Source organism: Enterobacter cloacae complex sp. SHL018 (assembly GCF_049237905.1).
In the GTDB taxonomy this organism is placed as follows: Bacteria; Pseudomonadota; Gammaproteobacteria; order Enterobacterales; family Enterobacteriaceae; genus Enterobacter; species Enterobacter hormaechei_C.
Window position 1 is genome coordinate 628,025 of sequence record NZ_JBMKJE010000001.1, and the last position, 56,354, is coordinate 684,378.

The 56,354-nt window shown below is 55.9% G+C and carries 56 protein-coding genes (1 of these 56 cut by a window edge); 32 read left to right on the top strand and 24 right to left on the bottom strand.

Annotation, left to right across the window (positions count from 1 at the left end):
• Positions 1–579: the 3' end of an MFS transporter gene (locus tag ACOTY5_RS03090; protein ID WP_045142266.1), read on the top strand. The gene continues 654 nt to the left of window position 1, outside the view; 579 of the gene's 1,233 nt are visible here — the last part of the coding sequence; its start codon lies off the left edge, out of view; it ends in the stop codon at positions 577–579.
• A 90-nt stretch (positions 580–669) separates the two neighbouring features.
• Here the strand turns inward: ACOTY5_RS03090 and ACOTY5_RS03095 are convergent, their stop codons facing one another.
• Positions 670–1,482 (bottom strand): Cof-type HAD-IIB family hydrolase, encoded by an 813-nt coding sequence (locus ACOTY5_RS03095; RefSeq protein WP_062933901.1) that lies wholly within the window; start codon positions 1,480–1,482, stop codon positions 670–672.
• Positions 1,472–2,686: an MFS transporter gene (locus ACOTY5_RS03100; protein ID WP_017693738.1), complete on the bottom strand. Its 1,215-nt coding sequence runs from the start codon at positions 2,684–2,686 to the stop codon at positions 1,472–1,474. Before ACOTY5_RS03100 ends, ACOTY5_RS03095 begins: the two co-directional genes overlap by 11 nt.
• Positions 2,687–2,768: 82 nt before the next feature.
• Between ACOTY5_RS03100 and ACOTY5_RS03105 the strand changes: the two genes are divergently transcribed.
• Positions 2,769–3,320 (top strand): TetR/AcrR family transcriptional regulator, encoded by a 552-nt coding sequence (locus ACOTY5_RS03105; protein ID WP_015571021.1) that lies wholly within the window; start codon positions 2,769–2,771, stop codon positions 3,318–3,320.
• 21 nt (positions 3,321–3,341) lie between these two features.
• Here the strand turns inward: ACOTY5_RS03105 and arsC are convergent, their stop codons facing one another.
• The 6 genes from arsC to ACOTY5_RS03135 form a co-directional block, all read right to left on the bottom strand.
• On the bottom strand, positions 3,342–3,773 hold the full coding sequence (arsC, locus tag ACOTY5_RS03110) for a glutaredoxin-dependent arsenate reductase (RefSeq protein WP_045142265.1): 432 nt from the start codon (positions 3,771–3,773) through the stop codon (positions 3,342–3,344).
• 12 nt (positions 3,774–3,785) lie between these two features.
• A complete protein-coding gene (locus tag ACOTY5_RS03115) occupies positions 3,786–5,075 on the bottom strand; it encodes an arsenic transporter (RefSeq protein WP_023296189.1) in 1,290 nt (429 codons plus the stop codon).
• A 40-nt stretch (positions 5,076–5,115) separates the two neighbouring features.
• Entirely contained in the window at positions 5,116–5,436 is a 321-nt protein-coding gene (locus tag ACOTY5_RS03120; RefSeq protein WP_015571018.1) for a metalloregulator ArsR/SmtB family transcription factor, read from the bottom strand.
• 109 nt (positions 5,437–5,545) lie between these two features.
• Positions 5,546–6,037 carry an Hcp family type VI secretion system effector gene (locus ACOTY5_RS03125; protein ID WP_017384881.1) on the bottom strand — a complete coding sequence of 164 codons (492 nt, stop codon included), beginning with the start codon at positions 6,035–6,037 and terminating at the stop codon, positions 5,546–5,548.
• Positions 6,038–6,291: 254 nt separating this feature from the next.
• On the bottom strand, positions 6,292–6,813 hold the full coding sequence (locus ACOTY5_RS03130; protein WP_023303364.1) for a DUF2778 domain-containing protein: 522 nt from the start codon (positions 6,811–6,813) through the stop codon (positions 6,292–6,294).
• 667 nt (positions 6,814–7,480) lie between these two features.
• Positions 7,481–9,166, bottom strand: coding sequence for an aspartate:alanine antiporter (locus ACOTY5_RS03135; RefSeq protein WP_045142273.1), 1,686 nt, complete (start codon positions 9,164–9,166; stop codon positions 7,481–7,483).
• A 274-nt stretch (positions 9,167–9,440) separates the two neighbouring features.
• Here ACOTY5_RS03135 and ACOTY5_RS03140 point away from each other — a divergent pair, with 274 nt between their 5' ends.
• Entirely contained in the window at positions 9,441–9,815 is a 375-nt protein-coding gene (locus tag ACOTY5_RS03140; RefSeq protein WP_017384878.1) for an inner membrane protein YbjM, read from the top strand.
• A 30-nt stretch (positions 9,816–9,845) separates the two neighbouring features.
• Here the strand turns inward: ACOTY5_RS03140 and ACOTY5_RS03145 are convergent, their stop codons facing one another.
• Complete coding sequence (locus ACOTY5_RS03145; RefSeq protein ID WP_006809455.1) at positions 9,846–10,115, bottom strand: GrxA family glutaredoxin; 270 nt, start codon at positions 10,113–10,115, stop codon at positions 9,846–9,848.
• A gap of 185 nt (positions 10,116–10,300) precedes the next feature.
• Between ACOTY5_RS03145 and nfsA the strand changes: the two genes are divergently transcribed.
• The 11 genes from nfsA to ACOTY5_RS03200 all read left to right on the top strand — a co-directional run bounded on the left by nfsA (position 10,301) and on the right by ACOTY5_RS03200 (position 21,260).
• Positions 10,301–11,023: a nitroreductase NfsA gene (gene nfsA, locus ACOTY5_RS03150; protein ID WP_015571015.1), complete on the top strand. Its 723-nt coding sequence runs from the start codon at positions 10,301–10,303 to the stop codon at positions 11,021–11,023.
• A gap of 64 nt (positions 11,024–11,087) precedes the next feature.
• Positions 11,088–11,990: a 30S ribosomal protein S6--L-glutamate ligase gene (gene rimK / locus ACOTY5_RS03155; protein ID WP_017693733.1), complete on the top strand. Its 903-nt coding sequence runs from the start codon at positions 11,088–11,090 to the stop codon at positions 11,988–11,990.
• Positions 11,991–12,053: 63 nt separating this feature from the next.
• On the top strand, positions 12,054–12,530 hold the full coding sequence (locus tag ACOTY5_RS03160) for a YbjN domain-containing protein (RefSeq protein ID WP_003858385.1): 477 nt from the start codon (positions 12,054–12,056) through the stop codon (positions 12,528–12,530).
• A gap of 350 nt (positions 12,531–12,880) precedes the next feature.
• Entirely contained in the window at positions 12,881–13,993 is a 1,113-nt protein-coding gene (potF, locus tag ACOTY5_RS03165) for a spermidine/putrescine ABC transporter substrate-binding protein PotF (protein ID WP_015571013.1), read from the top strand.
• A gap of 143 nt (positions 13,994–14,136) precedes the next feature.
• On the top strand, positions 14,137–15,270 hold the full coding sequence (gene potG / locus ACOTY5_RS03170) for a putrescine ABC transporter ATP-binding subunit PotG (RefSeq protein WP_017693732.1): 1,134 nt from the start codon (positions 14,137–14,139) through the stop codon (positions 15,268–15,270).
• 9 nt (positions 15,271–15,279) lie between these two features.
• Positions 15,280–16,233, top strand: a complete 954-nt coding sequence (gene potH / locus ACOTY5_RS03175) for a putrescine ABC transporter permease PotH (RefSeq protein ID WP_045142264.1) — start codon at positions 15,280–15,282, stop codon at positions 16,231–16,233.
• A complete protein-coding gene (gene potI / locus ACOTY5_RS03180) occupies positions 16,230–17,075 on the top strand; it encodes a putrescine ABC transporter permease PotI (protein ID WP_003858378.1) in 846 nt (281 codons plus the stop codon). Before potH ends, potI begins: the two co-directional genes overlap by 4 nt.
• A gap of 42 nt (positions 17,076–17,117) precedes the next feature.
• Positions 17,118–17,615 carry a YbjO family protein gene (locus tag ACOTY5_RS03185; protein WP_085929694.1) on the top strand — a complete coding sequence of 166 codons (498 nt, stop codon included), beginning with the start codon at positions 17,118–17,120 and terminating at the stop codon, positions 17,613–17,615.
• Between the two features lie 40 nt (positions 17,616–17,655).
• Positions 17,656–18,786 carry a 23S rRNA (uracil(747)-C(5))-methyltransferase RlmC gene (gene rlmC / locus ACOTY5_RS03190; RefSeq protein ID WP_045142263.1) on the top strand — a complete coding sequence of 377 codons (1,131 nt, stop codon included), beginning with the start codon at positions 17,656–17,658 and terminating at the stop codon, positions 18,784–18,786.
• A gap of 313 nt (positions 18,787–19,099) precedes the next feature.
• Positions 19,100–19,807, top strand: a complete 708-nt coding sequence (locus ACOTY5_RS03195) for a response regulator transcription factor (protein WP_045142262.1) — start codon at positions 19,100–19,102, stop codon at positions 19,805–19,807.
• Positions 19,791–21,260 carry a sensor histidine kinase gene (locus tag ACOTY5_RS03200; RefSeq protein ID WP_045142261.1) on the top strand — a complete coding sequence of 490 codons (1,470 nt, stop codon included), beginning with the start codon at positions 19,791–19,793 and terminating at the stop codon, positions 21,258–21,260. The genes ACOTY5_RS03195 and ACOTY5_RS03200 overlap by 17 nt, the downstream gene beginning before the upstream one ends.
• Positions 21,261–21,336: 76 nt before the next feature.
• Here ACOTY5_RS03200 and artJ read toward each other — a convergent pair whose 3' ends face one another.
• The 6 genes from artJ to ACOTY5_RS03230 form a co-directional block, all read right to left on the bottom strand.
• Entirely contained in the window at positions 21,337–22,068 is a 732-nt protein-coding gene (artJ, locus tag ACOTY5_RS03205; protein WP_015571008.1) for an arginine ABC transporter substrate-binding protein ArtJ, read from the bottom strand.
• A gap of 175 nt (positions 22,069–22,243) precedes the next feature.
• Complete coding sequence (artM, locus tag ACOTY5_RS03210) at positions 22,244–22,912, bottom strand: arginine ABC transporter permease ArtM (RefSeq protein ID WP_003858369.1); 669 nt, start codon at positions 22,910–22,912, stop codon at positions 22,244–22,246.
• Positions 22,912–23,628 (bottom strand): arginine ABC transporter permease ArtQ, encoded by a 717-nt coding sequence (artQ, locus tag ACOTY5_RS03215; RefSeq protein WP_003858367.1) that lies wholly within the window; start codon positions 23,626–23,628, stop codon positions 22,912–22,914. The genes artM and artQ overlap by 1 nt, the downstream gene beginning before the upstream one ends.
• Positions 23,629–23,634: 6 nt before the next feature.
• Positions 23,635–24,366: an arginine ABC transporter substrate-binding protein ArtI gene (gene artI / locus ACOTY5_RS03220; RefSeq protein WP_006174322.1), complete on the bottom strand. Its 732-nt coding sequence runs from the start codon at positions 24,364–24,366 to the stop codon at positions 23,635–23,637.
• Positions 24,367–24,384: 18 nt separating this feature from the next.
• Positions 24,385–25,113, bottom strand: coding sequence for an arginine ABC transporter ATP-binding protein ArtP (artP, locus tag ACOTY5_RS03225; RefSeq protein WP_006809439.1), 729 nt, complete (start codon positions 25,111–25,113; stop codon positions 24,385–24,387).
• 226 nt (positions 25,114–25,339) lie between these two features.
• On the bottom strand, positions 25,340–25,858 hold the full coding sequence (locus tag ACOTY5_RS03230; RefSeq protein ID WP_023303369.1) for a lipoprotein: 519 nt from the start codon (positions 25,856–25,858) through the stop codon (positions 25,340–25,342).
• Between the two features lie 97 nt (positions 25,859–25,955).
• Here ACOTY5_RS03230 and ACOTY5_RS03235 point away from each other — a divergent pair, with 97 nt between their 5' ends.
• The 3 genes from ACOTY5_RS03235 (at position 25,956) to ACOTY5_RS03245 (ending at position 27,999) form a co-directional block, all read left to right on the top strand.
• Positions 25,956–26,279 (top strand): heavy metal-binding domain-containing protein, encoded by a 324-nt coding sequence (locus tag ACOTY5_RS03235; protein ID WP_006174327.1) that lies wholly within the window; start codon positions 25,956–25,958, stop codon positions 26,277–26,279.
• The gene (locus ACOTY5_RS03240) at positions 26,276–27,106 is read left to right on the top strand and encodes an N-acetylmuramoyl-L-alanine amidase (RefSeq protein WP_040117433.1); all 831 of its coding nucleotides are present in this window, start codon (positions 26,276–26,278) and stop codon (positions 27,104–27,106) included. Before ACOTY5_RS03235 ends, ACOTY5_RS03240 begins: the two co-directional genes overlap by 4 nt.
• A 269-nt stretch (positions 27,107–27,375) precedes the next feature.
• Positions 27,376–27,999 (top strand): helix-turn-helix domain-containing protein, encoded by a 624-nt coding sequence (locus tag ACOTY5_RS03245; protein ID WP_017693726.1) that lies wholly within the window; start codon positions 27,376–27,378, stop codon positions 27,997–27,999.
• Here the strand turns inward: ACOTY5_RS03245 and ACOTY5_RS03250 are convergent.
• Positions 27,996–28,634, bottom strand: a complete 639-nt coding sequence (locus ACOTY5_RS03250; protein ID WP_045142259.1) for a hypothetical protein — start codon at positions 28,632–28,634, stop codon at positions 27,996–27,998. The genes ACOTY5_RS03245 and ACOTY5_RS03250 overlap by 4 nt on opposite strands.
• On the bottom strand, positions 28,634–30,196 hold the full coding sequence (locus ACOTY5_RS03255; RefSeq protein ID WP_045142258.1) for an ExeA family protein: 1,563 nt from the start codon (positions 30,194–30,196) through the stop codon (positions 28,634–28,636). Before ACOTY5_RS03255 ends, ACOTY5_RS03250 begins: the two co-directional genes overlap by 1 nt.
• A 300-nt stretch (positions 30,197–30,496) precedes the next feature.
• Here ACOTY5_RS03255 and gspC point away from each other — a divergent pair, with 300 nt between their 5' ends.
• The 15 genes from gspC (at position 30,497) to ACOTY5_RS03330 (ending at position 46,652) form a co-directional block, all read left to right on the top strand.
• On the top strand, positions 30,497–31,228 hold the full coding sequence (gene gspC / locus ACOTY5_RS03260) for a type II secretion system protein GspC (protein WP_017693723.1): 732 nt from the start codon (positions 30,497–30,499) through the stop codon (positions 31,226–31,228).
• A 13-nt stretch (positions 31,229–31,241) separates the two neighbouring features.
• Positions 31,242–33,158 carry a type II secretion system secretin GspD gene (gene gspD, locus ACOTY5_RS03265; RefSeq protein WP_015571003.1) on the top strand — a complete coding sequence of 639 codons (1,917 nt, stop codon included), beginning with the start codon at positions 31,242–31,244 and terminating at the stop codon, positions 33,156–33,158.
• 14 nt (positions 33,159–33,172) lie between these two features.
• Positions 33,173–34,651, top strand: coding sequence for a type II secretion system ATPase GspE (gspE, locus tag ACOTY5_RS03270; RefSeq protein WP_032653098.1), 1,479 nt, complete (start codon positions 33,173–33,175; stop codon positions 34,649–34,651).
• On the top strand, positions 34,651–35,859 hold the full coding sequence (gene gspF, locus ACOTY5_RS03275; RefSeq protein ID WP_017384864.1) for a type II secretion system inner membrane protein GspF: 1,209 nt from the start codon (positions 34,651–34,653) through the stop codon (positions 35,857–35,859). Before gspE ends, gspF begins: the two co-directional genes overlap by 1 nt.
• 3 nt (positions 35,860–35,862) lie before the next feature.
• Positions 35,863–36,312: a type II secretion system major pseudopilin GspG gene (gene gspG / locus ACOTY5_RS03280; protein ID WP_032670234.1), complete on the top strand. Its 450-nt coding sequence runs from the start codon at positions 35,863–35,865 to the stop codon at positions 36,310–36,312.
• On the top strand, positions 36,312–36,797 hold the full coding sequence (gene gspH / locus ACOTY5_RS03285) for a type II secretion system minor pseudopilin GspH (protein WP_015571002.1): 486 nt from the start codon (positions 36,312–36,314) through the stop codon (positions 36,795–36,797). Before gspG ends, gspH begins: the two co-directional genes overlap by 1 nt.
• Positions 36,790–37,170: a type II secretion system minor pseudopilin GspI gene (gspI, locus tag ACOTY5_RS03290; RefSeq protein ID WP_015571001.1), complete on the top strand. Its 381-nt coding sequence runs from the start codon at positions 36,790–36,792 to the stop codon at positions 37,168–37,170. Before gspH ends, gspI begins: the two co-directional genes overlap by 8 nt.
• Entirely contained in the window at positions 37,167–37,775 is a 609-nt protein-coding gene (gene gspJ, locus ACOTY5_RS03295) for a type II secretion system minor pseudopilin GspJ (RefSeq protein WP_032670232.1), read from the top strand. The genes gspI and gspJ overlap by 4 nt, the downstream gene beginning before the upstream one ends.
• On the top strand, positions 37,772–38,782 hold the full coding sequence (gene gspK / locus ACOTY5_RS03300; protein ID WP_032103417.1) for a type II secretion system minor pseudopilin GspK: 1,011 nt from the start codon (positions 37,772–37,774) through the stop codon (positions 38,780–38,782). Before gspJ ends, gspK begins: the two co-directional genes overlap by 4 nt.
• A 15-nt stretch (positions 38,783–38,797) precedes the next feature.
• The gene (gene gspL / locus ACOTY5_RS03305; RefSeq protein WP_032103415.1) at positions 38,798–39,931 is read left to right on the top strand and encodes a type II secretion system protein GspL; all 1,134 of its coding nucleotides are present in this window, start codon (positions 38,798–38,800) and stop codon (positions 39,929–39,931) included.
• Entirely contained in the window at positions 39,928–40,413 is a 486-nt protein-coding gene (gene gspM, locus ACOTY5_RS03310) for a type II secretion system protein GspM (protein WP_017384857.1), read from the top strand. Before gspL ends, gspM begins: the two co-directional genes overlap by 4 nt.
• Complete coding sequence (locus ACOTY5_RS03315) at positions 40,410–41,207, top strand: prepilin peptidase (RefSeq protein WP_023303380.1); 798 nt, start codon at positions 40,410–40,412, stop codon at positions 41,205–41,207. The genes gspM and ACOTY5_RS03315 overlap by 4 nt, the downstream gene beginning before the upstream one ends.
• Before the next feature lie 254 nt (positions 41,208–41,461).
• Positions 41,462–44,164: a glycosyl hydrolase family 18 protein gene (locus ACOTY5_RS03320; RefSeq protein ID WP_023303381.1), complete on the top strand. Its 2,703-nt coding sequence runs from the start codon at positions 41,462–41,464 to the stop codon at positions 44,162–44,164.
• Positions 44,165–44,266: 102 nt separating this feature from the next.
• Positions 44,267–44,707: a type III secretion system invasion protein IagB gene (gene iagB / locus ACOTY5_RS03325; protein WP_045142257.1), complete on the top strand. Its 441-nt coding sequence runs from the start codon at positions 44,267–44,269 to the stop codon at positions 44,705–44,707.
• A gap of 133 nt (positions 44,708–44,840) precedes the next feature.
• Entirely contained in the window at positions 44,841–46,652 is a 1,812-nt protein-coding gene (locus ACOTY5_RS03330; RefSeq protein ID WP_062933899.1) for a glycoside hydrolase family 19 protein, read from the top strand.
• A gap of 138 nt (positions 46,653–46,790) precedes the next feature.
• On the opposite strand, the gene ACOTY5_RS03335 is transcribed toward ACOTY5_RS03330, so the two are convergent.
• The 7 genes from ACOTY5_RS03335 to ACOTY5_RS03365 form a co-directional block, all read right to left on the bottom strand.
• Positions 46,791–47,804, bottom strand: a complete 1,014-nt coding sequence (locus ACOTY5_RS03335) for an NAD-dependent epimerase/dehydratase family protein (RefSeq protein ID WP_017384852.1) — start codon at positions 47,802–47,804, stop codon at positions 46,791–46,793.
• Between the two features lie 92 nt (positions 47,805–47,896).
• On the bottom strand, positions 47,897–49,333 hold the full coding sequence (locus ACOTY5_RS03340; RefSeq protein WP_045142255.1) for an SDR family oxidoreductase: 1,437 nt from the start codon (positions 49,331–49,333) through the stop codon (positions 47,897–47,899).
• Between the two features lie 10 nt (positions 49,334–49,343).
• Entirely contained in the window at positions 49,344–50,345 is a 1,002-nt protein-coding gene (gene ltaE / locus ACOTY5_RS03345; RefSeq protein ID WP_045142254.1) for a low-specificity L-threonine aldolase, read from the bottom strand.
• A gap of 38 nt (positions 50,346–50,383) precedes the next feature.
• A complete protein-coding gene (gene poxB / locus ACOTY5_RS03350) occupies positions 50,384–52,102 on the bottom strand; it encodes a ubiquinone-dependent pyruvate dehydrogenase (RefSeq protein WP_045142253.1) in 1,719 nt (572 codons plus the stop codon).
• Positions 52,103–52,613: 511 nt separating this feature from the next.
• The gene (hcr, locus tag ACOTY5_RS03355; protein ID WP_045142252.1) at positions 52,614–53,582 is read right to left on the bottom strand and encodes an NADH oxidoreductase; all 969 of its coding nucleotides are present in this window, start codon (positions 53,580–53,582) and stop codon (positions 52,614–52,616) included.
• A 10-nt stretch (positions 53,583–53,592) separates the two neighbouring features.
• Entirely contained in the window at positions 53,593–55,245 is a 1,653-nt protein-coding gene (gene hcp / locus ACOTY5_RS03360) for a hydroxylamine reductase (RefSeq protein WP_017384847.1), read from the bottom strand.
• A gap of 144 nt (positions 55,246–55,389) precedes the next feature.
• Positions 55,390–56,289, bottom strand: a complete 900-nt coding sequence (locus ACOTY5_RS03365; RefSeq protein ID WP_015570988.1) for a lysine exporter LysO family protein — start codon at positions 56,287–56,289, stop codon at positions 55,390–55,392.
• Between the last annotated feature and the right edge of the window lie 65 nt (positions 56,290–56,354).

Genomic DNA, 56,354 nt, shown 5'->3' on the forward strand with positions numbered 1-56,354 from the left:
GGCCGTTTTGTCGCGGGCGCGCTGGCGACGGGCTTTGTCAGCCTGCCGCTGCTGGCGTGGATTGCCCAGTCGCCGGTCATTATCATCAGCGGCGAACAGCTTAGCAGCTATGAGTATGGCCTGTTACAGGTGCCGATTTTTGGCGCGCTGATTATCGGTAACCTGGTGCTGGCACGTCTGACGTCCCGCCGTACCGTGCGTTCGCTGATTATTATGGGCGGCTGGCCCATTGCGGCAGGGCTGATTATCGCGGCGGTGGCGACCGTAGCCTCGTCCCATGCGTACCTGTGGATGACGGCGGGGCTGAGCATTTACGCGTTTGGTATTGGCGTGGCGAATGCTGGCCTGGTGCGCCTGACGCTGTTCGCCAGTGAAATGAGTAAAGGCACGGTGTCTGCCGCGATGGGGATGCTGCAAATGCTGATTTTCACCGTCGGTATTGAGGTGAGCAAGCATGCCTATGCTTTCGGCGGTAACGGACTGTTCAGCCTGTTTAACCTCGCCAACGGCGTGCTGTGGATTGCCCTGATGGTGGTATTCCTGAAAGACAAACGCGTCGGAAACGCCCTGCAACCGTAATTCTTATTCCCTCTCCCCCGTGGGCGAGCTCGGGACAGTCCCCTCTCCCTGTGGGAGAGGGTTAGGGTGAGGGCACCAGAGCGCACGGAATCAATTAAACGGCGCCTCCCCGTCCAGCACCCTATCAATTACGTCCAGCACCCCTTCGTCATTATTATGTGGCGCTTCATAGCGGGCCACCGCTTTAATATGCGGTCTGGCATTGGCCATCGCGAAGCCAAACCCAGCCTGTCGCAGCATCTCCACGTCGTTACCGCTGTCGCCAAAGGCTACCACTTCACTGTCCTCTATGCCCCAGCGCGCTTGCAGGATCCGCAGGCCGTTAGCTTTGTGTACGCCGGGGATAATCAGGTCGATACTGCCGTGTCCCGTGGTCACCGGCACCATGATGTCGCCAAGCTTCTCATGCAGCAGCGCCTGAATGCGCGGAATTTCGTCGTCAGAAACGTTAAGCCCGAATTTGAAGAAAATATCGTTGAGGTTGTCAAAGCTACTGACGCTTTCAAGGCGGTGATAGTATTTCGCAGCAATCTCTTTGAAGAGGTCGTTATACGTTTTCAGCGTGTAGGCGCTGTTTTTTCCGCAGGCAATTATCTCAATGCCGGGCACATCGTTTAACAGGGTGGCGACGGTCAGGAAGTGCTCTTTCGACAGTTCGCCGTTAAACACATCTTCGCCCGCATCCACCACCCAGCCGCCGTTTTCGGCGACGAAGGCGATTTCATGGGCGATCTCCGGGAAAAATGAGATCAGCTGATAGTACTGGTTTCCGCTGGCGACCACAAAACGGATACCTTGCGCTTTCATGCGCGCGTACTGCGCCAGAAAACGCGCGCGATTATAGGTTTTCGCATCGCTCAGGAAGGAGCCATCCATGTCGACTGCAATCAGTTTAACGCTCATATCCCTTCTCCATTGACGTTGTTTCTGCTTCCGGTTTTGCCACCGCTCGCGCCACCAGGGCGGCAATGATGACTAACCCTAATACCACCAGCATCGCGCTGCGTAACCCGTAGTGCTCACCGAGGAATCCAAGCAGCGGCGGCCCCACCAGGAAAGCGAGGTATCCCGTGGTCGCTACGACGCTCACGCGCGTCGGCGCGTCGGGGCCGGTATCGCTGGCAGCGGAAATGGTCAGCGGGAAGCCAAGGGAGGCGCCCAGTCCCCACAGGATCACCGACACACCGGCAATCCAGTCCACATCCACAAAGATAATCATCGCGATGCCCAGCCCACCCAGCAGGGCGCTGGCACGGACGACAGCCACGCGGCTGTAACGGTCGATAAACCAGCCCCCGGTAAAGCGTCCAACGGTCATGCCGAGCGTAAACCCGGCGTAAATCAGCGAGCCGGAGGTGGGGCTAAATCCGTGCCCGTCCACCATCAGCAACGGTAGCCAGTCGTTGGCGGAGCCTTCAGCAAACGCCATCGCCAGCACCACCACGCCAATCAGCATCAGCTGGAAATCGCGATAGAAGGGCAACCCTTTTGCCGCAGACTTCTGTTCGTCCGAGGCATTTTGTCCTGTGCCTGCGGGAATAGCCCTGATGCCGGTGAGGATCGGGATAATACAGACCAGCGCCGCGAGTAAAATGTGCACATTGGCCGCAATGCCCAGCGCCGTCAGCGCCATCCCCACGCCCGCGCCTGCCAGCGTGCCGAGGCTGTAAAAGCCATGCATCATCGGCAGCACCGTTTTGTTCATCGCCTGTTCAACGGCGGCCCCCTCGACGTTAATGGCCACTTCCGCCGCACCAAAGCTGCCGCCAAATACCATCAGCCCAAGGGCAAACATCAGCGGCGAGGCGAACCACAGCGCCACGCTCAGACCGAGCATACCTACCACTGCGCAGCACATGGTGGTGCGGATCACCGCGCGCGTGCCAAAGCGTTTCACCAGCCAGGCCGAGCAGAGGATGCCGCTCATCGAGCCAATCGACAGGCCAAACAGCACGATCCCCATCTCCGCCGTCGAAACGGATAGCGTATCGCGGATTGCCGGGGTGCGCGTTGCCCAGGAAGCCATCAGCAGCCCGGGGATGAAGAAGAACATAAACAGCGCCCACATGCGCAGATGCAGGGCTTTGCGAGGAGAAGTTAGCGTCATTGGGATCAGCACCAGAAGTACAACAATAGCGACAACACTAGCAACTTTGTGTACATTTGTACATAAACCGGATGAGGATTTTATGAGCAGACCACCGAACGACCCTAACCGCCGCGAGAAGATACTCCAGGCGACGCTGGACACCATTGCTGAGCACGGTATTCATGCCGTCACGCACCGCAAAATTGCCACCTGCGCAGGCGTGCCGCTGGGGTCGATGACCTACTATTTCGACGGGATGGAGTCGCTTCTGGAGGAGGCATTCACGTGGTTTACGCAGCAGATGTCTCAGCAGTACCGGGATTTCTTCGCGGGGGTTACGGGGCGCGAGAGGGCGTGCGAGGCCATTACCACGCTGATCCACAGTTCAGCCGTGACCACGCCACACAATATGGCGCTGATGTATCAGTTATACGCGTTTATGCACCGCAGCGCCGCGCTGAAAACGGTGATGCAGGACTGGATGAAGATGAGCCAGGCTACGCTGGAGCAGTGGTTTGATCCGGCCACCGCCCGCGCGCTGGATGCGTTTATCGAGGGGATGACGCTGCATTTTGTGACCGATCGGTCGCCGTTAACCCGGGAGGAGATCCGGGTGATGGTGGGGCGAATTGCAGGCGAGGATACCGTCTGATAGCACTCGCCCCGGCTACGCTTACTGTCGGGAGATTTTTTTCCCGCTGGCGTCAACGACGACTTCGCCATCTTCCTTTGTAAATGCCCCTTTTTGCGCGTCCGGAAGGATGTCGAGAACGACTTCAGAAGGACGGCACAGACGGGTGCCCAGCGGTGTCACTACAATCGGACGGTTAAGCAGGATGGGGTATTGCAGCATGAAATCGATAAGCTGGTCGTCGGTGAAATTTTCCCCCGCAAGGCCCAGTTGCTCATAAGGCTCGACGTTTTTGCGCAGCAGATCGCACACGGAAATCCCCATGTCTGCAATCAGCCTGGTCAGTTGATCGCGTGACGGCGGGTTTTCCAGATAGAGGACAATCTCTGGTTCCGTACCGCTGTTGCGGATCATCTCCAGCGTATTGCGCGACGTGCCGCAGGCGGGGTTGTGATAAATGGTGATGTAGCTCATATCAGTGACTCATTATGGTGTGAAGGAGAGACGTAGCGCGAGTGCGGCGAGCGTCACAAAGAGAACCGGCAGGGTCATTATGATGCCCGTCCTGAAGTAGTAGCCCCAGGTAACAGTCATGTTTTTCTGTGCCAGCACATGGAGCCAGAGCAGGGTAGCCAGACTTCCTATGGGGGTAATTTTCGGCCCCAAATCGCAGCCAATCACGTTAGCGTAAATCATCGCCTCTTTAACCAACCCTGTTGCAGCACTACCCTCAATGGAGAGCGCGCCAATCAGCACCGTTGGCATATTGTTCATTATGGATGACAGGAAGGCGGTGATAAATCCGGTTCCCAGCGTGGTGACCCAGAGTCCGTATCCGGCTAAGTGATCAAGAACGCCTGAAAGAGACTCCGTCAGCCCGGCGTTGCGCAGGCCATACACCACCAGATACATCCCCAGCGAGAAGATAACAATTTGCCACGGCGCGCCGCGCAGCACTTTTCCAGTGTTAATGGCGTGCCCGCGTTTAGCAACGGCAAACAAAATCAGCGCGCCAGTTGTTGCGATAGCGCTGACCGGGATACCCAGAGGTTCAAGCACAAAGAAACCGACAAGCAGTAGCAGCAGCACGATCCAGCCCGTTCTGAACGTTGGCAGGTCGTGAATGGCCCGTGCGGGCTCGCGGAGTTTTGCCTGGTCATATTCGGGGGGAATTTCTTTTCGGAAGAACAGATGCAGCATCACCAGCGTTGCGGCAATCGCAGCGATATCAACCGGGATCATCACCGAGGCGTATTCGCTGAAGCCCAGCTTAAAGAAGTCCGCCGACACAATGTTGACCAGGTTGGAGACAATCAGCGGCAGGCTGGCGGTATCGGCGATAAATCCCGCCGCCATCACGAACGCCAGCGTAGCCTGCTTGCTGAACCCCAGCGCCAGCAGCATAGCGATGACGATAGGGGTGAGGATCAGCGCCGCGCCGTCATTGGCAAACAGCGCCGCCACGGCTGCGCCCAGCAGCACGATCCAGGTAAACAGCAATCGCCCGCGACCGTTTCCCCAGCGGGCAACGTGCAGCGCGGCCCACTCGAAAAAGCCGGACTCATCCAGCAGCAGGCTGATAACGATAACCGCGATAAACGTTGCCGTCGCATTCCAGACGATATTCCACACCACAGGGATATCGTTAATGTGGATAACGCCGCTCATCAGCGCCAGCGCGGCGCCAATGGTCGCGCTCCAGCCGATGCTGAGCCCTCTGGGTTGCCAGATGACCAGCACCAGTGTGAATAAAAAAATCGCTCCTGCCAGAAACATCTTTTACTCCATTATATCTGTTATTGTGAATATGTTTTGGTCAGCACGAGCCCGGAAGTCGGTTTTTCAGCTTCATACGCGTCTCTTCCCGCAGGCAGTTCCAGCTGGTGTCGATAACGGTTGCCGCCCATGCAGGCATGTTGGGAGAGAGACGGTAGTAGATCCACTTACCCTCGCGACGGTCGATGGCCAGCCCGGCCTCGCGCAGTAAGGCCATGTGGCGGGAGACTTTCGGCTGCGGCTCGTTGGTAGCGGAGCAGAGATCGCAGACGCACAGCTCGCCCGCTTCACGCAGAAGCATGACGATGGAGAGGCGCGTTTCGTCGGAGAGGGTTTTGAAGAGCTGAACGGGGTGAAGCATCTGGCGATCCTGCGTGGTTTTTATCATATACATTAAATCATATATGTTTGTGGCGAGTGAGGGAAGGGCAATAAGGGCAAATAAATGCCCTTAAAGAAGTACTTTTATTTTACGCCGTAGTGCGTTCGTTCCAGGCGTCACTGTGCTGGATGTTCCCATCAACAATGCGCCAGGTGATCTTCTCATACTGCAAGCTGACGCTTTCGACGTGGTTAATTTTATCGTTGGCCGCGATTTTCACATTAGGTACGCTACAGTTAACCCCAGTCACCTTCACGTTCTCCATGAAGACTGTGTAATAGCACACTTCCTGACCGGCATCGTTAATATGATAGAACTTAATTTCTGCGCTTTTTAGCGCCTGGCCAGTGGCGGCAGCTTTATAAAGATATGGGGTAGAACTATCCACCTCCTTTTCGATCCTCATAGAAGAGTGCTGTCGTGTACCGGTAATCGCTCCATTTGCGCTGTTAACAGGAAGATTGATACCGTGACTTAAACCGATTATCTCAATGCTTCCTTCGCGGTCCTGAACATCTACTGAGCCTTTGATATCTGCGCCGCCGTCGTCTTTGAGCCACATATAGGGAGGGATTGGCATATTATTTTTTCCTTATTTTATTGAATAACTTCATTGTTAAGAGATAGAAAACCGTTGTGAGAGTAAACAGGATTAAAATATCGGTGTTTATATATGTTTCGTACATTGTTTCCGCATTCACATCACCATAGATGAAGCCGCAAATAGCAGTTGCAACATTATGATTAATATAATCTGTAGAAGGACCCAGCGTGCGTCCTAGCGGAAAGCTAATTAACACAAACCAGACGGCCTTAAGCAGTCTTGATCCCCATTTACGGGCAAGTGTAGCTATATCCACCGTCAACAACCTCAATACAGCCGCGAGCCATAAGTGAACGCATACATGGAACCTGAATAAGCTCTGTGTTCATAAGAGCGTTACGGATTAATGCATAATCGGAGTTATGAGCGATTGTTATACACCCTTCTGACACTGTACCGGGATGGAGTCTGAACAGCCCGCGATAGACGTGATCAACCCATGTTCCATCGTCGATTCCCCAATCATCCTTATATAAAGCAAACCACTCATCACGGCCAAATTCCGCACCGGATCTTATTTTGTTCCATTGGTCCTGAACATGAGCTTTTAATGAGGATAAGAAACCCCCTGAGCCTCGATCAACAATCCAATATTTACCTGGGGGAATTGGGCCTGCACCTTGTATTGCGCCACAAGTTCCTTGATTACGGTAAGTTCCCTGTCCGGAATGCGCCATAAAGATGCCAACCCCATATAAATTAAATGGGGCGTAGTCAGCACCATTTAGCGTCATTGTTCCATTTATAGCCATACATACCAACCCTTCTAGTCACCGTTGGATGTTATCTTCGGCATGGTCGCCATCTTTAATCCAAATACTACTGCTGTAAAGTCCATCTCTGTTAATTCCATTATTTACATTTATTCGCCGCAGCATATGCCCGCAGATGAGATGAAAATTCAAACCTGATCATGTTAAACCCAAGGAATCTGTTTTTAGGAAATTGACCAGGTAAATTTTAACCAAGTAATAGAAATGACTTACGAAAGTTCCCACACTGCCAGGACGATTTTATTAGCCATTAGCAATAACGGTTGAAATGAAACTGATGTTCTTGCGCATCCTTTCAGAAACATTTGATGTGCGACAGTTAACCTTATTTCCTGATCTTGATGGTTTTTGTAAAGCGTCCACTGAGCATGTTAAGAGGTGGGATAACGAAAGATGGTGATACATGTATTTTTTAGTCGCCATTTTGCCGCCACTGGGCTTGATGATGCAATATAACCTGTTGATTTTAATGTTAATAAAATTCAGGCAACAAAAAACCCATCAACCTTGAACCAAAACGGCGGGGTTGATGGGCTCCACAAATTGGGGACATCAAAGAAAAGCAGTGGCACTAGTTATGACTGCACCCTGCGTAAAAAGTTCTGCGCGTAACGAAAATTTTTTCAGCTACACGCAAACTTGAGATTTATCCGAGTCCTGGCCAGATAATGATGATCAGCGTACCCGCCAGCGTCAGCAGCACGTTGGCGATGGCGTACGTGCCTGCATAGCCCAGCGCCGGGATATTGCTGCGCGCGGTGTCGCTGATGATCTCCATCGCCGGTGCGCAGGTGCGCGCGCCCATCATCGCGCCGAAGAGCAGGGCGCGGTTCATGCGCAGCACGTAGGCGCCGAACAGGAAACAGATCACCACCGGTACCAGGCTGACGATAAGTCCGGAAACCAACATTTGCCAGCCGACCGCGCCCAGGCCGTTGCCAATGCCGCTCCCGGCGCTTAATCCGACACCCGCCATAAAGACCATCAGACCGAACTCTTTCACCATGTTCAGCGCCCCCTGAGGGATATAGCCGAAGGTGGGATGGTTCGCTCGCAGGAAGCCCAGCATGATCCCGGCGAACAGCAGACCGGCTGCGTTACCAATGCCGAAGCTAAAGTTGCTGAACTGGAAGGTTATCATCCCGATCATCAGGCCGACAATAAAGAAGGCGCAGAAGGCTAACAGGTCCGTCACCTGGCTGTGGATCGAGATAAAGCCGATACGGTCGGCAACGGTTTTAACCCGTCGGGCATCGCCGCTGACCTGCAACACATCGCCTTTATTGAGCACCACGTTATCGTCGATAGGCATTTCAATTTGGCTGCGGATCACGCGGTTGAGGAAACAACCGTGGTCGGTCAGCTTCAGCTGTGCCAGACGGCGGCCCACGGCGTTGTGGTTTTTCACCACAATCTCTTCGGTGACGATACGCATGTCCAGCAGGTCGCGGTCAAACACCTCTTTCCCGTTGCGGAAGCTCGGATCGAGACGCGCGTGGGCGTCCGGGTAGCCAACAAGGGCGATGTCATCGCCCATCTGGAGCACCGCGTCACCGTCCGGGTTTGCCAGAATGCCGTTACGACGGATACGTTCGATGTAGCAGCCGGTCTGACGGTAGATCCCCAGCTCGCGCAGGTTTTTCCCGTCGGTCCAGGCAACCAGCTCCGGCCCGACGCGGTAGGCGCGGATCACCGGCAGGTAAACTTTACGTTTGGAGTCCGTGTCCAGGCCGCGCTCGCGGGCGATGGTCTGGGCGCTGGTCTGGAGATCCTGATGCTGAAGTTTTGGCAGATAGCGCGCGCCAACAATCAGGCTCACCAGACCAATCAGATAGGTCAGGGCATAGCCCAGGCTCAGGTTGTCCAGCGCGGAGGAAAGCTGCGTGCCTGCCATGCCAGAATGACGAAGCGTATCCCCCGCGCCAACAAGCACCGGCGTGGAGGTCATCGAGCCTGCCAGCATACCGGCCGTTAAGCCGATGTCCCAGCCAAACAGTTTGCCCAGCCCTGACGCAATCAGCAGGGCGCTGCCGACCATCACCAGCGCCAGCATCAGGTAATTTTTGCCGTCTCGGAAGAAAATGGAAAAAAAGTTCGGACCGGCTTCCACGCCTACGCAAAAAATAAACAGCATGAAACCTAAGTTAAGCGCGTCCGTGTTAATACTGAAATGTTGTTGACCTAATAACAGGGAGACGACTAAAACGCCAATGGAATTACCAAGTTGAACTGAACCCAGGCGTAATTTACCCAGACAAAGGCCCAGCGCCAGTACCACAAATAATAACAGGATGTAATTCCCATTTAACAAGTCTGCGACGTTTATATTCACGGAGGCTAACTTCTTGTTTACCAGTAAGTTGTTGAATGAAAGGACTATTTGGGCTACTGTTTTCAGAGTCAGGGAATCACTTTGCATCTCCCCGCTTCCTGATAAATACCCTAAACACTAGCAGTCGGTTAGTTTAATCGTAATAGCTACCGACAGCCACCTATTATCGCACGACTTCTGTGCGTGCTTTGGCAAGGATTGCCGCATTGCTTTATCTGACTGGGCGTCCACCGGACGATTTTTGTATTTGATAGAGATAAGTCAGGAGGATAGTTTGAACTTTAAACGAAACTGGGCTGGCGTAATCAGCTGTTTTTTGCTGTTTACGGTCGTTTGCATGTCGCTCGCTTTTAACGTGAAAGGCGCCTTCAGAGCGTCCGGTCATCCCGAGCTGGGCCTGTTGTTCTTCATCCTGCCGGGGGTAGTCGCTGGTTTTCTCTCGCGTAAAGGCGAGGTGGTGATGCCGCTTATTGGGGCAATGCTTGCGGCCCCGCTCTGCCTGCTTCTGATGCGCGTGCTGTTTCTCTCGTCGAGAAGCGTCTGGCAGGAAGTGGCGTGGCTACTGAGTGGCGTTTTCTGGTGTGCGCTGGGCGCGCTCTGTTTCTTATTTACGCGCAGCCTGCTGCAACAGAGGAAGCACCGTAAATAAAGACGCCCTCAGGGTGAGGGCGTCTTCGCATTACTGAGCCGCAAACAGGCCCAGGTGTTCTTTGGCGTAGGCCTCAAAATCGGTGCAGCCGCCGATGTGTTTCTGATCGAGGAAGATCTGCGGCACGGTTTCAACCGGTTTACCCACGGTTTTTTCCAGATCGGCTTTAGTGATGCCTTCCGCGTGGATATCCACGTAACGGAAGTTGAAATCATCACGTTCTTCAGTCAGTTTCTCTGCCAGCTCTTTCGCGCGTACACAGTAAGGGCATCCTGGACGACCAAAAATTACTGCAAACATTTCTCTCTCCTCAAAAAACAAGCCTGACGGCGAATGGCGCCTATAGTGCACGATAACCTGCCGTCATGGAAAGAAGGTTTCACCTGTCACTTTGATACAGTCAGGCTATGTTTCGCCAATTACATCAGGTGGATCATTGCCTATACTGGCTGCCATACGTTTTACGCAACACAAAGAGAGACAAAATGACGCCAACCATTGACCTGCTTCGTTCCCACCGTTCCATTCGCCATTTCACCGATGAGCCGATTACCCAGGCGCAGCGGGAAGCGATCATCGACAGCGCAAGAGGCACCTCCAGCTCCAGCTTTTTGCAGTGCAGCTCCATTATCCGCATCACCGATCCGGCGATGCGTGAGCAGCTGGTAACGCTGACGGGCGGACAAAAGCACGTTGCCCAGGCGGCTGAGTTCTGGGTGTTCTGCGCCGATTTTAACCGTCATCTGCAAATCTGCCCCGAGGCCGAGCTGGGGCTGGCGGAACAGCTGCTGCTGGGCGTGGTGGATACGGCGCTGATGGCGCAAAACGCGTTCACGGCGGCGGAATCGCTGGGGCTTGGCGGCGTCTATATTGGCGGGCTGCGTAACAACATCGAAAGCGTGACGGAACTGCTGAAGCTGCCGAAACACGTGCTGCCGCTGTTTGGTCTGTGCCTCGGCTGGCCGGCGGATAACCCGGATCTGAAGCCGCGCATTCCTGCTGCGATGCTGGTGCATGAAAACCACTACCAGCCGGTCGACCAGGACGTTCTGCATCAATACGATGAAGAGCTGGCGAACTACTATCTGACGCGCGACAGCAACAACCGCCGCGACACCTGGAGCGACCATATTCGTCGCACCATCATTAAGGAGAACCGCCCGTTCATTCTCGATTACCTGCACAAACAGGGCTGGGCAACGCGGTAGTCCATTCCTCCTGCGCCTCGTGTATGATAGGCAGGCTTTTACCATGTCTTTAGAGAGGTGCAGGGTGAAAATTGCCATATTGTCCCGGGATGGAACGCTCTATTCATGTAAACGCCTGCGAGAAGCGGCGGCGAAACGCGGACATCAGATTGAGATCCTCGATCCGATGTCCTGCTATATGAACATCGACCCTGCGGCGTCGTCGATTCATTACAAAGGCCGCAAACTCCCGCATTTTGATGCGGTAATTCCCCGCATTGGCTCCCAGATCACCTATTACGGTACGGCTGCGCTGCGCCAGTTTGAAATGCTGGGAAGCTATCCGCTCAACGAGTCCGTGGCGATCTCCCGCGCCCGCGATAAGCTGCGCTCGCTGCAACTGCTGGCGCGCCAGGGGATCGATCTGCCCGTCACCGGGATTGCCCACTCCCCGGACGACACCAGCGATTTAATCGACATGGTGGGCGGTGCGCCGCTGGTTATTAAGCTGGTGGAAGGTACGCAGGGTATTGGGGTGGTACTGGCGGAGACGCGTCAGGCGGCGGAAAGCGTGATCGACGCGTTTCGCGGTCTGAATGCCCATATTCTGGTGCAGGAGTATATTAAAGAGGCCAACGGGTGCGACATCCGCTGCTTTGTGGTGGGCGATGAGGTGGTGGCCGCCATAGAGCGGCAGGCAAAAGAGGGCGACTTCCGCTCTAACCTGCACCGCGGCGGTATCGCGCGGGTGGCCCTTATTAGCGAGCGCGAGCGCGAGATTGCGGTGAAAGCAGCGCAGACGCTGGGCCTGGACGTGGCGGGGGTCGATCTGCTGCGTGCCGGGCGCGGGCCGCTGGTGATGGAAGTCAACGCCTCGCCGGGGCTGGAAGGGGTGGAAAAAACCACAGGCGTCGATATTGCAGGTAAAATGATCGCATGGATTGAACGCCATGCGACGCCGGGATTTTGCCTGAAAACGGGCGGTTAAATGGATCGGCGCGCACTTTTTGCGTAATCTGGACAACGTTTTTATTTAAGAGGCTGCACAGCGATGGATTTACAGGTCGTACCTACACTGGATACGTTACGTCAATGGCTCGATGATGCCGGTATTACTTTCTTCGAATGCGACTCCTGCCAGGCGCTGCATCTGCCTCACATGCAAAATTTCGATGGCATTTTCGATGCCAAAATCGATCTGATTAACGACGTGATCCTGTTCTCGGCGCTGGCTGAAGTAAAGCCTTCTGCGCTGCTGGCGCTGGCGTCTGATCTGTCAGCGATCAACGCCAGTTCTTTGACGGTGAAAGCGTTTCTCGACATACAGGATGATAATCTGCCAAAGCTGGTGGTTTGCCAGTCTTTATTCTCCGGCGCGGGGCTCTCCTTCAAGCAATTCGCCTGGTTTATGCGCCTGAGCGAAGAGCAAATTTCAATGGTAATGATGGAAGCCAACGCACATCACCTGCTGTATAGCGCGGAAGATGATGCCGAGAATAATGATGCATCTCCCAATTTTCTCCACTAAGCCTGTCTGACTTTTGCGCAGTCGCTGCCAGAGCGGCTGCATAACACCGTTTTTTCTGCTGCTTTTAACCTTTCTTTAAAGAGTTTTTCACCTCCTCTCCGGCCGTTTCGGCTTATCACGTAGACATAATCTGCATAAAAAATTGATAAAAGGCGTTTTTTCGTCTGGGCTATAGCCGGAGACACGGGCTACAGTTATTCTTGCGGTGCTTAAAAAAGCGAGCGGAACCTGCCGGGAAGAGGGGGGTATTTTATTTCGGGCAGAGCGACAAACTATGCATGATTATTGCATATCTTCAAGCTGCACAGTTTTGGTTCGTTTGTTAACGAACTTTCAGAAGGAATAACAATATGATCGCCTTGAATAAAAAATGGTTATCGGGTCTGGTTGCGGGTGCTCTGATGGCCGTCTCTGCCGGCACGCTCGCTGCGGAACAAAAAACGCTGCACGTCTATAACTGGTCTGACTATATTGCGCCGGACACCGTCGCGAATTTTGAAAAAGAGACCGGCATTAAGGTTGTCTACGACGTATTCGATTCCAACGAAGTGCTGGAAGGCAAACTGATGGCGGGCAGCACCGGTTTCGATCTGGTGGTGCCGTCGGCAAGCTTCCTGGAGCGTCAGCTGACCGCCGGTGTCTTCCAGCCGCTGGACAAGAGCAAATTACCGAACTGGAAAAACCTCGATCCGGACGTGCTGAAGCTGGTGGCGAAGCACGATCCGGAGAATAAATACGCGATGCCTTACCTGTGGGCGACCACCGGTATTGGCTATAACGTGGATAAAGTCAAAGCGGCGCTGGGCCCGGACGTCAAGCTGGACAGCTGGGACGTGGTGCTGAAGCCGGAAAACCTCGAGAAGCTGAAAAGCTGCGGCGTCTCTTTCCTCGATGCGCCGGAAGAGATTTTCGCCACCGTGCTTAACTATCTCGGCAAAGATCCTAACAGCAGCAAGGCTGACGACTACACCGGTCCGGCAACCGACCTGCTCCTGAAGCTGCGTCCGAATATTCGCTACTTCCACTCCTCTCAGTACATCAACGACCTGGCTAACGGGGATATCTGCGTGGCCATCGGCTGGGCGGGCGATGTCTGGCAGGCGGCGAACCGCGCGAAAGAGGCCAAAAACGGTGTGAATGTTTCCTACTTCATTCCGAAGGAGGGGGCGCTGGCGTTCTTCGACGTCTTCGCGATGCCGGCTGATGCGAAAAATAAAGAGGAAGCGTATCAGTTCCTCAACTACCTGATGCGTCCGGAGGTGATTGCCCACATCAGCGACCATGTCTACTACGCCAACGGTAACAAGGCCTCCGTGCCGCTGGTGAGCGAAGAAATCCGCAATAATCCGGCGATCTATCCGCCAGCCGATGTGTTTGCCAAGCTCTTCACCCTGAAAGTGCAGGAACCGAAAATTGACCGTGTGCGTACCCGCGCGTGGACCAAGGTGAAAAGCGGTAAGTAACGGCGTTTGATATCGTTGCCCGGTGGCGCTGTCGCTTACCGGGCCGACAGATCCCGTAGGCCGGGCAAGCGTTAGCGCCGCCCGGCGATGCGCACCCTGACGGTGCGTTTGCACCAGTGTTGATCTATGCCGGAGAACACCCCGTGAATGACGCGATCCCCCGCCCGCAGGCGAAAGTCCGTAAAGCGCTGACCCCGCTTCTTGAAATTCGTAACCTCACCAAATCCTTCGACGGCCAGCATGCCGTGGACGATGTCAGCCTGACGATCTACAAAGGTGAAATTTTTGCTTTGCTCGGCGCATCGGGCTGCGGCAAATCCACACTGCTGCGTATGCTGGCAGGCTTTGAACAGCCTACCGCCGGGCAGATCGTGCTGGATGGGGTAGACCTCTCCAGCGTGCCGCCGTACCAGCGGCCCATAAACATGATGTTCCAGTCCTATGCCCTGTTCCCGCACATGACCGTTGAGCAGAACATCGCCTTCGGCCTGAAGCAGGACAAACTGCCGAAAGCCGAAATCACCGCGCGCGTGGCAGAGATGCTGAGCCTGGTGCATATGCAGGAGTTTGCGAAGCGTAAGCCGCATCAGCTTTCCGGCGGCCAGCGTCAGCGCGTGGCGCTGGCAAGAAGTCTGGCGAAGCGTCCAAAATTATTACTGCTCGACGAGCCGATGGGCGCGCTGGATAAAAAGCTGCGCGACCGGATGCAGCTGGAAGTGGTGGATATCCTCGAGCGCGTGGGGGTGACCTGCGTGATGGTGACTCATGACCAGGAAGAGGCGATGACCATGGCCGGGCGCATTGCGATCATGAATCGCGGTAAGTTCGTGCAGATCGGCGAGCCGGAAGAGATCTATGAACACCCGACAACCCGCTACAGCGCGGAGTTCATCGGCTCGGTGAACGTCTTCGAAGGGCTACTGAAGGAACGCCAGGACGACGGTCTGGTGATTGAATCGCCGGGGCTGGTGCACCCGCTGAAGGTTGATTCTGATAACTCCGTGGTGGACAACGTGCCGGTTTACGTTGCCCTGCGCCCGGAAAAAATCATGCTTTGCGATGAGCCGCCCGCCGATGGCTATAACTTTGCCGTGGGCGAAGTGGTGCACATTGCCTATCTCGGCGATCTGTCGATTTACCATGTGCGCCTGAAAAGCGGCCAGATGCTCAGCGCCCAGTTACAGAACGAACACCGGTATCGCAAGGGACAGCCAACCTGGGGCGACGAAGTGAGCCTCTGCTGGGATGCGGACAGTTGCGTAGTCCTGACGGTATAAGGAGCGGCCATGAGCACATTTGAACCACCAGCCCGCGTCAAAAAACCGGGCGGTTTCGCGCTCTGGCTGGCGCGCATGCAGATGGCGCATGGCCGCAAGCTGGTCATCGCCATGCCCTATATCTGGCTGATCCTGCTGTTTCTGCTGCCGTTCCTGATCGTCTTTAAGATCAGCCTGGCGGAGATGGCGCGGGCGATCCCACCGTATACCGATCTGTGGGAGTGGGCCGACGGGCAGCTGACGCTGACCTTAAACCTCGGTAATTTCCTGCAACTGACCGACGATCCGCTCTATTTCGAAGCCTATTTGCAGTCGTTACAGGTTGCGGCTATTTCTACGATTTGCTGCTTGTTGATGGGCTACCCGCTGGCGTGGGCAGTGGCGCACAGCAAGCCGTCGACGCGAAATATTTTACTGCTGTTGGTCATTTTACCGTCGTGGACGTCGTTCCTGATCCGCGTGTACGCGTGGATGGGGATCCTGAAGAATAACGGCATATTGAATAATTTCCTGCTGTGGCTTGGGGTCATCGACCAGCCGCTGACGATCCTGCACACCAACCTTGCGGTGTATATCGGGATTGTCTATGCCTATCTGCCGTTTATGGTGCTGCCGATCTATACGGCGCTGACGCGAATCGATTACTCGCTGGTGGAAGCCTCGCTGGATCTCGGCGCACGCCCGTTGAAGACTTTCTTCAGCGTCATTGTGCCGCTCACCAAAGGCGGGATCATCGCCGGATCGATGCTGGTGTTTATCCCGGCGGTCGGGGAGTTTGTGATCCCGGAACTGCTCGGCGGCCCGGACAGCATCATGATTGGCCGCGTGCTGTGGCAGGAGTTCTTCAATAACCGCGACTGGCCGGTGGCCTCGGCGGTGGCGATCGTCATGTTACTGCTGCTGATCGTGCCGATCATGTGGTTCCACAAACATCAGCAGAAACAGATGGGAGACCACGGATGAACAACTTACCGGTAGTACGCTCCCCGTGGCGAATTGCGATCCTGATTATCGGCTTTACCTTCCTGTATGCGCCAATGCTGATGCTGGTGATCTACTCGTTCAACAGCTCTAAGCTGGTCACCGTCTGGGCGGGCTGGTCGACGCGCTGGTACAGCGAGCTGTTCCACGATGATGCGATGATGAGCGCGGTGGGGCTGAGCCTGACCATTGCGGCGCTGGCGGCGACGATGGCCTGCGTGCTGGGCACTATCGCCGCGCTGGTGATGGTGCGCTTTGGCCGTTTCCGCGGGGCGAATGGTTTCGCGTTTATGATCACCGCCCCGCTGGTCATGCCGGACGTGATCACCGGCCTGTCGCTGCTGCTGCTGTTTGTCGCGCTGGCGCACGCCATCGGCTGGCCAGCGGATCGCGGGATGCTCACCATCTGGCTGGCACATGTCACCTTCTGTACGGCGTATGTGGCGGTGGTGATCTCCTCGCGGCTGCGCGAGCTGGATCGCTCCATTGAAGAGGCGGCGATGGATCTCGGCGCAACGCCGCTGAAGGTCTTTTTCATCATCACGCTGCCGATGATTATGCCGGCGGTGATCTCCGGCTGGCTGCTGGCGTTCACGCTCTCGCTCGACGATCTGGTTATCGCCAGCTTTGTGTCGGGGCCGGGCGCGACGACGCTGCCGATGCTGGTCTTCTCCAGCGTGCGGATGGGGGTGAATCCGGAGATCAACGCCCTGGCGTCCATCATCCTTGGCGTGGTCGGAATTGTCGGATTTATCGCCTGGTATTTGATGGCGCGCGCGGAAAAACAGCGTGTGCGCGATATCCAGCGTGCAAGACGCGGCTGAAGGAATTACTATTTCCAGTGATGTGCCGCGTATGACGCGGCACTGTTTTTCAGGGAAGTAAAAACATTGGGATTCTTACAAAAAACACGTCATTCGCACGCTCGTCCGAACGTCCCTGCACTGGTGCAGGTGGCGGCGCTCGCCATTATTATGATCCGCTGCCTGGATGTGCTGATGATAATGAACACGCTGGGTCCGCGCGGAATGGGGGAATTTATTCACCGCAGCGCGCAGACGTGGAATCTGACGCTGGTGTTTCTCAGCAGCCTGATGCTGGTGTTTATTGAGATCTACTGTGCGTTCTCGCTGGTGAAAGGACGTAACTGGGCGCGCTGGGTGTATCTGCTTACGCAGATCACCGCCGCAGGCTACCTGTGGGCCGCCTCGCTGGGCTATGGCTATCCGGAGCTGTTCAGCATACCCGGTGAGTCGCGACGCGAGATTTTCCATTCACTGGTGATGCAAAAACTGCCGGATATGCTGGTGCTCTGCCTGCTTTATCTCCCGGCTTCCAGTCGGCGGTTCTTCCGCCTGCAATAATGTGTATAATCGCAGCCCTCGTGTTTCTTAAGGTTTTCATATGCAGTGCGCACTCTATGACGCCGGACGCTGCCGCTCCTGTCAGTGGATAGAACAGCCGGTCTCTCAACAACTCACCGCCAAAATGGCCGACCTGCAACAGCTGCTGACAGCACATGCGGTGGGCGAGTGGTGCGCACCCGTCAGTGGCCCGGAACAGGGCTTTCGCAATAAAGCCAAAATGGTGGTCAGCGGCAGCGTTGAAAAGCCGCTGCTGGGGATGCTGCACCGCGACGGCACGCCGGAAGATTTAACCGACTGCCCGCTATATCCCGCCTCGTTTGAGCCGGTGTTTAGCGCGCTGAAACCGTTTATCGCCCGGGCGGGGTTAACGCCCTATAACGTTGCCCGCAGGCGCGGCGAGCTGAAATACCTTCTGCTGACCGAAAGCCAGATCGACGGCGGGATGATGCTGCGCTTTGTGCTGCGTTCGGAAAACAAGCTGGAGCAGCTGCGCGCGGCGCTTCCGGGGTTGCAGGAACAGCTTCCGCAGCTCAAGGTTATCACCGCGAATATTCAGCCGGTGCATATGGCGATCATGGAAGGGGAAAAAGAGATTTTCTTCACCGAACAGTATGCGCTGGCGGAGAGCTTTAACGGCGTGCCGCTGTGGATCCGTCCGCAAAGCTTCTTTCAGACTAACCCCACCGTCGCCAGCGCGCTGTATGCCACCGCGCGCGACTGGGTGCGTGCGTTACAGGTTCATCACATGTGGGATCTGTTCTGCGGCGTCGGCGGCTTTGGCCTGCACTGTGCCACGCCAGACATGCTGCTCACCGGAATTGAGATCTCCGCCGAAGCGATTGCCTGCGCGAAGCAGTCCGCCGCAGAGCTGGAGCTGACGAATCTGCACTTTCAGGCGCTGGACTCGACCCGGTTCGCCACCGGACAGGGCAACGTGCCGGAGCTGGTGCTGGTGAACCCGCCGCGCCGGGGTATCGGCCAGGCGCTCTGCGACTACCTGAGCCAGATGGCGCCGGAGTACATTGTCTACTCCAGCTGTAACGCGCAGACCATGGCGAAGGATATCGCTCATCTACCGGGCTACCGCATTGAACGCGTGCAGCTTTTCGATATGTTCCCGCATACCGCCCATTATGAAGTGCTGACGTTGTTGGTGAAAACGCGCTAATCCTCAACATCGCCCGGTGGCGCTGCGCTTACCGGGCCTACGATCCGGAGTAGGCCGGGTAAGGCGTAGCCGCCACCCGGCTTTGTTTGCTCAACCCAGTAATGCGACTCCCGTCTCTGTTTTAAGCCAGCGTGGCGCTTTCAACTGGTCGGCAAAATAGCCTGTCAGCTCACGTTGTTAACCAAAGCGCAGGCCGGGTAAGGCGAAGCCGTCACCCGGCATAAACCCCGCACAATGTTCAACAAAATGTGAACTCTTCCCCCGCTCGAAATCAGGTAAGCTTACGTCATAACAAATGATTGAAGGCTTACCCATGAAGCAGATCCTGCTGGTAGAAGATGACCACGATATCGCGGCACTCCTGCGTCTTAACCTGGAAGATGAAGGCTACGCCATTACCCACGAGCCCGACGGGGGCAACGCCTTACAGCGTCTTGAAACTCAGCCGTGGGACGCGGTGATCCTCGATCTGATGCTGCCGAATGTTGATGGTCTGGAGATTTGCCGCCGTATCCGCCAGATGACCCGCTACCTGCCCATTATCATCATTAGCGCCCGCAGCAGTGAAACTGACCGTATTACCGGCCTGGAAACCGGGGCGGATGATTATCTGGCAAAACCTTTCTCGGTGCAGGAGCTGATTGCCCGCATTAAGGCGCTGTTTCGCCGTCAGCAGGCGATGGGCCAGGCGCAGACGGACGGCATTATTCAGGCGCACGGACTGACTATCGATCCGCTGGCGCGCACCGTGCGTCTTAACGGCCAGCACGTCGATCTCACCCCGCGCGAATTTGAACTGCTCTATTTCTTTGCCCGCCATCCCGGGGAGGTCTTTTCGCGGCTGGCACTGCTGGAGCAGGTGTGGGGGTATCAGCACGAAGGCTACGAACACACCGTCAACACCCACATTAACCGCCTGCGCATCAAAATAGAGAAAGATGCGGCCGAGCCGGAGATCGTTCGCACCGTCTGGGGCAAAGGCTACAAATTTGCGGAGCAGGATCATGATGCGTCGCTTTAGCCTGAGCCAGCGCCTGACGCTGCTGTTTACGGTGTTACTGCTGCTCTGCGCCACCGTCGCCTGTGCGGTGCAGCTCTACAGTAGCATGCAGTACGGCAACGCGATGGTGCAGCGGCTCTCCGGCGGGCTGGCGCAGCAGATTGTGCAGCGGGAAGCGATTCTGGATGCGCAGGGCAGGGTGGATCGCAGCGCCCTAAAACCGCTGTTCGACCGGCTGATGACCTTTAATCCGAGCGTCGAACTGTATGTTGTCTCGCCAGATGGCGATATCCTGGCCGATGCCGCCCCGCCGGGGCACATTAAGCGACAAAAAATTGACCTCGCGCCGATACAGAATTTCCTGGGCGGGACGGTGATGCCGGTGTTTGGCGACGATCCCCGAAGCCAGAATAAGAAAGTCTTCAGCGCCACCCCGCTGCGACAGGACGGTGAGCTGAAGGGGTATCTGTACATTATTTTGCAGGGGGAGGAGTCCAACGCGCTGGCGGAGATGGCCTGGCACAAAGCGCTCTGGAGTACGGCGCTGTGGTCGATGCTGCTGGTGGCGCTGTTTGGTCTGCTGGCGGGGGTGTTGCTCTGGTACTGGGTGACGCGCCCGGTTAAACAGCTCACGCTGGACGTGGCCGGGCTGGAGCAGGACAGCATCAGCGCGATTAAGCAGCTGGCGGCCCAGCCGCTTGAGCCTGCCGGCCAGGATGAAGTGGCGATCCTGCGTAATACCTTTATCGAGCTGGCGCGCAAAATCACCTCTCAGTGGGATCGGCTGGCCGACAGCGACCGCCAGCGCCGGGAGTTTATCGCCAACATTTCCCACGACTTACGCACCCCGCTGACGTCGCTGCTGGGTTATCTGGAAACGCTGTCGCTGAAATCCGCCACGCTGTCGCCGCAGGAGCATCAGCAGTACCTCGCTACCGCGCTGCGTCAGGGGCAAAAGGTACGCCATCTGTCGCAGCAGCTGTTCGAGCTGGCGCGTCTTGAGCACGGCGGCATCAAGCCCCAGCGCGAGCGTTTTGCCATGGCTGAACTGATTTCCGACGTGGCGCAGAAGTTTGAACTCGCTGCCCGCACGCGCGAGTTAAATCTGCACATTGACGTGCCGGGTCCGCTGCCGCAGGTGTTCGCCGATGTCTCCATGATTGAACGGGTGGTGACGAATCTGCTGGATAATGCGATACGCCATACCCCAGCAGGCGGAGACATTCGTCTGGCGGTATGGCAGGAGAACGATCGGTTGCAGGTTGAAGTTGCCGACAGCGGAACGGGTGTTGATGTCGCATTACGGGACGATCTGTTCCAGCGACCGTCAGCGTTAAATCCGCAGGCCTCGCGGGAGCACCGGGGCGGGTTAGGGCTGTTAATCGTGAAAAGAATGCTGGAGCTTCACGGCGGGGGGATCAGGCTGATGGAGTCCGTGAGCGGGGCGCGGTTCAGGTTCTTTGTGCCGCTTTAGGAAATTGCCGGGTGGCGGCTTCGCCTTACCCGGCCTACAGACCACCCCCGTAGGCCAGGTCACCCGGCAAAAAAGGTTATTGCGGGAACCACTGCTCGCTGATTTTCTGGTATGTGCCGTCAGCTTTGATCGCTTTCAGCGCGCCGTTCAGTTTCTCAAGCAGGGCTTTGTTATCCGGACGTACCGCAATGCCGAGGCCAGTGCCGAAATACTGTGGATCGGTCACTTTCTCCGTCGCTGTCCCCAGCTGCGGGTTGGTTTTCAGCCACTCATTCACGACCGCGGTGTCGCCAAATACGCCATCAATACGGCCATTTTTCAGGTCGATAATGGCGTTCTGGTAGCTGTCGTAGGCCACGGTTTTCACTTCAGGATGCTTGTCCTGGAGGTATTTCTGGTGCGTAGTGCCGTTCTCCATGCCGATGCGCTTGCCTTTCAGCTCGTCGAAAGATTTATAAGCTCCTTTTTTCGCAATCACCACCGCAGAGTTCGCGTAGTACGGGTCGGTGAACGCGACCTGCTTGCTGCGCTCTGGCGTGATGTCCATGCCGGAGATCACCGCGTCGTACTTTTTAAATTTCAGGGACGGGATCAGGCTGTCAAACGCGTGGTTAGTAAAAGTGCAGTCGGCCTGCATCTGCTTGCACAGCGCTTTCGCCAGGTCGATGTCGAAGCCGACGATCTGGTTGCTGGCATCCAGCGATTCAAACGGCGGATAGGTGGCAGAAACGCCGAAATTGATTTTATCGGCGGCGGATGCGCCAGCGGCGAAGGTCGCGAGTAATGCGGCCAGAACTAACTTTTTCATTGTAATGCTCCCGTCTGTCTTTTCATTATGCGCCGTGTCTGCGGCATGGATGTACAATGCCACTCAATGAATTTATATGCAATAAATATGATTAAATATTATTTAATGCATAAAAAAATGCGGATAACCCATCAGGTTACCCGCACCGTAACAACAGCTTTATGCATTAAGTCGATTAATTTCTGCGCTCAAACGCCAGCGCCTTACGCTCGATAAGTCGCATCATCAGGGTCAGCAGACCGTTGACCACCAGATAGACCAGACCCGCCGCACCGAACACCATCACGTCGTAGGTGCGTCCGTACAGCAGCTGTCCGTGGCCCATCACTTCCATCAGGGTGATGGTGTAGGCCAGGGAGGTACTTTTGAACACCAGCACGACTTCGTTGGAATAGGAAGAGAGGGCGCGCTTAAAGGCATAAGGCAGCAGGATCGCCAGCGTATCCTTCTTGCTCATGCCCAGCGCCCCGCAGGACTGCCACTGGCCTTCCGGGATCGCGCGAATGGCACCGTAGAACAGCTGCGTGGTATAGGCCGCGCTGTTCAGGGAGAGGGCAATCAGGGCGCAGAGCCATGGCTCAGAGAGCAGATGCCAGATAACCGGATATTCCTGTAACGACGGGAACTGGCCCGGGCCGTAGTAAATCAGGAAGATCTGCACCAGCAGCGGCGTTCCGGTAAAGAGCGTAATGTAGCCACGTACAATCCACACCAGCACCGGCGTTTTCAGCGTCAGGACGATGGTGAAGATCAGCGCCAGGATCAGCGCCACGATGATAGACGCGACGGTCAGCGTCAGGCTGGTGTGCAGCCCTTTCATCAGTTCGGGTAAATAATCCAGCATCAGCCTGGTCTCCGTTCAAAACGCGTTGCGCGCAGATCAATACGCTTCAGAACGTACTGGCTCAGCAACGTGATCACCAGGTAGATAGCCGCCGCGACGATGTACCAGGTAAACGGCTCCTGCGTACGGGTGGCGATACTTTTGGTTTGCAACATCAAATCGTTCACGCTGATCAGGCTCACCAGCGCGGTATCTTTCAGCAGCACCAGCCACTGATTACCCAGCCCTGGCAGGGCATGACGCCACATCTGCGGCATCACCAGGCGGAAGAAGATCGCCGCTTTCGACAGACCCAGCGCCTGGCCGGATTCCCATTGACCCTGCGGTACCGCTTTCAGCGCGCCGCGCAGCGTTTGTGACGCATAGGCCGAATAGAGCAGGGAGAGCGCAATCACGCCGCACAGGAACGGGCTGACGTCGAAGTTCTCAATCTGCATCTGCACCGGGATCTGCGCAAAGCCGAGATTAATCGTGAAGCCGTCCGACAGCGTTAACAGCAGCTGTGAGGAGCCGAAATAGATAAACAGGACCACCAGAATTTCCGGCAGTCCACGCAGCACAGTCACCAGCGCTGAACCGAGCCATGCGACAGGGCGCCACTTAACGGACTCCCACACCGCAAAGAACATCGCCAGTACGAGGCCGATAATCAGTGCACAAACGGCAAGGCCGACGGTCATCCCGGCGGCGCTTGCTAAAGGAAAAATTTCATTCATCAGGAATTACTTCTGGAACCATTTTTTGTAGATGGTTTCGTAGGTGCCGTCTTTCTTCACTTTTTCCAGCGCAGCGTTGAATTTCTGCTGCAACTCGGTATTGCCCTGACGTACGGCAATACCCAGACCTGTACCGAAGTAGTCTTTATCGGTCACCTTGTCACCCACGGCGGCCAGCTTGTCGTTCGCTTTCAGCCATTCGGTCACGACAGCCGTGTCCCCGAACACCGCATCGATACGACCGTTTTGCAGGTCCAGCTTCGCATTCTGGTAGCTGTCATACGGCACGGTGGTGATTTCCGGATGCTTATCCATGATGAATTTCTGGTGCGTGGTGCCGTTCTGCACGCCGACTTTCTTGCCTTTCAGCAGGTCAACGGAGGCGTATTTACCTTTCTGACCGATGAACAGGGCCGAGTTGTCATAGTAAGGGGTGGTGAACAGAACCTGCTTTTCTCGCTCCGGAGTGATGTCCATTCCGGCCATTACGGCGTCGATACGGCGGAACTTCAGGCTTGGGATCAGGCTGTCGAACGCCTGGTTGCTGAAGGTACAGGTCGCGTCGATCTCTTTACACAGGGCGTTTGCCAGGTCCACGTCGAAGCCAACAATCTTGTTGTTCGCATCAATGGATTCAAACGGAGGGTAGGACGCTTCAGTGGCGAAACGGATGGTCTGGGCTGCGGTAGCGGAAAGGCTGACGCTAGCAAGCAGCGCGGCAATCAATACTTTTTTCATTATAATTTCCCTAACACATCAGTGAGATAAATAGTTTTTGAAGGCATCGGTTTGCGGGTTAGTGAAGCAGCTTGCGTCACCCTGCTCAACGATATACCCGTTTTCCATATAGACCACGCGGCTGGCGGTTTTGCGCGCCACTTCCACCTCGTGGGTCACGATGACCTGGGTAATGTTGGTTTCCGCCAGCTCACGAATAATGCTCACGATCTGGGCGGTAATTTCCGGGTCCAGCGCCGCGGTTGGCTCGTCAAACAGCAGCACCGCCGGCTCCATCATCAGCGCACGGGCGATCGCCACACGCTGTTGCTGACCACCAGAGAGGTGTAAAGGATACCGGTCGCTGTACGGTTTCAGACGCAGACGTTCCAGCAGCTTTTCCGCACGCGCCATCGCCTGGTCTTTGCTTAAGCCAAGCACGCGGCACGGGGCTTCAATCAGGTTTTGCACCACCGTCAGATGCGGCCAGAGATTGTATTGCTGGAAAACCATGCCCACGTTTTGACGCAGTTCACGAATCGCTTTATCAGACGGGGTTTTCGCGAAGTCAAAATGGTTACCGGCGATGGCCAGCGTCCCCGAACGGGGCATTTCAAGCAGATTAAGAACACGCAGAAGGGAGCTTTTTCCCGCGCCGCTTGGGCCGAGCAAAACCAGCGTTTCGCCCTCCGGGCAACTCAGCGTAATGTCGAACAGCGCCTGGTGTGCGCCGTAGAAGCAGTTAATGCCGTTTAGTTTAATACTCATCGGGGCAGTCTTTACTCATCCAGGCAATCTATAGCAATTGAGGCCGCAGATAGTACCGTTGACAGAATAGTTATGCAATATTTCTGCGTTAAAAGTTAAATATAACCCGTGTTTCCTCTTAAACATAGCACAAAATAGCGACGGGAATGGGGGGCGAGTATAAATGTCGGCATTCCGCAGGAAATGCCGGACATTTTACGGGGTTAACGTTTATTGAACGGAGGCGTTAGCGGTTCTCGATCGACTGGCGAAGGGTGCCCGCCGGGGCATGAACGCTGCCGCCAATGTAGCGCACATCGTCTATTGCCCAGCACTGGCCTTCACGGATCATCAGCACCTCATCCTGCCAGGTTTGCGTCCCCTGGGTGAGCTTCACGCGCAGGGGAATATTGCGTGCGTCGGTATTCGGTATGGTGGACGCGCTGGCGACGTCGGCGCTGTCCGGCAGCGTGGCGCGGCTGGAGAACGGATCGGATGACAGCAGGGCGTTGTGCTGCGGATCGCGCGAAGCGTCGGTGAGTAGTTTCGCCAGATTATCGCTCAGGTACGGGCGCAGGGCGGTCAGGTCATTACCGTGATGCTGAATACGGTAATCATAAAATTGTTGCGCCACGGCATCCGGGCCACCCTCAATACAAGGGCCGCTGCGGGTTCCGATATCCTTAAAGGCTGGCGTGACCGGCGTTGTGCAGGCGCTGAGCACCAGCGCGCATGGCACTAAAAGCGTTAAAGCAGAGTAGCGCATGTTGATTTCCTTATTTATTAACTATCCTTTCAATCATAGCGTAACGAACCGATAATGCTGTCGCTAACGCATTGAACGCTAAAGAAGGAGAGAAAGTATGCAATTTTCAACAACGCCAACCCTGGAAGGTCAACCGATTACCGAGTACTGCGGCGTGGTCACCGGTGAGGCGATTCTGGGCGCAAACATTTTCCGCGATTTCTTTGCCGGCATTCGGGATATCGTCGGGGGTCGTTCCGGCGCGTACGAGAAAGAGCTGCGTAAAGCGCGCGAGATTGCGTTTAAGGAGCTGGGCGAGCAGGCCAAAGCGCTGGGCGCGGATGCGGTGGTGGGCATTGATATCGACTACGAAACGGTCGGAAAAGATGCCAGCATGCTGATGGTGAGCGTAAGCGGCACGGCGGTGAAGACCCGTCGATGAAGCGTTCGCTCTCAACCCTCCTGCTGGCGATGTTGCTGGCAGGATGCGCCTCGGAAGAGGGCATTGTTGATAAAGGCGCGTACGAGCTGGATACGCGCCATCAGGCGCAGGCGGCCTACCCGCGTATAAAGGTGCTGGTTATTCACTACACCGCCGATGATTTCGACACCTCGCTTGCGACCCTGACCGATAAAAACGTCAGCTCTCACTATCTCATCCCCGCAAAGCCGCCAGCTCCGCAGGGCAAACCGCGTATCTGGCAGCTGGTCCCGGAGAGCGAACTGGCCTGGCATGCGGGCATCAGCTTCTGGCGTGGCACCAACCGCATAAATGATACCTCCGTCGGCATTGAGCTGGAAAACCGCGGCTGGCGGAAAACCGGTGACGTGAAAACCTTTACCCCCTTCGAACCGGGGCAAATTGCGGCGCTGATCCCGCTTGCCAGAGACATCATCGCCCGCTACGACATTAAACCGCAGAACGTGGTGGCACACTCGGATATCGCCCCGCAGCGTAAAGACGATCCTGGGCCACTGTTTCCGTGGCGCGAACTGGCGCAGCAGGGTATCGGAGCCTGGCCTGATCCGGCGCGCGTAGATTTTTATATCAACGGGCGACCGCATTATCAGCAGGTTGATACCGCAGCACTGCTCGATTTGCTGGCGCGCTACGGTTACGAAGTGCCAGAAAACAGTACGCCCGAACAGCAAAAACGCATCATCATGGTTTTCCAGATGCATTTCCGTCCGCAGTTATGGAATGGCGTAGCGGATGTGGAAACCATGGCGATTGCCGAAGCACTTTTAGAGAAATACGGGCAGGGGTAAACCTTCGAACTACCCCCGAATGAGTATATTTTCGTAAGTTCCTATCAGATTAATCCTAAGTACAAACTCATTTCATTTTTAGTTAATTGACTTAAAATTATCCGGATTTAAGATGGACACATAGCGCGCTAAGTAATTTGGCGAATTAATAAAAAGCTTCACTCTTTTTTTGTTTATTCTTGACGTTTTCATCAGGAAAAATATTTATGGCTCGGTAACAACACCGTGGCCATTCTTTTTAAAAATCACATCTTAAATCGGGTATAACAATGTTAAGCATCTATGGAAAAAAATTACGTCCGCAACATGAAATGGAAAAGATCATTTCTGCAACCTCAGGCGTTGAAGAAAGAACGTTAAAAAAATGGCAGAAAATTTCCACCTCTGATTCCGGCTATATTCATATTATCGTCAGCGGTGAAGTCGAATTTCGACGTGAATCTGACGAACTGTGCATGTTCACCGTCACCGGGCAATGCATTTTCGGCCTGTCGTCAATGTATTACAACGCCACCCATATGTACGGCCTTGTTCGGACGAATACGGTTGTTCGCTCGATCAAGAAAGAGGTCTTCGCCCAGCTGATGACCGAAAAAAATCTGTGGCCAGAACTGACCAAAGTCCTTTCCTGGTACATCTGCATGCTGAGCAAACGTGATGATGTTCTGGTTGCCCGCAGTGCGTATTCCGTTGTCCGCGAATTTTTATATGAGATTAACGACCTGATTGTTCAACAACAGCGTGATATTAACGTTTATGATTACATTCAGGAATACACTAACCTGGCACGTAGCACTATTATTAAAATCCTCTCCGATCTGAAAAAGGGTCAATATATTGTGGTGGAAAAAGGTCGACTGCTTAACCTTACCGCACTGCCTGAAAAATATTAATACCTGCTCCCGCCGTCTCCTTTTTCACTGAAAGGAGAACGGCTATTTCCACTGTTTTTTACACTGGCTTTTGAATTATCCTGCGTTTCGTCAACCGGCGGCGCGGGAATTTTTCCTTGAGAATAATCCTGCTCCTGCTCTTTTAGCGCCTGCTTAAATAATTCCGTTAATGATGACTCTTCACTGCCCGTGCTGGCGGGAGCGGTATCGTGCTCATGCGCCTCGGTTCCGGGTAAAGTCTCCCGCGAGGTGTCGTGCGGCACCACGCCGTCAGGCGCCTGCTGCCAGTCGGCATCATCACTGTTGATCGGCAGATCCTGCATCGGTGGAACATCAACAGGCACTGGCGCAGCTTTAGGCTGCGGATGCGGGAACGGTTTACTCACGTATACGTAATGCATATCCGAAAGCTGCGTTTCCGGTTTTGCAACGCTGGCGTTGACCGGTTCAGGCGCCGGGTGGCGCAGGTTCCAGTAGATGTGCATATACAGGCCGACAACCAGCATGGCGCAAAGCCCGACCAGCCATAACGCCGTTTTGCCGAATATGTTTTTCAGGCTGGGGAGACGGTACGAAAACCAGACCGCTTCCCCGGTTGTATAGCTGCGCTGGGCCGCAAGACAGATGGTCGACATTAGGCTTTCTTCTCCTGCATTTTCGCGTCCGGGGTGGTGCGGGTGGCCTGAATCAGTACGCTCGGCGTGCTGTTGGTCACGCGCATCAGCTGCATCAGCGTATCTTCCCCGGGGATGCCATCCACGTGCAGATGCATTTTTTGCTGGAACTCGCGGGTGCGTTTCATCATCTCTGCGGTCCAGATCCGGGCATGCGTTTCAGGCTGGCTCAGCGCCAGGCTTAATTGCTGATCCAGCCAGGCCATATCTTTGCTGTCGCTGGTCGCGCCGATCGCGTCTTTACCTTCCGGCGTCAGGCGGTGCAGTTGGGTGAAGTTGCCGGTCGCGTGCCGGTTAAACCAGCTGCGGCTCACCTGCCAGGTCCGGTTATTCATTAACAGGTCAATGGACGTGTCCCCGACCCTGGCTACCACCGCATAGTTAAGATGGCCGCTGGTTTTCAGTTCACTGACCCACGGATACCCTTCCTGCGCCAGCGTCTCCGGCGACGCGTTCCCCTGTTTACACATCAGGTTCACTTTGGCGGCGTTCTGGCACAGCGCATCTTCGGCCGAGGCGTCATACCCCCACATTAGATACAACTGATGCATCGCATCCGGCTGATTAACTATTTCGTTGTCGATAACCGGCACTACGGGCGCTTCGACTTTTAGCGATTGCTGTTTCCAGCTGACGGGCACCGGCAGCTGGATCGGCAGGCGTGCGCCGATCGATGAGGTCAAATACCAGCCGCAGGCGGCAAACAGCACGGACGCAAACAGCCCCACGGTCGCCAGGCGCTTACCGTGTTTTTGGGCGGGCAGGATCTCTCCCGCCGCCAGACGTAAATGACGTGGGCTGACCTGCGCCGCGCGTTCCGTCCAGGCGGCGAGCATTGACAGGTGCGCCAGCGCATTCAGTTTGCTGATGTTGCCTTTGGTCAGCGTGTGCATTTTGCGCACGCGGGCAGGCGGCAACGGCGAGTTTTCGCAGCCGTGTTCTTCGCACTGGGCCTGAACATAGCTCAGGTATTCGCGGCAGGTCAGGGGGCGCAGGGCATGATGCGTGTGCGTATATTCGCGCAGTTCAGGTTGCTTTAGCAGGATCTCCTGATCCGCAGTGCCCGTCAGTACCACGGCGAGCCGGAAGTTCAGCTCCTGGGCGCGCGTGAGCAGCGTTCCCAGGACTTCACGGCAGCTCTCCTTCATGGCTTCGGCATGGGCGATCGTCACTACTCTGGATTTCGCTTTCCCCTCCTGCCACTGGCGCAGGACGGCATCCACCGCCTGCATGCGATCTTTAATCACTTTCGTTCCCGGGTTGAGTTTGTACAGCAGGCTACTGGCACTCAGTTTGGGAAATGCGTTGATGGCAAGAACGGTATGGTTGCTGGCTTTAAGCGCGTCGATGAACTGACCCAGAAGCGGAGCGTCGTCGCAAAAAAGCCCGATAATTCCCGCCAGCTGGGTTTTCTTTTTCAGCAGGTTGAACACGTCCTGATGATAAGGCACCAGAAAATCACCGGATAAACGAGTGATTGTCCTGAATGGCGGATTGTTAAAATTAAAGTGGCTCTGATACATAACGACTTACCGTCTCTGATTAGGAATAGCAACAGCAGCAGAAAGTAAGGTAATGCCCCTGAGCGGTCAATTTGCAGACAGAGTAAAAATATCCAGCCGGCTGCGCCTAACATCTGGAATTTATACGGTCAATATTTTTCTTTATGAAAGTTGGTGGCGAAGTCAGTGGTCGCGTTTGCAACAGCTTATTACTATTTTCCTCCATATTGGCGCAGTATGACGCTGCTTATTTTTGCTTTGCTATAGGCCGGATAAAAAATGAGGTTCTCATTTCTGTCACGGTGGATAACGCCTTGTATTATGTTTTTGCTGCTCATTTTTTGTGGCCAGCAAGGCTATCTCACCTTTAAAGATTATAAAAAAGTTATGAATAAGTTTGCTAATTCTGACCTACAGCCGCTGAAAAAAACGCGCGAAGACAAACCCTTCACGCTTTTTACGGCTGCCGTCCGTCAGGAGAACTTATCGGCTGCGGCAAAACCCCCGCTGGCGGCGGAGATTGAAGGCATTGTGCGCAGTGATGACGCCTGGCTCTCCTTCGCTGTCATCAAAACCCCGGGCGGCCAGCGAAGCTACCGCGAGGGTGAACCGCTCGCCGGGTTTAACGACGCATTTATTCAGGAAATAAACAAAGATAATGTGGTGGTTAATTATGAAGGTGCTACGCAGGTACTGGCGTTAAATAAACCGGACTATTTTAAGGGGGGCGTGGAGAGCGGCCCGGTTACAAAATCGACGAAAGATGCTGGCGCAGAGAGTGTGCATCTTGATGATTATCTGGTGTTAAAACCCATCATTGAAAAAGGCCGACTGGAAGGCTACAGGATAAACCCAAGGAATGCCTCCGCCTTTTACAGTCAGTCAGGTCTGGAAAAAGGCGATGTGGCGATTCAGGTTAACTCTGTCGATATGACCGATGAAGCAAAAGCGAAAAGCATTATTGCCAACTGGTCGAAAATGAAAGAAGCGGAGGTCATCGTACGACGTCACGCTCACCTTGAAAATATTCGGGTTAATGTTCTAAATAATTAATAAGTGTGCAGACATGAAAAAATTTCCCTGGGCGTGCGTGGCGCTGACCGCATTGTCGTTATATTCCAGTTCGCTGCTTGCAGCTAACTTTAGCGCAAGTTTTAAAAATACTGATATTCGCGAGTTTATCGATACGGTAGGTCGCAATCTCAACAAAACTATTCTGGTCGATCCGTCCGTCCAGGGAACCGTCTCGGTCAGAACCTACAACGTGCTGACGGAGGATGAGTATTACCAGTTCTTCCTGAGCGTGCTGGATCTCTACGGCCTGTCGGTGATCCCGATGGACAACGGCATGGTCAAAGTGGTGCGCTCAAGCGTAGCGCGTACCGCCGGTGCGCCGCTGGCAGACAGCAAGAACCCGGGCAAAGGTGACGAGATTATCACCCGCGTGGTGCGTATGGAAAACGTACCCGTTCGCGAGCTGGCCCCGCTGCTGCGTCAGCTCAACGATGCCACCGGCATCGGGAATGTGGTCCACTTTGAGCCGTCCAACGTCCTGCTGTTAACCGGTAAAGCCTCGGTGGTGAACCGCCTGGTGGATCTGGTTCAGCGCGTCGATAAAGACGGTATTCAGCGCCGCGAAATCATCCCGCTGCGCTTTGCCTCTGCCAAAGAGCTTTCGGATATGTTGAATAACCTCAACAACGAAGAGCAGAAGGGGCAGAATGCGCCGCAGCTGGCGACCAAGGTGGTGGCGGATGACGAAACCAATAGCCTGGTGATCAGCGGCTCGGAAGATGCGCGCGCGCGTACCCGTTCCCTTATCCATCAGCTGGATCGCGAGCAGAATAACGAGGGGAACACCCGCGTCTTCTACCTCAAATATGCCAGCGCCACCAAAGTGGTACCGGTGCTGACGGGGATTGGCGAGCAGCTGAAAGACAAGCCGGGCGCGGCCAAAGCGAAAACCGCGAGCGCCTCAACCGACCTGAACATTACCGCCGACGAGTCGACCAACTCCCTGGTGATCACCGCGCAGCCTAACGTGATGAACTCCCTGGAGAAGGTGATCGACAAGCTGGATATTCGCCGTCCGCAGGTGCTGGTGGAAGCGATCATTGCCGAAGTGCAGGACGGCAACGGCCTGGATCTTGGCGTGCAGTGGACGAGCAAGCACGGCGGCGTGCAGTTTGGCGCTACCGGCCTGCCAATCAGCCAGATTAAAAATGGCACCATGAAAGGGGCGAGCTTCACGGGCCTTGCGACCGGCTTCTTTAACGGTGATTTCGGTGCGCTGGTGACCGCGCTCTCCACCGACGGTAAAAACGACATCCTCTCCACGCCAAGCGTGGTCACGCTGGATAATAAAGAAGCGTCGTTCAACGTCGGTCAGGATGTGCCGGTGCTTTCCGGTTCGCAAACCACCAGCGGCGACAACGTCTTTAACTCGGTTGAGCGTAAAACCGTGGGGACCAAGCTGAAGATTGTGCCGCAAATCAACGATGGCGACATGATCCACCTGAAGATTGAGCAGGAAGTATCCAGCGTCGACAACAGCGCAACGGAAGATTCCAGCCTCGGCCCAACCTTCAACACGCGCACGATTAATAACGAAGTGATGGTCCACAGTGGCCAGACGGTGGTGCTCGGCGGCCTGATGGAAAATGTGACCAAACAGTCGGTCTCCAAAGTGCCGCTGCTCGGCGATATCCCGCTGGTCGGGCAGCTGTTCCGCTACACCTCGCAGGATACCTCTAAACGCAACCTGATGGTGTTTATTCATACCACCGTCCTGCGTGACGACGACAACTACAGCGCAGCCTCGAAAGAGAAATACGACCAGATCCGGGTGCGCCAGATGCAGCGCGTGGAAGAGAAAAAGCTCGGTATCGTTGAGCCGAGCGACAACGCCGTACTGCCAGCGTTTCCTGCCGCCAGCACTGCACCCGTGAAAACCCACGCGGCACGCAATCCGTTTAAAGAGTAAGGCGGAGGGGAAACGTGGACGAACTGACTAAAACCCTGTGTAGCAGCAACTACGCAAAAGAAAACGGCGTTCTGCTTTACAACAATGACGTCTATATCCGTGAGGACACCCCGGCGTTAGCGCTGCTGGAGGTGCGTCGGGTGCTGGGATGCGCGTTTGTCCCGGTTACCCTGGCGCCGGAAGCGTTTGACGAGATGCTGGCCAAAATCTGGCAGCAGAGCAGCGGCGTGTCGCAGCAGCTGGTGGACGATATGGACGCGGATATCGATCTGATGGCGTTAACCGAGGAGATCCCGGATAACGAAGATTTGCTCGATAACGATGAAAACTCGCCGGTGATCCGCCTGATCAACGCCATTCTCGGCGAGGCGGTGAAGGACGGCGCGTCGGATATTCATATCGAAACCTTTGAGCGCACCCTGAGCATTCGCTTTCGTGTTGACGGCGTGCTGCGCCCGGTGCTGCAACCGGCGCGTAAGCTCGCCCCGCTGCTGGTGTCGCGTATCAAGGTGATGTCGAAACTGGACATCGCCGAGAAACGCCTCCCGCAGGATGGCCGTATCTCCCTGCGCATCGGTCGCAAGGCCATCGACGTGCGTGTGTCGACCATTCCGTCCCAGTACGGCGAGCGCGTGGTGATGCGCCTGCTCGATAAAAGCAATCTCAAGCCCGACATCAACAAGCTGGGGCTGATTGATGAAGAGCTGGAGAAGCTGAAAGGGCTGATCGACCGCCCGCACGGGATCATCCTCGTTACCGGCCCGACGGGTTCCGGTAAAAGTACCACGCTGTACGCCATTCTTTCGGCGCTGAACGGCCACGAACGCAACATTCTGACCGTGGAAGACCCGATTGAGTACGAGCTGGAAGGGGTGGGGCAGACGCAGGTTAACCCGCGCGTGGACATGACCTTTGCCCGCGGGCTGCGCGCCATTCTGCGTCAGGACCCGGACGTGGTGATGATCGGGGAAATTCGCGACGGTGAGACCGCCCAGATTGCGGTGCAGGCGTCGCTGACCGGTCACCTGGTGATGTCGACGCTGCACACCAACAGTGCCGCAGGGGCGATAACCCGTCTGCGGGATATGGGGCTGGAGTCCTTCTTAATCGGTTCATCGCTGCTCGGTGTCATTGCCCAGCGTCTGGTGCGTCGGCTGTGTACGCACTGCCGGACCACCAGTCCGCTGGACGCCAATGAAAAAGCGCTGTTCAGCTTTATGGCCGCGCCGCCAGACGCGATTTACCGCGCGGTGGGGTGCGAACACTGCCGTCAGAGCGGCTATCAGGGCCGCGCCGGTATCCATGAATTCCTGGTGGTGGACAGCGCCATGCGCCGCGCCATCCATGAAGATAAGGACGAAATGTCCCTCGAAACGCAGCTTTTTAAGCATGCCTACAGCCTGCGTGAAAACGGGCTGCTGAAGGTGATCGGCGGCGTGACGTCTCTGGAAGAGGTCATGCGCGTCACCGCCGAACGTGGGGGGGATGCGTAATGGCTTTCTACGCCTGGACGGCAACGGATGCCGCGGGGAAAACACAGCGCGGGACGTTACAGGCCGAGGGGCAGAAGCAGGTTCGCCAGTGGCTTCGCGAGCAAAAGCTGATGCCCGTCAGCATCACCGAAACCCGCGAAACGGCGGCTGGCGGGAAAGCGAAAACCGGGGTGAAGCTCTCCACTCCGGTGCTGTCGATGTTTACCCGTCAGCTTTCGACGCTGGTCAACGCCGCGCTGCCGCTGGAGAGCGCGCTGAAAGCGATCTCAAAGCAGACGGAAGACAAAAAGCTGGCGGCGATGGTGGTGGAGATCCGCGAGAAGGTGGTGGAAGGCCACACCCTGTTCGATGCCTTCAGCCAGTTTCCGCGCACCTTCGACAAGCTTTACTGCACGCTGGTGATGGCCGGGGAGAAAACCGGTCACCTGGGCGACGTGCTGGAAAAGCTGGCGGAGTACAACGAGCAGCGCCAGAAGATGAAAAGCAAGCTGACGCAGGCAATGGTCTACCCGATAACCCTCACCGTGGTCGCCATCGCGGTCATCAGCATCCTGCTGGTGGCGGTGGTGCCGCAGGTGATCGAGCAGTTTACCCACATGAAGCAACAGCTGCCGATCACCACCCGGACGCTGATTGCGGTCAGTGATTTCCTGCAAGCCTGGGGCATTTATATTGTGGGCATTCTGGGCGGCGGCTTTATCGGCTTCAAAACCTGGCTGAGGAATGCCAAAAACCGTTTTCGCTGGCACAGCTGGCTGGTGAACGGCTCGCCGATTAAAAAGCTGGTCTGCGCCATCAACAGCGCCCGCTATATCCGTACCCTGAGCATTTTGCAGGCCAGTAGCGTGCCGCTGCTGGAGGGAATGTATATCGCGATGGACGGTATTGAAAACCGCTATGCCCGGCAGGTGCTGGAGCAGGCCGCCGACACCGTGCGCCAGGGGGCGTCGCTGTATGCGGCGCTGGAACAGGCGAAATTATTCCCGCCCACCATGCTGTATATGATTGCCTCCGGTGAAGAGAGCGGGGAATTAGGTAATTTAATGGATCGCGCGGCGGAAAATCAGGAATCGGCCTTACAACATCGAATTACATTAACGCTGTCGGTCTTTGAACCGGCGCTGGTGGTATCCATGGCGACGATTGTTTTATTCATCGTTCTGTCAATATTACAACCGCTTCTGCAACTTAATAATATGGTAGGTTAAATCATGGCTTTAAAACGTAAAAACCTGGCTCGCCAGGCGGGCTTTACATTGCTCGAATTAATGGTGGTCATTGTTATTCTCGGCGTACTGGCGAGTATGGTGGTGCCAAATTTAATGGGCAATAAGGAAAAAGCCGATACGCAAAAAGCAACCAGCGATATTGTCGCGCTCGAAGGCTCGCTGGATATGTACAAGCTGGATAACCACCGCTACCCGACCACAGAGCAGGGTTTGCAGGCGCTGGTGACCAAACCTGAAATCGCGCCAATCCCGAACGGCTACCGCACGGACGGCTATATCCGTCGCCTGCCGCAGGACCCCTGGGGCAACGATTATCTTCTGGTGAGCCCGGGTGAACACGGCGCGGTGGACGTCTTCTCAACCGGTCCGGACGGCGAAGCCAATACCGCCGATGACATTACCAACTGGTCTCTGGATAAGAAAGAGAAATAATGAAAAATCAACGCGGCTTTACGTTGCTGGAAATTATTCTGGCGCTGGTGATATTTGCCAGTTGCGCCATGATGGTGGTGTCCACCATTCCTTCGCGCAGCGGCGCGGATATATTTGGCCAGCAATTAAAAGCCCTCGTTGATTATGGTTCAGACCGTGCGGTGATGGACGGAAATATTGTCGGGCTGGTGATCGCCACCGATAAATATCAGCTGGTGACGATCGCCGATAAAAATGGCGAGCGTCACTGGGTGCCATTATCTGCCGGACGCATTAACACCAAAGGTGATTTTCCGGAAGAGATGCACGTGTCGCTCTCGCCGCAGCGTCTGGCCGCGACGGTGACGTCCGAGCCGCAGGTGATCTTTTTACCGGACGGTGAAATCAGCCGCTTTACGCTGACGCTGCAAAGTTACGACAAACAGCACCATTTCCGCGTGGTGTCGCACGGTGCGGCGCCGGTATCGGTAGAAAACGATGGCTAACGGCAACAAAAAGCAAAAGGGGATGACGCTGCTGGAGGTGATGGTCGCTCTGGTGATTTTCTCCACCGCCGCGCTGGCGCTGATGAACTCGGTCTCCCTGAACGTACGTTTTACCCATGGACTGGCCGATACCTTGCAGGCCAGTTGGGTGGCGGAAAACCAGCTGGCGGAGGCACAGCTCACCAGAACTGACTTCCCGGATGCTGAACAGCAGGGGACGGAAATCATGGGCGGGCGCAGCTGGAACTGGCGTAAGCAGCGGGTGAAAACCGCCGACAACGTCTGGGCGAATACCCTACGCGTGTATGCGGAAAGCGATGAGAGCCAGCCGGTTATCTCCCTGCGCATCATTCCGCCGGGAGAGAGCAAGTGAAGAAAACGCGACGCCAGCGCGGATTTACCCTGCTGGAGATCATGATTGCGCTGACTATCTTCGCGGTGATCAGCACCCTGGCCTGGCAAATTCTGGACGGCGCGATGCGTACCAGCTCGGCCACCGATGCCAGCGCCGCAAAGCTCAACCAGCTTCAGCGCGCCTGGAGTCTGATGGAGCGTGATTTTTTCCAGCTTCAGGCGCGCGCCCCGCGTAATGAGCCGGAGCTGTTTCGTCAGGAGGGCGATGCTCTTGAACTGACCACCCTGAATGGCGTGAGCGGAACGGTCCAGCTGGAGCGCGTGCGCTGGCGGCTGGAAGAGGGGCGTTTGTATCGCGACGTCTGGCCGGTCATTGACGGCCCGGCGGACGTTAAGCCTGACGAAGTGCCGATTGTCAGCGGCGTAAAATCATTGCAGTGGCGGTTTTATCGTCAGGGCTGGCTGACAGCCTGGCACGACGCTGCCCATCTGCCGGACGGCGTGGAGGTTACGTTGACGATGGAAAACGGGGATACCTGGCGCTGGGTGTTCACTACACCGGGTGATATGCCGGAGGTGGCCGCTGCCGCAGCGCCAGCGCCTTCGCCGGAGACCAGACCATGAAACGGATCCGTCAACAACAGGGCGTCGCCCTGCTGGTGGTGCTGATTTTGCTGGTGATGATGTCGGCGCTGGCCGCCAAAATCAGCCAGCAGTTCTGCCGTAATTTGCAGAAAACGCATTATCAGGTAAGCCAGCAGCAGCTGCGCTGGGCGATGCAAACCCAGGAAAAAGTGGTGAAGGACCGGTTACAGACCGACGCCAGCGGCGAGAGCAAGCCGCTGGCCCTGGACGGCGACTGGCATCAGCCGCTGGAGACGCAGGGTGAGGACTATACGGTCGTGAGCCAGGTGGAAGATGCGCAGGACTGCTTTAACGTCAATAACCTGTTGACCGCCGACATCGCACCCCAGGGGCAAAGCGCTCCCGGGGTGGCGGAAAAATCGCGTAAAGAGCGGATTGTTGAACAACTCCTGACGGAAAGCGGCCTCAGCCCGGGCACGGCGGAGGCGGTCTATTTCCAGCTGGTGGATTATCTCGATGGTGACAGCACCACGGCGAAGGAGGGGGCCGAAAGCGATGCGTGGGCTGGCGTCGTGCCCGCGCGGCAACCGGCAAATCAGATGATGCGCAGCATCGCAGAAATCAAACTGCTGCCGGCGTTCCCTGTTACGGCGTATCCGAAGGTGAGCAAGCTGCTATGCGCGCTGCCGGACACTGTCAGCAAGGTCGATGTCAACACTCTGCAACCGGAACAGGCCGCCGTGCTGGCGGCCATGTTCCCGGGAAAACTGACGCGGGATGACGCCGTTCGCCTGTTGGATGCGCGTCCGGAATCGGGCTGGGAAAATATGGAAGCGTTCAGCAAAGCGCTGGAGCAGGCCTTCCCGCAGTTAAAAGACGATCTCCCGCAGGTGGCGGATCAATTTTCTATAAACAGCCGGTACTTCCGCGTGAATTACACCGGCAATACCGATGAATTAACGCTTCGCGTGGTCAGCCAGCTTCAGGTGAATAACGAAGCCGGTGAGATCGTGACGTGGCAGCGTCGTTACCGAATGATTGAATAAGAAAAGTAGAACGTTATGAAACAGGTACTTTTTGTTCGTCCCGACAGCCGCGAGGGCGGGAAAATAATGTGGTGTGAGTCCGGCAGCGAGCGCGTTGAGGTGGTCGACAGCCTGGAGATGCTGGCCGAACACCCCCTGGCTACGCGCGTTTGTCTCCTGTTGCCCGCCAGCGACATGATTTTCCGCCATTTTACGCTGCCGAAAAAGGTGGCTTCTCAGGCGATGGCCTTCTCGTGGATGGCGGAAGAGACGCTGATTGGCGACGTGGACAACCTCCACTGGACGGTACTCCACAAAAAAGGCGCCGACGTCGACGCCGTGGCCATTGACGCCGACCGCCTGCGCGCGGCATTAACCCGCTGTCAGGAGGCCGGATTAAACGTGATTCAGGCCCTGCCTGATGCCTGGCTGCTGCCCGTGACGACAGGGGGCAGCACGCTGGTCGCACAGGATGATAGCTACTGGCTGCGTTTATCGCCCCATGTGGCGGGTGAAATGGAGGCAACCCTGCTGCCGCTGTTAATGCAGAAAGCCGGGGTCGGGGAAGTGTGGTGTTACGGCGATGCGCCTGCGAAGGTGCACGTTGACGTGCAGCATGCCTGGCAGCATCCGCTGGCACTGATTCAGCCGCAGTGGCAAACCTGCCGCGTTAACCTGCTTCACGGTGAATTCAGCCTTAAGGCCGGTAATGGGCGGGCGGCGAAAAGTATGAAAGCCGCGATGGTGGCGGCGGGTGTGCTGTCTGTTGCTCTGCTGCTGGGGCCACGCATTGCAATGGCCTGGATGCTGGTGCAGCAGGAAAATCGGGTGCAGGAGGAGATCGTCCAGGTTTATCAGCACCATTTCCCCAGCATGCGCCAGCAGACCAATATCAAATATCACTTTGGTCAAAGCCTGAAAAAACAGAGCAAGGGATTCTTTCTTCAGCTTGATGAGCTGGAGAACGCCCGGCAGTCAGTCCCTGCGATGGAGATCGAGCTGCTGGAATACGATGCGCAGCAAAACACCCTGACGCTGAGCGTCAGCGCGCAAAACCAGCCCGCGTTGCAGGCGTTTGTTAACCAGACCAGTGAGAATTTTGATTTTACCTTACAGCCTGTTTCAACAACCGAACCGTATACCGCCATGATCGCAGGGAAACATAAATGAAAGAGCGAATCGCGCAGCTGAAGTCACGCTATCAGAATTATAGCACCCGGGAAAAAATTATTTTAAAAATATGTGCCGTTGCCATTGTGGGGGCAGTGGTGTATTACACGGGAGTGATCCCCCTGGATAATATGATTCAAAATAGTAAGTCGACGCTTAAAAGACAAAAAGAAACCCTTAACTGGATGCGCAGTGAAATTGATAAAAATCATCTTCAGGTCCAGATAGTCAAAACGAATAATCCGCGTACGGTGGTCGAGAACAGCGCCCATGAAATTAACCTTTCACTGACGGATATGCGCCAGGAGGGGCAAACTTTATCGTTCGTGTTGAATCGGGTGAATGTGTATGAATTAAGAAGCTGGCTGCGTGAAATTAATCAGACCTCCGGCGTGAGACTGCAAAAAATAAACCTCACGCCGGTGGACCACCTCAGCGACGTGAAAGCGCAGGTGCAGCTCACCTGGTCAAAAAACGCATGAATACCTTTTCGCTGATGCGGGACGCCTTTCCGGTAGGGTTCCCGATAATGAGTGCGATCCTGGGCGGCATTGTGGGCAGTTTTCTTGGCGTTGTCGCCGAACGCGTACCGGGGATGGTGATGGATGAGGAGGGGAGTGGCAATCTGCTCTTTCCGGCCTCGAACTGTCCGGTGTGCCAGCACGCACTTGCCGCGTGGGAAAACATCCCGCTGCTCAGCTGGCTGTTATTACGGGGACGCTGCCACCAGTGCGGCAGCGCGATCCCGCTGCGACTCTTTCTGGTCGAACTGATCTCCGCCTTGTTTTTTGGCATCACGGCCTGGTGCATGCCGGACGTTCAGGCGCTGTTCTCTTTGTGGTTACTGGCGGCTTTTTTACTGCCGCTGGCCATGATCGACTGGCAGCATCAGCTGCTTCCGGACTGCCTGACCCAGCCGCTGCTGTGGGCGGGGTTAGTGCTCCATGCGTTTGACCACACGTTGCCGCTACGCGATGCGCTGTTCGGCGCGGTGGCGGGCTATCTGTCGCTCTGGCTGCTCTACTGGGCTTTTCGTCTGATCACGGGACGAGAAGGTCTGGGTTACGGGGATTTTAAGCTACTGGCGGCGCTGGGCGCCTGGTGCGGCTGGCAGGTGTTGCCCTCCATTGAACTGGCGGCAGCGTTAAGCGGTATTGTCGGTTATTTCGCCGTAAATAATTTAAATAAAAATAACCTCACTATTTCTTTTGGTCCTTATCTCGCCTTTGCTGGAATAGTGGTGTTTATGAGCCAGCAATTTGCTTTCACATTTTAAATATACAGGTCAAGATTTTTTATAAATCTTTTTGATGGAGGAAGGGAAGGACGACCCTTTACGCTCAGTGTATCGTAAGAGATATAAGCTACACGGAATTTCAGCTTGTATCTTTTAATGGAGGAATACAACGCAGCAACAATTTTTTGTTCACGGCACTCACGTTGGTTAAATACGCATTACGCGAAACGCATCCATGATCTCACGGAAGACATGGGTTATTACGTTACGAATAAATTTATCAGGAAATAAAAATGAAATTTATGAAGCCAAAATATCTGGCGCTCTTTATTGCGGCGGCAACCAGCTCCGCATTTGCAGCAGCGCCAGGGGCACCGACGATCGGCTATGGCAATGACAAATTTGCCCTGGTGGAAGTGGATCAGGCAGCCCAGGATTATAACAATCTTGTCAAAGTGCATAACGATGGCGTGGATGTAAAAGTTGAGTGGAACGTCTGGAGTGGTGATGCGCCAACTTCAGCGAAAGTTCTGCTGGACGGACAAACCGTATGGACCGGCGCAGCCGGCGCGACGGGCTCTGCAACGTTTAAAGTGAAAAAAGGCGGGCGTTATCAGGAGCAGGTTGAAGTCTGTAACGCCAGCGGCTGTGCGAAAAGCGCCAGCAAGCTGATTATTGTGGCAGACACCGACGGTAGCCACCTGCTGCCGCTGAATACGTCTCTCAAAGAGAATAACAAAGCGTTTGCGAAGCATACCGATAAAGTGGTTGCGGCCTACTTCCCGGAGTGGGGCGTTTATGACCGTAACTTCCCGGTTGATAAGATCCCTGCGGCAAACCTCAACCACATTCTTTACGGCTTCATTCCAATCTGTGGCGGTGACGGCATCAACGACGGCCTGAAAACCATTGAAGGCGGCAACAGCTTCCGCGTGCTCCAGAACGACTGTAAGGGCCGACCTGACTATACCGTGGCGATCCACGACCCATGGGCTGCGCTGCAAAAACCACAGGCTGGCGTCTCCGGCTGGGACGACCCGTATAAAGGTAACTTTGGCCAGCTGATGGCGCTGAAAAAAGCGCATCCGGACCTGAAAGTGCTGCCATCTATCGGCGGCTGGACGCTCTCCGATCCCTTCTTCCACATGGGTGACCCGGCTATCCGCGCACGCTTTGTCTCTTCTGTGAAAGAGTTCCTCCAGACCTGGAAATTCTTTGACGGCGTGGATATCGACTGGGAATTCCCTGGCGGCGGCGGTGTGAGCGAAAACCTGGGCAATCCGCAGCAGGATAAAGCGACCTATACCGCGCTGATGCATGACCTGCGCACCATGCTGAACGAGCTGTCTGCACAGACGGGCCGTACCTATGAACTGACCAGCGCCATCGGTGCAGGCCGCGATAAGATCGAAGACGTGGATTACACTGCCGCTCAGCAGTACCTCGACCACATCTTCCTGATGAGCTATGACTTCTACGGCGGCTGGAGCAACACCGTTCTCGGCCACCAGGCGGCGCTGCGCGCGCCAGCATGGCGTCCGGACACTGACTACACCACTGAAAATGGCGTTAACGCGCTGCTTTCCCAGGGCGTACAACCAGGCAAGATCGTGGTGGGTGCGGGAATGTATGGCCGCGGCTGGACCGGCGTGCATGGCTACACCGGTAACAATCCTTTCACCGGCACCGCTACAGGTATGGTGAAAGGGACCTGGGAACCCGGTGTGGTTGACTATCGTCAGATCGTTAACGAATACAAAGGCAAACCAGGCTGGGAATACGGCTACGACGCTGATGCGGAAGCCCCTTACGTCTTCAACAAAACTACCGGCGACCTGATCACGTATGAAGATGCGCGTTCAACCACGGCGAAAGGTAAGTATGTTCTGGCGAATAAACTGGGTGGCCTGTTCGCATGGTCTATCGACTCTGACACCGGTGACATCCTGAACGCGATGAACGAAAGCCTGCTGGGCGGCGACGCTACGCCGGTTGATCCGGAGGTCACCAACCACGCGCCAATCGCGTCCTCTGCCGATCAGAACGTGTCTGGCCCGGTAACCGTCACGCTCGATGGCTCTGCTTCAAGCGATCCTGATGGCGATGCGATTACCTACAAATGGACCCAGGTCTCTGGTCCGTCGGTCACCATCACCAACAGCACCAAAGCGAAAGCGACCTTTAACGTTGCCGCCGCGACGTCCGACCAGACCATGGTGTTCCGCCTGACGGTGACCGATGCAAAAGGCCTGAGCAACGCGATTGATATCCAGGTGGTGAACAAGGCGCCGAAAGCTAACCAGGCACCGGTTTTAAACCCAATGGAAGCGATCACGCTTGAATCAGGTGAAACCTATGCGCTGCATGCCCAGGCCGCGGATCCAGACGGAGATGCGTTGACCTACGCCTGGAGTGTACCAGCAGATATGCACGCTACCGGGTCTGACTCCGCGAACGTGAACATCACTGCGCCGGAAGTGAGCTCGACGTCTACCTACACCCTGAGCGTGGTGGTGAGCGACGGTAAGACCAGCGTGCAGTCTAACGTCCAGGTCACCGTGAATCCGAAAGCGGCGCCTGCACCTGTGCCAGATGACGAAGACACTAACCCGGCGGATGACGTTACCCCTCCGGCTGATGATGTGACTCCACCGTCTGACAAAGGGAGCTGCGATGCACCTGTGGATGCTAACGCCAGCAAATATGCGGCGTGGGAATCCAGCAAAATCTACAACGGTGGCGATACCGTAAGCTTCGACCATCTGGTGTGGAAAGCGAAGTACTGGACCCAGGGCAATCAGCCTGGCTTCGGTGTGGATGCATGGGAGCTGGTGAGCAACGTGAAGATGAACTGGCGTTCTGACCTGGTCTACAACGGCGGCGACACTACCACCTATGAAGGAAACGTTTACCGTGCGAAATGGTGGACCCGTGGTGATAACCCAGCCAACAGCGACGTATGGGTAAAAGAAGGCGCATCAACAGACTGCAAATAATCTAACCCATTAATGACTCCCCCTTTTAGAGGGGGAGTGATTCAAAATTCATTTTACAGGATGTTGGTAAGGAGAAATAACCGAAACTGTCAGCAGGTAAAAATGAAAAAGTTGATTTTGTTGTTATTGATAATAAGCCAAAGCGCTCTGGCAAACTGTTGGAATAAAGCGGCACATTATTATCATGTCGACCCTTATTTACTGTACGCGATAGCGAATGTGGAATCCGGAATGAACCCGTATGCGGTTGGGCAAAACCGCGATGGCACGCGGGATGTCGGGCTGATGCAAATCAACAGTTCGCATTTTACCGCGCTGGAAAGCAGAGGAATCAACGAATACCGGTTAATCACGGAGCCATGTACTTCGATCATGGTCGGGGCTTCTATCCTTGCCGGGATGATCAGGGTGTATGGCTATAACTGGGAAGCCGTTGGCGCGTATAACGCCGGACTGAAAAAAGAAAATTATCCGCAGAGGATGAAATATGCCCATAAGGTCTGGGCCAAATATCAGCAACTGAAATTAGCAGCACGTTATTAACGTTTTTTATTTTTGAAGAATTCCTGAAGGTGTTCTTCGAAAAGTGAAAACAGCTGAATGTGGTTTATGTATTAACGGAGTAATACCTAAGCCGGGATTTTAACATTTAATTTAAACGAACAGGAAAACTGAAATGAACAAAAGGACGTTACTGAGTGTACTCATTGCGGGAGCCTGCGTGGCGCCACTCATGGCTCAGGCTGCTAACCTGAAGGAGACCAGCAGTGAGCCGTACACCATCAAAGCCAGCGATCTGGCGAAGAAAGAGAAGGAACTGACGGACTTCCCGCTGATGGCTTCGGTTAAAGAGACCATCCAGACGCTGGATAACGCGCAGGTTGAACTGATTGAGCCAGGCCGGGCGGCGAACCCGGACAACGTTAAGCGCGTTGAAGGGATTGTGAAAGCCAGCGACTGGGAATATCTCTTCCCGCTGCGCGCGCAGGCCTATACCTACAGCAACTTCCTGAAAGCCGTGGGTAAATTCCCGGCGCTGTGTAAGACCTACAATGACGGTCGTGACAGCGACGCCATCTGCCGCAAAGAGCTGGCCACCATGTTTGCCCACTTTGCCCAGGAGACCGGCGGCCACGAAAGCTGGCGTCCGGAAGCCGAATGGCGTCAGGCGCTGGTCCACGTACGTGAAATGGGCTGGAGCGAAGGGCAGAAGGGCGGTTATAACGGCGAATGTAACCCGGACGTCTGGCAGGGGCAGACCTGGCCTTGCGGTAAAGATAAAGACGGCGATTTCCTGAGCTACTTCGGTCGTGGTGCGAAACAGTTGTCCTACAATTACAACTACGGTCCATTCTCTGAAGCGATGTACGGCGACGTGCGTACGCTGCTCGACAAACCTGAGCTGGTGGCGGACACCTGGCTGAACCTGGCGAGTGCGATCTTCTTCTTCGCCTATCCGCAGCCGCCAAAACCAAGCATGTTGCAGGTGATCGACGGTACATGGCAGCCGAACGATCACGATAAAGCCAACGGTCTGGTTCCGGGCTTTGGTGTGACCACCCAGATCATCAACGGCGGCGTTGAGTGCGGCGGCCCGACTGAAATTGCGCAGTCTCAAAACCGTATCAAGTACTACAAAGAGTTCGCGAACTACCTGAAAGTGCCTGTTCCGGCGAACGAAGTGTTGGGTTGCGCCAACATGAAGCAGTTCGACGAAGGTGGCGCAGGCGCTCTGAAGCTTTACTGGGAACAGGACTGGGGATGGAGCGCGGATACCCCGGACGGCAAAACCTACTCTTGCCAGCTGGTGGGTTACCAGACCCCGTTCAGCGCATTTAAAGACGGTGACTACAGCAAGTGCGTGCAGCACTTCTTTAACGTGAAAATTGTTAACGACGAGGGTTCTTCCGAGACCCCGGACGAAACGCCGGTCACGCCAACACCGACGCCATCCGACGATGAAACGCCGGCACCAACCCCAACGCCGGATGAAACGCCGGTTGTGGTGAACCACGCGCCGGTTGCGCAGATTGCCGGTCCGATCGGTGCAGTGGAAGCGGGTGCGCAGGTTTCTCTGAGCGCCGAAGGCTCTACCGATCCAGATGGTAACACGCTGACGTATACCTGGCGTTCCCAGGATGGTCAGACTGTTACCGGTCAGGACAAAGCGGTTGTGACCTTTACAGCGCCAGAGTCTGCGACGGCGCAGCAGTATGAAGTGAGCCTGACCGTCAGCGATGGCGAACTGAGCAGCACCACGTCTTACCTGCTGAACGTGAAAGCGAAAGCGGCAACGCCATCCGGAGAAGATACGTCTTACCCGGCATGGAGCGCGAATAGCAAGTACAACGCCGGTGATATCGTGAACAACCACGGTAAACTGTTCCAGTGCAAACCGTTCCCGTACAGCGGCTGGTGTAACAATGCGCCGACGTACTATGAACCTGGCGCAGGTCTGGCATGGGCTGAAGCCTGGACGGCCTTATAAACAGCAAACGGCAACCTCCAGGGTTGCCGTTTTAGTGTCTGCTCTTTCCCCTCACCCTAACCCTCTCCCCAGGGGGGCGAGGGGACAGTACGGTGCAGTTGTAGGCCCGGTAAGGCGCAGCCGCCACCGGGCAAAAGGCTAACGATGAAGTTTCCCGTGATCCCGTAACCACGCCGCCGTACGCACTATCCCTTCATCCAGCGATACAATCGGTTTATATCCCAGCTCGTTCTCCGCCCGCGAAATATCCAGCGTAAAATCAAAGTTGAGCTTCGACACACCGTAATGCGTCAGCGCAGGCTCTTTCGCCGATTTACTGCCAAAGCGCTCCATGCTGCGGGCAATCATGTCCAGCATCGGGTAAGGAACGGAACGGATCCGGCAGTCGATTTTTAACTCGTCAATCAGCCTTTGCACAATGCTGCGCAGGGTACAGGGTTCGCCGTTGGTGATGTTGTACGCGCGGCCCGACACCAGCTTATCGCATTCCGGCTGGCTCGCCAGCCACATGGCGTGAACGGCATTTTCGTAATAGGTCATGTCCACCAGCGCATCGCCGCCGCGCGGTAACAGCACGCTGCCGTAGTGGTGCATCATCTGGGCCAGTCGCGGGATAAAGACTTTGTCGTGCGGCCCAAACAGGCTCTGCGGACGCAGCACGGTAAAGCGGGTGTGCGGGTTTGACTGGGCCAGCAGGTCGATCACCTCTTCGCCCGCCGCTTTGCTGCGGGCAAACTCACAGGCGAAGCGCGCCGGGCGGAAATCTTCCTGAATATCACGATGGTGGTGATAGTCGAAATAGAGCGACGGGGAGGAGATATGAATAAAGTTACGCACGCCCCAGGCGACGGCCCATTCGCCCAGACGACGCGTGGCGCGCACGTTGGCGAGATCAAAGGCTTCCTGGGTACCCCACGGAGAGGTAAAACTGGAGCAGTGCCACAGCGTATCGATACCGGCGAGCATCACCTTGGCCTGAGAGGAGACCAGCTCCGTCAGATCGGCATGGACAAATTCAGCGCCCATTTTTTGCAGGAGCTTACCCATCGCCTCATTGCGACCGGTGGCCCTCACGCTGATGCCTTTGTTGCGCAGAAACTCGACCGCATTTCGGCCTAAGCCGCTGGTCGCCCCGGTAACCAGTACCTTCATAACAATCCACTGTGTTGAAAAGAATTTCGTGCGCATTCTTTCGTGAATTACGATGTGTTGCAATGGGAAAGGTGAAAGATTAAGAGTTTTATTTAGTTATTTTCCCGCTTTTGTTCTGCCAGTTGCGCTATCCGTTTCGCCATTCCGCGGAAGATAAACAGGTGTGCCGGGATCATCAGCAACCAGTAAAACAGACCCGGCATTCCGTGCGGATGCCACCATGCCCGAACGTCCAGTTCACGATGGTCGCCGTTGTCCTTGAGGGTGAAGCAGAGCCGCCCCAGCCCCGGCGCCTTCATGCCAAACAGCAGCGCCAGCTGTTTTTCAGGCTCAACAATAATCACTTTCCAGCTGTCGACGGTATCGCCCACCTTCAGCCAGGGATGGGCAGGGCGGCCTTTTGCCAGCCGGTGACCGACCAGCAGATCCAGCGCGCCGCGCGTTTGCCAGAGAATATTGCCGAAGAAATAGCGCTCTTTGCCACCGATCTGATTCACCACTTCCCACAGCGCTGCCAGGCTGGCCGTGGTTTTTACCGTACAGCCCGCCTGTTTCGGATAATAGCCGTACTCGGGCCGCCAGCGGGCAAACGCCTGCGCGTCATAGCCCCAGTCGCTGGAGTTCACCAGCTTCTCTTCTTCTTTCAGCGTATTGCGCACCGCGTCGTCAAAGCGGATGAGTTCCTGGGGAATTAAGGCGCGCAGCGCGCGATCGTCCGCCAGCAGATCGTGCTTCAGCCCCTGGATAAGCGCTTTGGCGGTCGTCGGCGGCACGGAGGTGATCACATTCAAAAACCACACCGATATCCAGCGGGTCGGGAAGGGGATGGGGATCAGCCAGCGGTGGCGGCCACTCACCCGCATAAAATGTTCGAACTGCGCCTGATAGCTCAACACTTCCGGACCTGCCGCCTCCAGCACGCGATGCTGCTCCGCCGGGTGATCCAGCAATGCCACCAGATAATGGAGTAAATTCTCCAGCGCAATGGGCGTGGTGTGCGAGCGTACCCAGCGCGGCGGCGTCAGCACAGGCAGGTTGTAGACCATATCGCGCATCACTTCGAACGCGGCGGAACCCGCGCCGACGATGATCCCTGCCCTCAGTTCGGTAACGGGGATACGGGCGCTCCGCAGCGTTTCTGCCGTCAGCTGTCGGGCGCGCAGATGGTCTGACTGCTCGTGCTCAGGCGCCTGGAGCGAGCTTAAAAAAATCACCTGCTTCACCGGCGTTTGCAGCAGCGCATCACGAACGTTCATCGCCACCTGACGCTCGTGGGCGATAAAATCGCCGCCTTCGCCCATGCTGTGGACAAGGTAGTAAAGTGTATCGACCCCTTCCAGCAGCGCAGGAAGCGCTTTCGGCCAGCTAAGGTCAACGTTGTGACACGTCACGCCAGGCAAATGTAGCTTTAGCAGGCGTTCCGTGTTACGTGCCGCTGCCAGCACCTGGTGCCCCTGCTGGCTTAACGCAGTGGTCAGATGCTGACCGATATACCCGCTGGCGCCGAGCACCAGAATACGTTGCGGCACGGTATGCTCCTTAACGCTGTAAAAACGCCTGCCAGTGTTTCACCACCTCGGTCAGCTGCTCGCGGTTAACGTCAAGGTGCATCACCAGCCGCACGACCGGGGAGGCGTTAATCAGCACGCCTCGGGCTTTCATAAAGTCGCCCAGCGCGGCAGCATGCTCATCGCCGACGCGGACAAACAGCATGTTGGTGTCGTGACGCATGACATCTGCGCCGATTTCACGCAGCTGCGCTGCCATCCACGCCGCATTGTCGTGATCGTCTTTCAGGCGTGACACGTTATTTTTCAGGGCGTACAGTCCGGCAGCCGCCAGAATACCCGCCTGACGCATCCCGCCGCCGGTCATTTTGCGCCAGCGGTTGGCGCGCCTGATGTAGTCCGCGCTGCCAACCAGCAGAGAACCTACCGGCGTACCCAGCCCTTTAGAGAGGCAAATGGTGAACGAGTCGCAATATTGGGTGATCGCTTTCAGCTCGCAGCCGTACTCCACCACGGCGTTGAAGATACGTGCGCCGTCAACGTGCAGGCCGAGCTTACGCTCGCGGGTAAAGTCCCATGCCGCTTTCAGGTATTCGCGCGGCAGGACTTTACCGTTATGGGTGTTTTCGAGGCTCAGCAGTTTAGTGCGGGCGAAGTGAATATCGTCGGCTTTGATTTTCGCCGCGACTTTGTCCAGCGGCAGGGAGCCGTCCGGCGCGGCGTCAATCGGCTGCGGCTGGATGCTGCCAAGCACCGCCGCACCGCCGGCTTCGTACAGGTAGTTATGCGCCCCCTGGCCGACGATATACTCCTCGCCGCGCTCGCAGTGGCTGAGCAGCGCCACCAGGTTAGCCTGCGTGCCGGTGGGCAGGAACAGGACAGCCTCTTTACCGCTCAGCTCTGCCGCATAGCGCTGGAGTTCGTTGACCGTCGGGTCATCGCCGTAGACGTCGTCCCCGACCGGGGCGGCCATCATCTCTTCGAGCATGGCGCGGCCCGGACGGGTAACGGTATCACTACGTAAATCAATCATTTCACATCCCTTTAATTTAAGAGGTCTTGTGAAATGTTTTACCTGAGCCAGTTGGTTTTTGCCAGTTCGATCACTTCGTCACCGCGCCCGCTGATGATGGCGCGCAGCATGTAGAGGCTAAAACCTTTGGCCTGTTCCAGCTTGATTTGAGGCGGGATCGCCAGCTCTTCTTTGGCGACCACCACATCCACCAGCACCGGGCCGTCGATGGCGAAGGCGCGTTGCAGGGCGTCGTCCACCTCTGAGGCTTTCTCCACCCGAATACCGGTGATACCGCAGGCTTCGGCGATGCGGGCGAAGTTGGTGTCGTGCAGTTCGGTGCCGTCCGTGAGGTAGCCTCCGGCCTTCATCTCCATCGCCACGAAGCCCAGAACGCTGTTGTTAAAGACCACGATTTTGAGCGGAAGCTTCATCTGCGCCACCGACAGGAAATCCCCCATCAGCATACTGAACCCGCCGTCGCCGCACATCGCCACCACCTGACGTTCCGGTGCCGTCGCCTTTGCACCCAGCGCCTGCGGCATGGCGTTGGCCATTGAGCCATGGTTGAACGACCCAAGCAGGCGACGTTTGCCGTTCATTTTCAGATAGCGCGCGGCCCAGACGGTGGGCGTTCCTACGTCGCAGGTGAAGATGGCATCGTCGTCGGCGAAGTGGCTGATCTGCTGCGCCAGATACTGCGGGTGGATCGCTTTTTCGCTCGGTTTGGCGAGATCGTCCAGCCCCTTGCGCGCATCGCGATAATCGCTCAGGGCTTTATCGAGGAATTTGCGGTCCGTTTTTTCTTCCAGTAGCGGCAGCAGGGCGGCGAGGGTGGGTTTGATATCGCCGATAAGCGCCATATCCACCTTGCTGTGCGCGCCGATGCTGCCGGGATTGATGTCGATCTGGATAATTTTGGCATCCGTCGGGTAGAACGCGCGGTACGGGAACTGGGTGCCGAGCAGGATCAGCGTGTCGGCGTTCATCATGGTGTGGAAGCCGCTGGAAAAACCGATCAGCCCGGTCATGCCGACATCGTACGGGTTATCGTATTCAACGTGCTCTTTCCCGCGCAGGGCGTGCACAACTGGCGCCTTCAGCTTACCGGCAAATTCCACCAGCTCTTTATGCGCGCCGGCGCAGCCGCTGCCGCACATCAGGGCGATATTGCTGGAGTATCGCAGCAGCTGTGCCAGCTTTTTCAGCTCTTCTTCGGCAGGGGTAATGGTTGGCTGGGGCGCAGAGTACCAGTGGGTGGTGGCGGTTTCAGGTGCGGCCTTCAGCGCCACGTCCCCCGGCAGCACAACCACCGAAACCCCGCGATTCAGGATCGCCTTACGCATGGCTATCGCCAGCACCTGTGGGATCTGCTCCGGCGATGAGACCAGCTCGCAATAGTGGCTGCATTCACGGAACAGCTCCTGCGGATGCGTCTCCTGAAAATAGCCGCTACCGATTTCAGATGACGGAATGTGAGCCGCAATCGCCAGCACCGGAACATGGTTGCGGTGACAGTCGAACAGACCGTTGATGAGGTGCAGGTTTCCCGGTCCGCAGGAACCTGCACAGACGGCGAGTTCACCCGTAAGCTGCGCTTCGGCACCGGCGGCAAAGGCGGCGACTTCTTCATGGCGGGTGGGCATCCACTCAATAGTTTTCATCTTGTTAAGGCTATCGCTGAGTCCGTTCAGAGAATCGCCAGTGACGCCCCAGATACGCTTTACGCCAGCCTGCTCAAGGGTTTTCGCTATGTATGCAGCCACAGTTTGTTTCATGGTTGTCCGTCTCCTTTTTGTGATATCGCTTACAAGCTTAGAAGAAAGTCGCTGTATTGCCTGCTCAGTATTCCTTAAGTACAGGTGGTTTTTCTGCGCGACGCGCCGCCAGCGGGCTGAGGTTGGGGCGGGAGGAAGCGGGTTTGCAGACCCTTTTTTCCTGATGGTGCATAAGTTGTTGATTTTATATGGTTAGGCTGAAGGGGAATAAAAAAGGGGTTGGAGGGAGTTTTTGAGGTATTGGTTTATCAGACAAAGGGATAGATGTAGATTGCTTCAGTTCACTGCCGGGCAGGCAGCTTAGAAATGAAGACCGTAAGCGGAGCGGCAATATCCTGGGTTCACTGCCGTGCAGGCAGCTTAGAAATTTCCCGATATTCCTCAGCGATCCGTTGCGCCGTTCACAGCCGCACAGGCCGTATGCACAATGTAGGCCGGGTAAACGTAGTGCCACCCGGCAAAAGCCCGGTGGCGCTGACGCTTACCGGGCCTACAGGTGAACCGCGAAAGATTATGCAAGCACAAGATCGCCTTGCGGATGGCACGAACATGCCAGCACATAGCCCTCTGCGATTTCCGCGTCGGTTAGCGTCATGGTGCTGGTGACCGTGTACTCACCGGAAACCACTTTGGTCTTGCAACATCCGCACACCCCGGCGCGACAGGCCGCCGCCACCGGTACGTTGTTGCTTTCCAGCGCTTCAAGCAGCGTGGTGCCCACGCGCCCAAAGAAGGTCTGCGCCGGTTGCAGCTTCGTGAACTTCATCCCGCTGGTCGCCGCTTCCGCTACAGGCGTGAAGAACTGCTCTTTGAAGAAGCGGGTCACGCCGAGCGCTTTCACTTCTTTCTCCACGATCTCCATGTATGGCGCCGGGCCGCAGGTCATCACGGTGCGGTTCGCAATATCCGGCACGCTTTGCAGCAGCTCGCGGCTCAGGCGCCCCGCAACAAAGCCATGCGTGGCGTTGTTTTCCGCGACCAGCGTCACCGGATAGTTGCGCCATTCTTCGGCAAAAATCACATCTTCCGGGGAACGCACGCTGAAAATCACCTGCACGTCGGCCTGAGGTCGGTATTTCGCCAGCCAGCGACGCATCGACATAATCGGCGTCACGCCACAACCCGCCGCCAGCAGCAGGAATTTATCTTCCGTCTTGTCGTCACAGGTAAACTCGCCCTGCGCGTCAGACAGCCAGATGTAATCCCCGCGCTTCACGTCCCGGGTCAGCCACTCGGATCCTGCGCCGTCATCAATACGACGAACGGTGAGCGTAATGTACTCGCTCACGCCCGGCGTGGAGGAAATCGTGTAGGCGCGCAGAGTATCCGCCGAATTACGCACGCTCACCAGCGCATACTGGCCCGCGCGGTACGGATAATAGTCATGGCACAGCAGCGACAGCGTCCACACATCCGGCGTTTCCTGATGGATGTGATGAACCTGCATCCGCCACGGACATTGTGAGGTTGGCATGGTCATGAGTTACTCCTTACGCGCTCAGCAGTTGCTTCATATCATCTTCAACGTTGGTCACAGAACGCAGACCAAATTTCTCGTTCAGGATGGCCAGCAGGTCCGGCGTCAGGAAGCCTGGCGCGGTCGGCCCGGTGACGATGTTGGTCACGCCGAGAGAGAGCAGGGTCAACAGGATAACGATCGCTTTCTGCTCGAACCAGGAGAGCACCAGCGACAGCGGCAGATCGTTCACGCCGCAGCCCAGTTTCTCTGCCAGCGTGACCGCCAGAATGATGGCTGAATACGCATCGTTACACTGACCCGCATCCACCAGGCGCGGCAGACCTTCGATGTTGCCGAAGTCCAGCTTGTTGAAACGGTACTTACCGCAGGCCAGGGTCAGGATCAGACAGTCTTCCGGTACGCGGGTGGCGAAATCGGTGAAGTAGTTACGTTCCCCGCGCGCGCCGTCACAGCCGCCGATCAGGAAGATGTGACGCAGTTTTTCACGGCTGACGAGGTCAATCAGGGAATCCGCCGCACCCAGCAGGGTTTCACGACCAAAACCGACGGTGATGAGGTGCGGAATTTCGCTGTACGGGAAGCCTGCCATCTGCTGCGCCTGAGCGATAACCGGACCGAAATCGTCGCCTTCAAGGTGGCTCACGCCCGGCCAGCCGACGATGCTGCGGGTCCAGATACGGTCGTCATACGCGCCGACGGTCGGGTCGATGATGCAGTTAGAGGTCATGACGATTGGGCCAGGGAAGCGGGCAAACTCCACCTGCTGGTTCTGCCAGCCGCTGCCGTAGTTACCGATCAGATGCTTAAATTTACGCAGCTCCGGGTAACCGTGCGCGGGCAGCATTTCGCCGTGGGTATAAACGTTAACGCCGGTGCCTTCGGTCTGCTTCAGCAGGTTGTAGAGATCTTTCAGGTCATGACCGGAGATCAGGATGCATTTGCCTTCGGTCGCTTTGACGTTGACCTGCGTTGGCGTTGGGTGGCCGTAGGTGCTGGTTTCACCGGCATCCAGAATGCTCATCACTTTGAAGTTCATCTGGCCGATTTCCATCGAGCATTCCAGCAGGGCGTTCATATCGGAAGGCCAGGTGCCCAGCCAGGCCATGATTTTGTGGTACTGGGCGTAAATAGCGTTGTCGTACTGGCCGAGTACGTGCGCGTGTTCCATATAGGCCGCAGCACCTTTCAGACCGTACAGGCACAGCAGGCGCAGGCCGAGGATGTTTTCGCCAATCGCCGCTTTGTCTTTATTGGGAGTAAATTCTGCGGCCTGACGCTGTAGCTCGCCCAGGTCGTCGCTCACCAGCTGTAGCTCCGCCATCGGGTTGTCCACGCGGGCGCTGGCGTCGGCATTCAGGCACTGCGCTTTCAGGGCTTCACGCAGGGCAATCGCTTCGCGGGCATAGCCCACAATGCGTGGAGAATCGAAGTTAACGTTGGTCAGCGTGGAGAAAAATGCGCGCGGCGCAAAGCTGTCGACATAGTGATCAACAATGCCATATTCACGGGCTTTGAAGGCCCAGGCGGACAAGCCTTGCAGCGCCGCAATCAGCAGATCCTGGAGATCGGACGTTTCTGCGGTTTTGCCGCACATACCCTGCGCGTAAGAGCAGCCGTTGCCTGCTGGGGTACGGATGGTTTGTTCACATTGCACACAAAACATAATCACACCTGTTAAAGTTATATTTGAGATACATGTTTAAGGTTATGCCTGTGCCACAGCAGAGAAAAGTGCTTTCTTATACTAAGTGGAGGGTTATTGATTTAGCGCAATTTTGGCGGCAGGTTCACTACCGCCAAAGCAGTATCAGGCTGAGAAGAACGCCATCAGAATGGGGACCAGCAGGCTCAGAATAAAGCCGTGTACGATGGCGGCAGGGACCATCTCCAGCCCTCCCGAGCGCTGTAATACCGGCAGGGTAAAGTCCATTGAGGTGGCCCCGCACAGGCCCAGCGCGGTAGAGCGGCTGCGGCGTACCAGGCCGGGGATCAGCATGATGGCTATCAGCTCGCGCGCCAGATCGTTAAAGAAGGCGGCGCTGCCGATCACCGGACCAAACGATTCGGTCAGCAGAATACCGGAGAGCGAATACCAGCCGAAACCGGACGCCATCGCCAGGCTGGTTTTCAGCGGCAGATCGAGAATAAAGGCGTTAATCACTCCCCCCGCCAGTGAGCTGGCCACAACGATAACGGCAACCATCATGCCCCGGCGGTTAAGGACAATCTGTTTCAGCGTCATGCCATTATTTCGCAGCTGAATACCAATCAGGAAGAGCAGGAAAATAAGCGTATATTCGCTGGCTTCCGTTGCGTGCTGTAAAAATGCCCAGCCGGTCAGACCCAGTAAAAAACCGAGTACCACCACGCCGCACAGTTTTAATGATTCCAGCGCCATCGCAATACGTGAGGGAAGCTTTTCCTGATGGTGGTGATTTTTCCAGGGAATAGTGCGTTCCAGCCAGAACAGCGCAGCAATATTGCACAGCAGAATAACCACTACCGTAACCGCAGAATAATGCAGGATGGAAAGCAAGTTCGTCGCCAGATTATCCAGGAAGGCCAGGCTGATCCCCATAAAGAACAGAATGACGTAAACAATCCAGCTGAGAAAACGATTAATAAGCTTTAAGGCCGATTCATGACGCAGCGGAATAAGGTAGCCCACAATCAGGGGCAGAAGAATGATGAGGAGTCCTGAGAACATGAACAGCCGGTCCTTTTGAGTATCAGTTAAGCGCCAGAGACACTACCCAATAAAGGCTGTGAGGT

What these genes read in the sequence shown, in the direction of transcription:
- ACOTY5_RS03095 (WP_062933901.1), bottom strand. Translation starts at nt 1,482, where the DNA reads ATGAGCGTTAAACTGATTGCAGTCGACATGGATGGCTCCTTCCTGAGC.
- ACOTY5_RS03100 (WP_017693738.1), bottom strand. Translation starts at nt 2,686, where the DNA reads ATGACGCTAACTTCTCCTCGCAAAGCCCTGCATCTGCGCATGTGGGCG.
- ACOTY5_RS03105 (WP_015571021.1), top strand. Translation starts at nt 2,769, where the DNA reads ATGAGCAGACCACCGAACGACCCTAACCGCCGCGAGAAGATACTCCAG.
- arsC (WP_045142265.1), bottom strand. Translation starts at nt 3,773, where the DNA reads ATGAGCTACATCACCATTTATCACAACCCCGCCTGCGGCACGTCGCGC.
- ACOTY5_RS03115 (WP_023296189.1), bottom strand. Translation starts at nt 5,075, where the DNA reads ATGTTTCTGGCAGGAGCGATTTTTTTATTCACACTGGTGCTGGTCATC.
- ACOTY5_RS03120 (WP_015571018.1), bottom strand. Translation starts at nt 5,436, where the DNA reads ATGCTTCACCCCGTTCAGCTCTTCAAAACCCTCTCCGACGAAACGCGC.
- ACOTY5_RS03125 (WP_017384881.1), bottom strand. Translation starts at nt 6,037, where the DNA reads ATGCCAATCCCTCCCTATATGTGGCTCAAAGACGACGGCGGCGCAGAT.
- ACOTY5_RS03130 (WP_023303364.1), bottom strand. Translation starts at nt 6,813, where the DNA reads ATGGCTATAAATGGAACAATGACGCTAAATGGTGCTGACTACGCCCCA.
- ACOTY5_RS03145 (WP_006809455.1), bottom strand. Translation starts at nt 10,115, where the DNA reads ATGTTTGCAGTAATTTTTGGTCGTCCAGGATGCCCTTACTGTGTACGC.
- nfsA (WP_015571015.1), top strand. Translation starts at nt 10,301, where the DNA reads ATGACGCCAACCATTGACCTGCTTCGTTCCCACCGTTCCATTCGCCAT.
- ACOTY5_RS03160 (WP_003858385.1), top strand. Translation starts at nt 12,054, where the DNA reads ATGGATTTACAGGTCGTACCTACACTGGATACGTTACGTCAATGGCTC.
- potF (WP_015571013.1), top strand. Translation starts at nt 12,881, where the DNA reads ATGATCGCCTTGAATAAAAAATGGTTATCGGGTCTGGTTGCGGGTGCT.
- potH (WP_045142264.1), top strand. Translation starts at nt 15,280, where the DNA reads ATGAGCACATTTGAACCACCAGCCCGCGTCAAAAAACCGGGCGGTTTC.
- potI (WP_003858378.1), top strand. Translation starts at nt 16,230, where the DNA reads ATGAACAACTTACCGGTAGTACGCTCCCCGTGGCGAATTGCGATCCTG.
- rlmC (WP_045142263.1), top strand. Translation starts at nt 17,656, where the DNA reads ATGCAGTGCGCACTCTATGACGCCGGACGCTGCCGCTCCTGTCAGTGG.
- ACOTY5_RS03195 (WP_045142262.1), top strand. Translation starts at nt 19,100, where the DNA reads ATGAAGCAGATCCTGCTGGTAGAAGATGACCACGATATCGCGGCACTC.
- ACOTY5_RS03200 (WP_045142261.1), top strand. Translation starts at nt 19,791, where the DNA reads ATGATGCGTCGCTTTAGCCTGAGCCAGCGCCTGACGCTGCTGTTTACG.
- artJ (WP_015571008.1), bottom strand. Translation starts at nt 22,068, where the DNA reads ATGAAAAAGTTAGTTCTGGCCGCATTACTCGCGACCTTCGCCGCTGGC.
- artM (WP_003858369.1), bottom strand. Translation starts at nt 22,912, where the DNA reads ATGCTGGATTATTTACCCGAACTGATGAAAGGGCTGCACACCAGCCTG.
- artQ (WP_003858367.1), bottom strand. Translation starts at nt 23,628, where the DNA reads ATGAATGAAATTTTTCCTTTAGCAAGCGCCGCCGGGATGACCGTCGGC.
- artI (WP_006174322.1), bottom strand. Translation starts at nt 24,366, where the DNA reads ATGAAAAAAGTATTGATTGCCGCGCTGCTTGCTAGCGTCAGCCTTTCC.
- artP (WP_006809439.1), bottom strand. Translation starts at nt 25,113, where the DNA reads ATGAGTATTAAACTAAACGGCATTAACTGCTTCTACGGCGCACACCAG.
- ACOTY5_RS03230 (WP_023303369.1), bottom strand. Translation starts at nt 25,858, where the DNA reads ATGCGCTACTCTGCTTTAACGCTTTTAGTGCCATGCGCGCTGGTGCTC.
- ACOTY5_RS03235 (WP_006174327.1), top strand. Translation starts at nt 25,956, where the DNA reads ATGCAATTTTCAACAACGCCAACCCTGGAAGGTCAACCGATTACCGAG.
- ACOTY5_RS03240 (WP_040117433.1), top strand. Translation starts at nt 26,276, where the DNA reads ATGAAGCGTTCGCTCTCAACCCTCCTGCTGGCGATGTTGCTGGCAGGA.
- ACOTY5_RS03245 (WP_017693726.1), top strand. Translation starts at nt 27,376, where the DNA reads ATGTTAAGCATCTATGGAAAAAAATTACGTCCGCAACATGAAATGGAA.
- ACOTY5_RS03250 (WP_045142259.1), bottom strand. Translation starts at nt 28,634, where the DNA reads ATGTCGACCATCTGTCTTGCGGCCCAGCGCAGCTATACAACCGGGGAA.
- ACOTY5_RS03255 (WP_045142258.1), bottom strand. Translation starts at nt 30,196, where the DNA reads ATGTATCAGAGCCACTTTAATTTTAACAATCCGCCATTCAGGACAATC.
- gspC (WP_017693723.1), top strand. Translation starts at nt 30,497, where the DNA reads ATGTTTTTGCTGCTCATTTTTTGTGGCCAGCAAGGCTATCTCACCTTT.
- gspD (WP_015571003.1), top strand. Translation starts at nt 31,242, where the DNA reads ATGAAAAAATTTCCCTGGGCGTGCGTGGCGCTGACCGCATTGTCGTTA.
- gspF (WP_017384864.1), top strand. Translation starts at nt 34,651, where the DNA reads ATGGCTTTCTACGCCTGGACGGCAACGGATGCCGCGGGGAAAACACAG.
- gspG (WP_032670234.1), top strand. Translation starts at nt 35,863, where the DNA reads ATGGCTTTAAAACGTAAAAACCTGGCTCGCCAGGCGGGCTTTACATTG.
- gspH (WP_015571002.1), top strand. Translation starts at nt 36,312, where the DNA reads ATGAAAAATCAACGCGGCTTTACGTTGCTGGAAATTATTCTGGCGCTG.
- gspI (WP_015571001.1), top strand. Translation starts at nt 36,790, where the DNA reads ATGGCTAACGGCAACAAAAAGCAAAAGGGGATGACGCTGCTGGAGGTG.
- gspK (WP_032103417.1), top strand. Translation starts at nt 37,772, where the DNA reads ATGAAACGGATCCGTCAACAACAGGGCGTCGCCCTGCTGGTGGTGCTG.
- gspL (WP_032103415.1), top strand. Translation starts at nt 38,798, where the DNA reads ATGAAACAGGTACTTTTTGTTCGTCCCGACAGCCGCGAGGGCGGGAAA.
- gspM (WP_017384857.1), top strand. Translation starts at nt 39,928, where the DNA reads ATGAAAGAGCGAATCGCGCAGCTGAAGTCACGCTATCAGAATTATAGC.
- ACOTY5_RS03315 (WP_023303380.1), top strand. Translation starts at nt 40,410, where the DNA reads ATGAATACCTTTTCGCTGATGCGGGACGCCTTTCCGGTAGGGTTCCCG.
- ACOTY5_RS03320 (WP_023303381.1), top strand. Translation starts at nt 41,462, where the DNA reads ATGAAATTTATGAAGCCAAAATATCTGGCGCTCTTTATTGCGGCGGCA.
- iagB (WP_045142257.1), top strand. Translation starts at nt 44,267, where the DNA reads ATGAAAAAGTTGATTTTGTTGTTATTGATAATAAGCCAAAGCGCTCTG.
- ACOTY5_RS03330 (WP_062933899.1), top strand. Translation starts at nt 44,841, where the DNA reads ATGAACAAAAGGACGTTACTGAGTGTACTCATTGCGGGAGCCTGCGTG.
- ACOTY5_RS03335 (WP_017384852.1), bottom strand. Translation starts at nt 47,804, where the DNA reads ATGAAGGTACTGGTTACCGGGGCGACCAGCGGCTTAGGCCGAAATGCG.
- ltaE (WP_045142254.1), bottom strand. Translation starts at nt 50,345, where the DNA reads ATGATTGATTTACGTAGTGATACCGTTACCCGTCCGGGCCGCGCCATG.
- poxB (WP_045142253.1), bottom strand. Translation starts at nt 52,102, where the DNA reads ATGAAACAAACTGTGGCTGCATACATAGCGAAAACCCTTGAGCAGGCT.
- hcr (WP_045142252.1), bottom strand. Translation starts at nt 53,582, where the DNA reads ATGACCATGCCAACCTCACAATGTCCGTGGCGGATGCAGGTTCATCAC.
- hcp (WP_017384847.1), bottom strand. Translation starts at nt 55,245, where the DNA reads ATGTTTTGTGTGCAATGTGAACAAACCATCCGTACCCCAGCAGGCAAC.
- ACOTY5_RS03365 (WP_015570988.1), bottom strand. Translation starts at nt 56,289, where the DNA reads ATGTTCTCAGGACTCCTCATCATTCTTCTGCCCCTGATTGTGGGCTAC.